Source organism: Ensifer sp. M14 (genome assembly GCF_003355565.1).
GTDB lineage: Bacteria > Pseudomonadota > Alphaproteobacteria > Rhizobiales > Rhizobiaceae > Ensifer.
In genome coordinates this window covers 405522-461406 of record NZ_QJNR01000007.1, presented here as the reverse complement: position 1 = coordinate 461406, position 55885 = coordinate 405522, and the positions used below count along the sequence as shown (strand labels likewise).

Below are 55885 nucleotides of genomic sequence, written 5' to 3'. Positions count from 1 at the left end.
GAACGCCCTACCCGAACAATCCTGCCAAGACCGCCTATCTGCGCGCGCCCCGGAATATCTGGCCGAAGGTTGCCGATCCGCATGGCCTTGAGAAAGGCGCCGCTTAGTCCCGCTCGCCGCCCTGCTGCGGTGGTCGCACGGCAGACGGGCCTCTTCGACCAAGCCTTGTTCGATTGCATATGAAAAGGCCGCCGTCCCGATCAGGGGCGGCGGCCGATTGCATTGGTGAATGGTCGTCAGGCGGCAGCCGGATCGAGCAAGCCCATGTCGATATCCGTGAGTTCTACACGCCGCTCGAGCGCGATACCCGCCTCATCGAACAGGTGGCAATCGCCGGCACGAATGCCCGTCAGCACCTGTTCTTCGGGGCGGATGGCCACCGTGCCCGGCAGCATCGCGCAGTAGTTTTCTCCTTCGCCACCAATCGCGGCGTAGGCAACTGTGTGGGCGCCGAGACGCTCGATCACCGTTGGCGTGACAGTCAGCGACAAGTCGCCGGCTCCGAGCAGAATGTGCTCGGGCCGCACGCCCAGCGTCAATGTCCGCCCGACCAGACCGGCATGCGGCCTGACCGGAACGACAACACGCTGCCCCTTGTAGTCAACCTGCACGCCGGCATCGCTGACGCCCGTACAGGTTACGGCCAGGAAATTCATCTTCGGATTGCCGATGAAGCCGGCGACGAAGATGTTTGCTGGCTTGTGGTAGAGTTCGAGCGGCGCGCCTGTCTGGGCGATTTCACCGGCATTGAGGACGACGATCCGGTCCGCCATCGTCATCGCTTCGACCTGGTCGTGCGTGACGTAGATCATCGTGGCCCGCAATTGACGGTGCAGCTTCGCCAGTTCAATGCGCATGTCAGCGCGCAACGCCGCGTCGAGGTTGGAAAGCGGCTCATCGAACAGAAAGATCTTCGGTTCGCGCACGATAGCCCGGCCGATGGCCACGCGTTGGCGCTGGCCGCCAGACAGCATTCCGGGCTTTTGCTGCAGCCGCTGGTCGAGATGGAGGATGCGTGCCGCGTGCTCCACCTTGGCCTTCAGCTTCTCTTCCGGCATCTTTTCCACGCGAAGCGGAAAGGCAATGTTCTCGAAGACGGTCATGTGCGGGTAGAGCGCATAGGATTGAAACACCATGGCGATCCCACGCTTGACCGGCGGCAGGTCGTTGACGCGTTTGCCATCAATCAGGATGTCCCCCGAGCTGGTCTCGTCGAGACCGGCTATCATCCTGAGCAATGTCGACTTGCCGCAACCGGAAGGCCCGACGAAAACGACGAACTCACCGTTTTTGACTTCGAGTTCGATGCCTTTGAGCACCTCGAATGTCCCGTAGAATTTCTGAACCGTATTGAGAGTGAGCTGTCCCAAGAAACTGTCTCCGGCCACCGGCGAGAAGCGGCAAGTTAAATCGTGCGCTGAGGAAGGGCCGCGAGCTGGAAAGCCCGCGGCCCCGATGGCCTTACTTGAACTGCTCGAGGTCGGCCGCAGCCTTCTTCAGCGCATCGGCCGGTTCTGCCTTGCCGGTCACGACGGCCTGCACCAGCTCGATCATCGTGTTCTGCAGGCCCTTGTAGTCGAGGAACAGCGGCTCCGGACCACCGTTGGAGATGCCGTCGATGAAGGGCTTCCAATAGGGGTTGGCGGCAACCATATCGTCGACGGCCTTGCCCGGGCGCAACGGCGTCAAGCCTTCCTGCGCTTCGTAGATCGGCTGGTTCTCAGGATTGGTCAGGAACTTGGCGAACTCGATCGCCTTCTCCTCGACGCCCGTTCCGCTGAAGACGGCAAGGCTGTCGGTGATCAGGAGCGTGCCCGGTCCCTTGGCGCTCGGACCGAGCGGCAGGGCGGCGACGCCCCAGTCGATCTTGGTTTCCTTCAGGCGGTTGACGGCGCCGACCGAGGCCTGGATCATGCCGAGCTTGCCATCGAGGAAGATCGCCCGCACTTCATTCTGCTCGTAGGAGGTCGGACCTTCCTCGGCGTAGGGAACGATATCCTTCAGTGCGGTCAGGGCTTCCAGGTTCTGCTTGCTGTCGAGCGTGATCTTGCCATCGCCGTCGATCACCGAACCGTCGTTGGTGTAAACCCAATGCAGGAACTGGTGCATGGTGTTGTCGAAGGTCTTCGCGACGACGCCGAAGCCCGGAATGCCGGTCTTTTCCTTGATCGTCTTGGCGTATTCCAGCTCTTCAGCCCAGGTTGTCGGCGGCTTTTCCGGGTCGAGGCCAGCCTGCTTGAACAATTCCTTGTTCCAGTAGAGCGCCTTGGTGGAGAAGGCGACCGGGATGCCCCATTGCTTGCCGCTCGTCGTCACCGTGTCCATGATGTACGGGTAATAGGCGGCCTTCTCGGCGTCCGAGAAGGTGATCGGCACGATCAGTTCGTTGTCGGCAAATTCCTTCAGCGTGCGCGAACCGACATAGGCAAGGGCAACCGGCGTGCCGGCGGCCGCAAGCGTCGTCACCTTGTCCTGGCACTGCGCCCAGCCGACGACTTCCGATGCGATCTTGTAGCCGGGATTTGCTTCTTCCCACTTCTTGATGAAGTCGGCATGCGCCGGCTGCATCTTGTCGCCGCAGGCGATGAAGCTGATTTCCTGGTCGGCTGCCAGCGACGGCAGCGCCGTCGTGGCGAAGAGCGCCAGGGTTGCTGCAATCAATGAGGCATGCTTTTTCATGGTGGTTCCCCTTGCTTTTGAAGCTCGTTGTTGCGGTTATTGTTTCACGGCGCCGGCGGTCAGGCCCGCGACGAGATAGCGTTGCATCAGGAAGATGAGGATGACGGCGGGTGCGATGCCGACAAAGCTCGCGGCCATCAACTCGTTCCAGATCACTTCCTGCCGGCCGAAATAGGCGTAGAGACCGATGGGAAGCGGCATGTATTCGGTCTTCGAGTTGAACGTCAGCGCGAAGATGAATTGCTGGGCATAGGACCCGATGAAGGTGGTGATCGCCACGACCGTGATGCCCGGCATGGCGATCGGCAGGATGACGCGGCGCAGCGTGTAGAAATGGCTGGCGCCATCGACGAAGGCCGCCTCGTCCAGTTCGCGTGGAATGCGCATCATGTAGGTGCGCAACAACCAGATCGCCGAGGGGATGAGAAAAGCGACGCCCGGCACGATCATGGCGAAATAGGTGTTGAGCACGCCGAGTGTGCGCATCAGCCGGAAGAGCGGAATGAGCAGAACCGCGCCTGAAAACATGTTGACCGCCAGGAACGCCGCCAACAGCGGGCCGCTCCCGCGGAACTTGAAGCGGGCGAAGGCGTAGGCGGACGGCACGACGAGGACGAGCACGATAGCCGTGACGATCGTGGAGATGAAGAAGGAGTTGAAGATGTAGCGGGCGAAGCCCGGAACGCTGACCCACATGGTCCGGTAGGCATCGAATGACCCGTTTTCGGGCCAGAACTTGTAGGGCGAAGAAAAGAGGAGGCCGAGCGGCTTCAGCGACACCAGAAAGCCTTCGACGAAGGGCGACAGGATGAACGCCAGGAAGACAAAGATGCCGGCATAGATCGCAATCAGTTCGTACCACCGGTAGCGGTTGATCATCGCGGGCTGGGTCATCGGCTGTCTCCCTGAGCAAGGCGGCTAGTGACACGGAAATAGGCCAGGCAGAAGATCGACAGGAAGATGCAGATCAGAACCGCCCGGGCAGCCCCTTCCCCGTACTTCTTTGAACCGATGGCCGTGCGATAGGTGTCGATGATCATCGTCGTCGTCTCACCGTTCGGCCCGCCCTGGGTCAGGATCCAGATGATGTCGAACGAATTGAAAGTGGCGATCAGCGACAGCATCGACATGGTGATCATCGACGGAATGAGCAACGGCAGCGTGATGCGCCGGAAGCGGTAGAAGCGCCCCGCCCCGTCCGTCCACGCGGCCTCATAGAGATCCTGCGGGATCGCCTGCATCGCCGCCAGCATGTAGAGGGTGACCAGCGGCACGCCGATCCAGACGTCGGTTATGATCGTCGCCCAGAAGGCCGTCGAGCCCCGCGCCAGGAAGGCGACCGGGCCATCGACGATGCCCCAGTTCTGCAACATGCCCGAAATCATGCCGAACTGGCCGTTGTACATCCAGCCCCACATGAAGATGCCGATCGCCATCGGCACGATCCATGGCGGCATCGTCAACACGCGGAAGAGCGCGCGGCCAGGGACTGCAGCATTGAGCATCGTCGCGCCGAACACCCCGACGATCATCTTGATCGAGACCGAGAAGAACGTCCACACGAAGGTGCGAACGATGACTTCGGCAAAGGTGCTGTTGAAGATCTTGTCGTAATTTGCCCAGCCGACCCAATTCGTCGTCTTCTTCAGCGACGCGTCGGTGAACGACAGGATGAAGGTATCGACAAGCGGATAGGCTACGATGACCGTGACATAGAGCACGGCAGGCAAGAGCAGGATCCAGGCGAAGATGACCGTGCTGCGTTGAACACTCATCCCGCTTCTCCTCTCAAGCCGCGCGTGAATGCAGGGCTTCGTCGAAGCGATCCCAGATCGGCCTGAGATCGATCACGCTCCGCTTGCGCCGAGCCTCGTCCATCGACAATGCCAGGATGCCCGCTTCGAGCGCATCGATCGTGGAGACCGGCAACGGACGGCCGTCGCGCACATGGCCGATGATATCGGTCGCCATCTGTTCGTCGGCGCCATAATGCTGCGACAGCTCGGTCGCCGCGTACTTGTTTTCGATCACCTTCTTGCCGCTCAACATCTCGTGCACATCGAAATAGCCGCGGATGAAATCGCCCTCGGCCATGCCACGCGACCCCATGATGCAGAAGCGGCGGAACTGATCCGGCACATTGAGGTTGGTGTGGAAGTTCATGCCGACACCATTGGCGTATTCGACAATGGCGACCTGGTAGTCGATGATGTCGCCGTCGCTGTCGAACACCTTGTCCGATCCCATCCAGCCGCTTGGCTTGCGATGAAAAAGCTCGAGATCGTTGATGCCCTCGCGTGCGGGATCGTTTGCGGGAATGAAACTCTTGCGCCCACCGAAGCTCGCCACCCGTTCCGGACGGGCGCCGATGACACCGTTGTAGAGATCGAGGTCGTGGCAGCATTTCTCGAGCATGAAACTGCCGGAGTAGCGCTCGTAGCGGCGCCAGTCGCGCATGAAGAAGGCGCCATGATAGGGCTCGATGTGCTCGGATGCCTCGATCGAAACGACCTGGCCAAGCTTCCCTTCGGCAAGCGCTGCGCGCAGGTCGCGGTACATCGGCGCGTAGCGCAACACCAGGCCGACCATCAGGCGCTCGTGGCCGAATTTCGCCATCAGCCGCGCAAGCTCCAGGCTTTCCTGAACGGTCGTCACGATCGGCTTTTCGCTGAAGACCTTGAGGCCGGCCTCAAGCCCGATCCGGATATGATCGAGATGCATGTGGTTCGGTGACCCGATCATCAAGAGGTCGAGCTTTTCGCTGGCGATCAGCTCCTCGGGCGTCGCATAGGCCTTGCCGGCGGAGATGCCTTTTTCGACCAGACCCGGCAGCCCGGCCGGCGCCGGATCGACGTATCCGGCGATCTCGAAATTCTCATCCATGGCTTTGAAAACGTAGCCCAGATATCCCAGACGGAATCCGAGTCCGATTATCCCGACTTTCATGCTCGCACTGTTCCCTTGCCTTATGGCGTAATTTATTTTCGCAGACTGGGACAGATTTTTGAGGTCGTCAACCCAAATCCGCGTATTTTGTAAAATTGTGAAATTCATTTTCATGGAACGCGGCGAATGCCGCTGCGGCAGGCATTTCCCGGACAACCAAAGAGGGTGCGACCTCCGCAACTCTCCGACAGGAGGAAAGCGGTCCAGACCACTATACGTTGCGTGGGTGATTTTTGATCGGTTCAGGCTTTTGCGAGCAAGCGGTTGCGCCAGTGCTGCAGCCGTGGCGATGCCCGGCCAGATAATGGTGGCGGTATCTTGGGATGGTCACCGACCCTTCCCTTCCGCGCGATCTGCGCATTTGGTGCGATCAGGAACGCAACGGCCGGCGCACTGCGAGTGGCAAAAACCTCTTTTTGACGCCTCGGTAGAGCACGCGCCATTCTAGCACGCAGTACTGTGTTCTGACGCAGCGTGCAGCCGGTGACCCAAATGGCATGGCAGGCGGTGGGTGGCGCGGTCCTAGCGTCCCATTCGCGAACCGATGCTTCGTTCGGCTGCCTGCAGGGCATCGTGGATCAGGACGGCGAGCACCGCTACGATGAGGCCACCCTGGACGACGAAGGCAAGGTTGTTCGACTGGAGGCCAGCGATGATCACTTCGCCGAGCGTTCTTGCCGCAACCGTCGAGCCGATCGTCGCTGTCGCCAGGCTGATCACCACGGAGAGCCGGATGCCGGCGAGGATCACCGGCATTGCCAAGGGCAGTTCGATCTTCATCAACCGTTGCCGCCCGGTCATGCCGGTGCCCCGCGCCGCCTCCATGATCGATGGCGGCAAGGTCGTCAGCCCGGTCAGTGCGTTCTCGAAGATCGGCAGCAGACCGTAGAGGAAGAGCGCAATCAGCGTCGGCTTTTCACCGAAGCCGAAGATCGGCACAGCGAGCGCCAGTACGGCGACCGGTGGAAAGGTCTGGCCGATATTCACCAGACTGCGCGAAAGCGGCAGGAATTCTGCCCCCGACGACCGCGTGACCAGGATCGCCAGGGCCAACGCGACCACGATTGCGCCAGCCGTTGCTATCGCGACCGTGCGCAGATGCAGCAGCGTCAAATGCAGCAGGCTGCCCTGGTTATAGATTGCCGGTGCATTTTCCTGAACCAGCGGCCGCAACAGCGGTTCGAACCATTGCGGCTGGACCAGAAAGGCGATGAGAACGGCAAAAGCAACCAGCCGAAACAGAGTTGGAAGGCGCAGCATCACGTTGGCCCCGCGGCACGCTGCACCAGGCCATCAAGGCTGACCTTACCGATGACAGCACCATCGGGCCCGACGACCGGAAGTGCCTTTCGGCCGGACCAGAGCAACGTCGACAAGGCCTCGCGCTGGGTGGCCGCGCTCCCAATCGCCTCGCCTTCTGCCGCACCCGGCTCTACGGCATCGGCGACGGTTTCGATCGCCAGCAGCCGGAACGGTCGCTCGCCGGCGCCGATCAGGCTTTCAACGAAGGCGGTCGCCGGTTTGACGAGCATCTCGGCCGGTGTGGCGTATTGCACCACTTCGCCCTTGTCCATGACGGCGATCCGGTCGGCGAGATGGAAGGCTTCGTCCATGTCATGCGTCACGAGGACGATCGTCGTTTCGAAATGCTTCTGGATTGCCAGCAGGTCTTCCTGCGCCTTGGCGCGAATGATCGGATCGAGCGCGCCGAAGGGCTCGTCCATCAACAGCACCTTCGGTTCAGCCGCCAGCGCGCGGGCAACGCCGACACGCTGCTGCTGGCCGCCGGACAGTTCGTGCGGATAGCGCGGACCGAACGCCACCGGATCGAGTTGAAAGAGCGTCAGCAGTTCGGTGACCTTGACCTCGATGCGGGCGCGATCCCAACCGAGCAGTGTCGGCACGGTGGCGATGTTTTGCGCGACGGTACGGTGCGGAAACAGCCCATGCCCCTGGATCGCATAACCGATCCGCCGGCGCAGTTCGTAGTCCGGAAGCGAGCGGTTATCTTCGCCGTCGAGCTTGATTGTGCCCGATGTCGGCTCGACCAGACGATTGATCATTCTGAGCAACGTCGTCTTGCCGGAGCCTGAGGTGCCGACGATGACAGTGACCGTGCGCGGTGCGATCGTCAGGCTGACATCCCTGACGACGGTGGTTTCGCCATAGCGCTTGGTAATACCTTCGATCTCGATCATGCGCTTTGCACCTGACTGCGGTTGGGTGTGGCCATCTCGATCATTGCATCGAGCACGATTGCGGCGGTGAATGCCAGAAGGACGGTCGGAACGGCGCCGAGCAAAACCAGGTCTATCGCGGTCTGTCCGACCCCTTGAAAGACGAAGACACCAAAACCGCCACCGCCGATCAGCGCCGCGATCGTCGCAAGCCCGATGTTTTGAACGAGAACGATGCGAATGCCGGTGAGAATGACCGGGAAGGCCAGCGGAAATTCGATACCGACAAGGCGCTGAAAGTCCGTCATGCCGATGCCGCGCGCCGCGTCATTGGCTTCTCTCGGCACGCCGGCAAGTCCGACCACGGTATTGGCGACGACAGGCAGAAGCGAATAGAGGAAGAGGGCTACGAAAGCCGGCGCCGTGCCGATGCCGCGGATGCCGATGGCGGCAGCGCCCGGAACATGGATCGCGATCCAGCCGAGCGGTGCAATCAGAATGCCGAAAAGTGCTATCGACGGGATTGTCTGGATCGCATTCAGGACACCGAGCAGGCCGTCGCGCAGCCGCGTGACGCGATGGCAGAGAACGCCAAGCGGAATTCCGACGATCGTCGCGGCGGCAAGCGCCCCCAGAGCGAGCGTCACATGCTTGCCGGCCTCCGCCCAGAAGGTATCTGCGCGGCTGGCATACTCCTTGAGAAGGGACAGACCGTCCCACGTGCCGGACGTCAGAACAGCGGCAATGAAGCCGAGGACCGCGGAAAGAAAGAGCACGCGCACCAGCGGCGACGGCCGCAACCGGGTCAGGGCGTCGGCGGCCAGCAAACCGAGCGCGAACAACAGGATCCAGAACCCGGAGGCCGGCGAAACGCGCGCATAGGTGTTTTCAGGTGGCGTCAGATGGCCCGCGGCGGCACCGATGCCGAGCGCCAACGCGGCGATCGTCGCAAAGGCGGTGCCAAGGCGCAGCCGGCTTGGCGTTTTCAGAACCGCGACAATCACGGCCGCCACCACAAGGAGGAGAACAACGACAGTCCATGCCGAAGGCAGTGCTTCGCTTATCGATCTCGCCTCGCCGGCGACAATGCGATTGGCGCGAAAGGTCGCGAAAGGCGCCAGGAACGCGCCATAGGCGGCAAGTGCGGCAATCATCACGCCAAGCTTGTCCACGCGGAACTGCATCAGGTCCCTTCATCTCGCCCGGCTTCCGCTCGACCGACATTCATTGTTTTACATCCAGAAAAGAAAACGCTGGCCGGATGAGCTTATCCGACCAGCGTCGTGCTTTTGCGTCAACCTATTTCAGGAAGCCGTTCTTCTTGAGGAAGTCTTCCGCAACCGCCTTGGCCGGTTCGCCACCGACCTGTACGCGGCCGTTCAGTTCCTGCAGCGTCACCAGGTCGAGCTTCTCGAAAACCGGCTTCAGCAGGGTCTCGATCGCCGGGTTCTCCTTCAGCACCGCCTCGCGGATGATCGGTGCCGGCTGGTAGACGGGCTGCACCGACTTGTCGTCTTCCAGCACCACGAGGCCGGAAGGCGCGATGCCGCCGTCCGTGCCGTAAACCATCGCAGCATTGGCGCCGTTGGTCTGATTGGCCGCCGCAGCAATTGTCGCGGCCGTATCACCACCTGAGAGGGTGATGAGTTGTTCCGGCTTCAGCGTGAAGGCGTAGGTCGTCTGGAATGCGGGAAGAGCCGCCGCAGAGTTGACGAATTCGGACGACGCGGCAAGCACGACGCTTCCGCCGCCAGCAACATATTTGCCGAAATCGGACAGCGTCTTCAGCTTGTTGGCCTCGGCCACGTCCTTGCGCAGGCCGATCGCCCAGGTGTTGTTGGCGGGCGACGGCGTCAGCCAGACGATCTTGTTGGCGTCGTAGTCGAGCTTCTTGGCATTCTCATAGGCCTTGGCGGCATCCTTCCAGGCCGGGTCGTCTGCCTTTTCGAAGAAGAACGCCGCATTGCCGGTATATTCCGGATAGATGTCGATCTCGCCCGCGGTGATCGCCTTACGCACGACAGGGGTTGCGCCGAGCTGCACCCGGTCTACCGTCTTGATGTTGTTGGCATTCAATACAGCAAGAATGATGTTGCCGAGAACGCCGCCTTCCGTGTCGATCTTGGAGGAGACGACGACGTCGGCGCTGACGGCTGCGGCCGTGAGCGTGAAGGCAAAGGCTGTGCCGATAAGCAGTCTGGTCAGGCGCATGGAATTCTCCCTCGAAATTCAGTCCGGCAGTTTGATCACGGAATAATCCCGCCGTCCGGGCAAGCCATTCCATATATGTCAGTCTCCGACGAAAAATAGGGCTGTGCGTCGCACTCGAGGCGGGCGAAAAATCCCAACATTCAGTAATGCTATTGAAAGTATAGACTACCGCATGACGCTGCATCCGATTGACCGTTGCAATCTCCAGCGTTGTCGGTCACTTTGATCCTGGCCCGCCAGATACTGCGCTTTCACTCTTGGTTGCGATGCCGCTCGATCCGAACCGCCTGGGGGCTGGCGGCAAGGATTCGCCCGGCGAACGTTCGGGGAATCAATGTCGATCTATTTTCTCGCGCTTCTTATCGGCGTGGTCGCCGGCCTTCGCGCCATGACGGCGCCTGCGGCCGTCAGCATTGCGGCTGCGGCCGGTTGGCTGCCGGTTTCCGCGACCTGGGCTGCCTTCTTGGGCTTCCGTTTCACACCCTATATCTTCGGGCTTCTCGCTTTGGTCGAGTTCGTCACCGACCAGCTTCCGAGCACACCGAGCCGCAAGGTTCCACAGCAATTCGGCGCGCGCATCGTCAGCGGCGGTTTCTGCGGCGCGGTTCTCGGCACAGCCGGCGGTTCGCTGATCGGCGGCTTGATTGCCGGCATCATCGGCGCGGTGATCGGCACGCTTGGCGGCTATGAGGCCCGCAAGCGGCTGGTTGCTGCCACAGGCGGCAAGGACCTGCCGATCGCTCTGCTTGAAGATGTCGTTGCGGTGCTGCTCGCACTTTGGGTGGTGTCCTCGGTGTTATGACAAAACATTTCGACGCCATCATCATCGGCGCCGGCCAGGCGGGACCATCCCTTGCCGGTCGTCTGACTGCCGCCGGCAGGTCCGTGGCGCTCATCGAGCGCAAGCTTTTCGGCGGCACCTGCGTCAACACCGGCTGCATGCCGACCAAGGCGATGGTCGCCAGCGCCTACGCAGTGCACATGGCGCGCCGCGGCGCCGACTTCGGCGTGGCAACGGGCCCTGTTTCCGTGGATTTCGAGCGCGTGATGGCGCGCAAGGACAAGGTTAGGACCGATGCCCGCACGGGCGTCGAAAATTGGCTCAAGGGAATGGAAAACTGCTCCGTCTTCGAAGGCCATGCCCAATTCGAGGACCCGCACACCATCCGGGTCGGTGAGGAAAGCCTCAGCGCCGACCAGATCTTCATCAACACCGGCGGTCGGGCCGCGACACCGGATTTTCCGGGCGTCGACGACGTGCCTTTTCTCACCAATGTGTCGATGATGGATCTGGAGGTTCTTCCAAACCACCTGATCATTGTTGGCGGCAGCTATATAGGCCTTGAGTTTGCGCAGATGTTCCGCCGCTTCGGCTCCGAGGTGACGGTGATCGAGAAAGGCCCGAGACTGATTGCGCGTGAAGACCCTGACGTTTCCGATGCCGTACTTGCAATTCTGGAGAAGGAGGGCATCCAGTTTCGTCTCAATGCCGAATGCATCCGCTTTGCGACACAGGGCGACGATGTCGCCGCTGGCGTCGATTGCACCTCAGGCGCGCCCGAGATCACCGGCTCGCATCTGCTGCTCGCGACCGGACGGCGGCCAAACACCGACGATCTCGGCCTCGACAGGGCGGGGGTGAAGACGGACGCACGCGGTTATATCGAGGTGGATGACGCCTTGCGCACCAACGTGCCGCACATCTTCGCCATGGGCGATTGCAACGGCCGTGGCGCCTTCACCCACACCGCCTATAACGACTTCGAGATCGTTGCTGCCAACCTGCTCGACGACGAGCCGCGGCGGGTCAGCGACCGCATCTCCACCTATGCGCTCTACATCGATCCGCCGCTCGGGCGCGCCGGCATGAGCGAGACCGAGGCGCTTAAGACCGGCCGCAAGATTGCCGTCGGCAGGCGGCCGATGACGCGTGTCGGTCGTGCGGTTGAAAAAGGCGAGACCGAGGGGTTCATGAAGGTGGTCGTCGACGCCGACAGCAAGGAGATCCTCGGCGCGTCGATCCTGGGCGCCGGCGGCGACGAAGCGGTGCAGAGCATTCTCGACGTCATGTACGCGAAAAAGCCCTACACCACGATCACCCATGCCGTGCACATCCACCCGACCGTTTCGGAACTCATCCCGACGGTCTTCGGCGATCTTAAGCCGGTAACCTGACGGACGGGAAACCGACCGTCAGGTGTTCGTTCAGACCAGTGCAGAGCGTGCGAGATGGTAGAAATACATCGCACCGCGCTCGAGGATGTCGTCGTTGAAGTCGTAACGCGTTGTGTGCAGCCCGCTACTGTCGCCGTTGCCGATCAGCACATAGGCGCCCGGGACCTTTTCCAACAGGAAGGAGAAGTCCTCGCTGCCCATCAGCGGTTCTGCGAGTTCGACGAATGAACCCTCGCCGAACTTTTCGTTGATCACGGTACGGGCGTGGTCGACGGCATCCGCATTGTTGATGGTCGCCGGATAGCCGACCTGCCAACCGAAGGTGACATCGGCATTAAAGCTCTGCGCCTGGAAACGGGCGATCTGCTCGACGCGCTCCTGCAACTGCTTTCGCACGACCGGATCCATCGCCCGCATGCTGATCTCCAGCACGGCGGTATCGGGAATGATGTTCGAGGCCGAGCCGGATTGGAACGAGCCCACCGTCACGACAGAAGGCTGATGCGGCGAGACGTTGCGCGACACAAGCGTCTGCAGTGCCATGACGATGCTTGAGCCGACGACGACGGGGTCGACCGTAAGTTCCGGCTGCGCCCCATGGCCACCCTTGCCCTTGATCGTCAGCGTCAGCACGTCGATCGACGCGGCCATGGCGCCCGCACGGGTCGAGAAAGTGCCGGCCGGCAGGCCCGGCCAGTTGTGAAGCGCAAAGACGCGCTCGCAGGGAAAGCGCTCGAACAGACCGTCATCGATCATCAGCTTGCCGCCGCCGAAATTTTCCTCGGCGGGCTGGAAGATCAGATGCACTGTGCCGTTGAAGCTTGCATCCTGCGACAGTGCCCAGGCCGCACCGAGCAGCATGCTCGTATGACCGTCATGGCCACAGGCATGCATGGCGCCCGGATGTTTACTCTCATAGGCGAGCCCGGTTTCTTCCTGCATCGGCAACGCGTCCATGTCGGCGCGAAAGCCGATCGAACGGTTGCTGTTGCCGCGCTTGAGCGTCGCGACGATGCCCGTCGTCGCCAATCCGCGCGTCACCTCGAAGCCCCAGGACTGCAGCAGGCCGGCGACGAATTCGGAGGTCTTGACCTCTGAGAGGCCGATTTCCGGCATCTGGTGCAGTTCGTGGCGGATGTTGACGAGTTCGGGCAGGAACTCCGACAGGGTTGCGTCACGCATGGGTCTCTCCTCAGGCCATCTGCAGGAACTGGCGCAGGCGCGCCGATTTCGGGTCACGCATGACCTGCGACGGGGCGCCGCGTTCCTCGACGAGCCCCTTGTGAAGGAAGATGACCTCGCTGGAGATGTCGCGCGCCAGCGACATTTCGTGCGTCACCATCACCATGGTGCGCCCCTCCTCCGCCAGCTTCTTGATCACCAGCAGCACCTCGTTGACAAGTTCCGGGTCGAGCGCAGAGGTCGGCTCGTCGAAGAGCATGACCTCGGGCTTCATCGCCAAGGCGCGCGCGATCGCCGCGCGCTGCTGCTGGCCGCCCGAGAGCTGGTTGGGATAGTGATCGCGCTTCGGCGTGATCCCGACCTTCTCCATCAGCACCTCGGCCTCGCCCACCGCGTCCTTGCGGGTCATGCCGAGCACATGCATCGGTCCTTCGATGATGTTTTCGAGGATGGTCTTGTGGGACCAGAGGTTGAAGCTCTGGAACACCATGCCGAGGCGGGTGCGGATATGTTCGAGCTGACGCTTGTCGGCGGCAACGAGCTTGCCGTCCTTGCCCTTCACCGTCCGGATGACTTCACCCGAGACCGTGATTTCGCCCTCATCCGGCGTTTCGAGATAGTTGATGCAGCGCAGAAGCGTGCTCTTGCCTGAGCCGCTGCTGCCGATCAGCGAAATGACGTCTCCGGATTTCGCTTCGAACGAAACGCCCTTCAGCACCTCAACCGAGCCGAAGCTCTTATGGATGTTGTTCACAGACAGTGCGGTTGCGACCATCGTCGTTCCTCCTGTGGCGCGATTGCGCGCCTTGTCTTTATGCCTTCGCCGTGCGGTAGCGGGTCAGCCGCTTTTCGACGACGTTCATGACCCGCGTCAGAATGAAGACGACGGTGAAATAGATGATGCCGGCGGCGATCAACGGTTCGAAGATCAACAGCGACTGGCGCTGCAGCATGCGCGCAGTACCCATCAGCTCAAGAATGGTGATCGTCGAAGCGAGCGATGTCGTCTTCAACAGGATGATCAGATCGCCCGTCAGAACAGGCAGGCAGGACCGCAGCGCCTGCGGCAGGGTGATGCGCCGAAGGATCAGCGAGGAGCGCATGCCGATTGATTTCGCCGCCTCGATCTGCCCGCGCGGGATCGCCTTGATCGCGCCGCGGATGACTTCGGCATTGTAGGCCGCCTGATTGAGGCTGAGCGCAAAGATCGCGTACCACAGGCCGTCGCGAAGATACGGCCACAGGAAGCTGTGGCGAACCCAGGTTCCCGGCAAGACCTGCCCGAGACCATAATAGACGAGGTAGATCTGCACCAGCAGCGGCGTGCCGCGAAACGCGAAGGTGAAGACATAGGCCGGCATCGACAGGAGGCGGCGGGTCGAAAGCCTCGCAAGCGCGACAAGCGTGCCGATGACCAGGCCGAAGATGCCGGCAACGACCGTCAAAAGCAGCGTGAGCGGCGTCGCCTTGATGAGGGCCGGCAGGAAGCCGATGACGTTGGAGATCGTTTCCATCAATGGTGCCCCCGGTTCAGGCGGCGTTCGATCTGGGCGATCACCAAGGCCGAGACGAGCGTGATCAGCAGGAACAGGACGGCCGTCAGCCCGTAGAAGAAGATGTATTGCTTGGTGCCGGCGGCAGCGCGGTAGCCCGTGTAAAGCAACTCGCTGAACGAGCCGAGCACGCTGATGATCGCGCTTTCCTTGGTGATCGAAAGCCAGAGATTGCCCATGCCAGGCACGGCGTGGCGCATCATCTGCGGAAGCACAATACGGGTGAAGACTTTGCGCGGCCGCATTCCGATCGAAACCGCGGCCTCGATCTGCCCCGGAGGGACAGCAAGAAAGGCCGAACGCAGCACTTCCGTCATGAAGGCGCCGGAGACGAAGGCAAGCGCGATGATGGCCGCCCAGAAGGAGCTGAACTGGAAGGTCTCGGCGACGAGGCCGAAATGCTTCAACAGGCGCTCGGCGCCACTTGCGACCGAGAAATAAAGAAGCAGGATGACCAGGAGTTCGGGAAGCGAACGCACGACCGTGGTGTAGATATCGGCTAGAAGGCGGGGAAGACGGTGCTTCGACAGCTTGCCGGCAGCGCCCAACAGACCGAAGACGACCGCGACCGCATAAGCGACCACCGAGACCTGCAGCGTCATCACCAGGCCCCAGGCGAAATCGTCGCCCCAGCCCTCGCCGCCCCAGGCAAGCAATTGCCAGTAATACTCCATCCGTCGCTACCTGTTCCCGATTGGTGTCGTCAGCCAAGGGCTGCGATGATGCCCGGACACTGCGGTCCGTTCGGCAATCGAGGGCGAAGGGCTCGGCCCGACGCCCTCGAAAATGTCTGACTTACTTCTTGCCGAAGATCCACTTGTCGACGAGCGTCTTGACCTGGCCGTCCTTTTCGAGGGCGGCGAGACCGGCATTGACCTTCTCGAGCGTCGCGGCATCGCCCTTGCGCACGGCATAGGCAACGCCCTCGCCGAGAACGGCGTTCTTCGGAACCTCGACCTTGACTTCGTAGTCGGCGCCATCTGGCGACTTCAGGAACGTCTGGATGTAGAGATCCGGGATCAGCACGTAGTCGACGCGGCCGGCGACGAGATCGGCAACCGAGTTGTCGGCGGTGTCGTAGCTCTTTGCTTCTGCGCCCGGCAGGTACTTGGCGACATAGGCCGACTGCACGCTCGACGTCTGGACGCCGATGATCTTGCCCTCGACGCTGGCCGGATCGATGATCTGGCCACCACCGTCAGCAGCGTCAACCGTCTTGATCTCGCTGGTGTCGGACTTGGCGCCAACGAAGGACGTACCCTCGGTGTAGTAAGGCGTCGAGAAATCGACGACCTTGCGGCGCTCATCGGTGATCGAGAAGGCACCGATGATGAAATCGACCTTGTTTTCCTTCAGCGAAGGAATGAGGCCATCCCACGCCATCTGGTTGATGTCGCACTTCACCGCCATCTTTTCGCAGAGCGCGCGGGACAGGTCCGCTTCGAGGCCTTCCCATTCGCCGCCGGCGTTGACCTGCGTAAACGGCATGTAGGGCTCCGGCGTCATGCCCAGGCGCAGCGTGTCCTCGGCGAAAGCAGCGCTTGCCGCCATGGAAAGGGCGATCCCTGCAAACAGGGCCTTCTTGAACGTTGTCATGATGTTTCCTCCGCGAAAATATGTCTGGATCAGAGCGTGTTGCTGAACCAGCGCAGCGACATGCAGGACAGGCCCGCGTCGATCTTGCCGATTTCAGTCGTCTTCATCGGCACGACCTTGTAGCCGAGCTTGTCGAGCATCTCGATCGTGCGCGGGAAGTCCGAGCCGACCATGACGACATCGTTGACGCGCAGCGCATTGGCCGCTGGTTCTTCACCCTCAGGAATGATCACCTGCTTGAAGCGGTCGAATACGCCCGACTTGGCGAGACGAGCGGTCGACAGCACGGTCTCTTCGTCGAGCAGCGAGCAATCGGTCTTGAAATGCAGCACGCCTTCCGGGGTGGCGACGATCTCGCTCTTGCGGCCGAGCTTGTCGAGGCAGGCCTGCAGCGCTTCGGCGCCGACCTTGTCGGTGCGGGCTGAAAGGCCGATCATCACGCTTTCGCGGGTCGTCAGCACGTCGCCGCCGTCGGCAAGGCCGCTGCCAGGCAGGTCAAGAACGGTCTCGAACATCGCGCGAAGCGTCGGTTCGATCTCGATGGTTTCCTTGACGCGGGTCGCAGCACCCGGACGCAATAGGATCGCGCCTTCGGTGAAGACCAGCGCCGGATCTTCGACGAAGATGGAGTCCGGGAAGGCTTCGAGCGCCGGAAGAACGGTGACCTTGACGCCCGCATCCTTCATCGCAGCGATGTAGGTATCGTGCTCGGCCTTCACGCCTTCATAGGTCGGATTGCCGCGGTCATCGGCACGCAGGCCGTTGACGACGGTGGTCGAGGGCGTGCGGACGATGATGTTGTTGAAATTGTAGACGGGGCGTGCTTGCGACATTTGTAGTACCTTTGGCTTGGATGAGGTGCTTCTATCGATCGGATGTGGCGGCGTAAAGCTTTTGCGTACCGGCGGGTTCTCTGCGCGACAAATGCACGCCGGCGAGCATGCAGCGCACGGAGCCACCGGCAAGCTCGATGGTCGGCACGTCGAAGGCGAGCACGCGGGCCGAAGCCTCAAGCGCCTTGACCTGGTCCGGCCGAAGTGACGCAAGCGCCCGCGCCGACATCACAACGACACGGCCATCGGCGCCGTCGAGTTCGATCGCGTTGCCGGCAAAATTCTCGATCTGATCGATCGTGAGATCGATGACCTGCCGGCCCGTTTCCTCCAGGCGCGCGCAAATCTCCTGCCGTCTTGCAGCGTCTGGGATCATGCTGGTGCCGATCAGCGCGAAATCCGTACCGATGCACATCAGCACGTTGGTATGGTAGATCGAATTGCCGTTGCGGTCGACCGCACCGAACACCATCGGCTCGAAATTGAAGTGGGTGCAGAAGCGCTCCAACGCCACCTCGTTCGTGCGGTTCGATCGCGCTGCATAGGCCACGCGTCCGATATGGTCGAGCACCATCGCGCCGGTGCCTTCAAGGTAAACGCCATCTTTTTCGAGACCGGAATAGTCGATCACGTCCTGGACGCGATACTCGTTCTTGAGCATCTCGATGATGTCGGCGCGGCGTTCGCTCTGGCGGCTTTCCGAATACATCGGATAGATCGCCACGTGTCCGCCCGAATGGGTGGAGAACCAGTTGTTCGGAAATACCGAGTCCGGACGCGTCATCGTCTCGTCTTCGAACAGGTGGACGGCGACGCCGGCGACCGACAGACCTTCAGCCATGCGCGTCACCTCGTCGAAGGCGGCTGTTGCGATCGCCGAGGGCTTGCGCGCCTCGTCTGTCGACTGAAAGGCGTTGTCCTTGGCCGTCATCGGGTTCGGGCCGAAATGGTGCGGACGGATCATCACGACGCCCTTGGGCGCCTGTACGGACAGTCTCTTCATTTCAGGCAACGCTCCGCTCGGCAACGGCAGCTACAACCGGCTGCTTGAACAGACCGTAGAGATCGCGCGGATGCTCGGGCTGCGTCGTCAGGTCAAGCTCGGTGTAGAAGGCCGTGCCCTGGATCCTGTCACGAAGGAAGCGCAGCGCCGAAAAGTCTTCGGTGGCAAAGCCGACGGAATCGAAGATGGTGATCTGCGAGCCCGACCGGCGGCCCTCCGCCTCGCCTGCGATAACGCGCCAAAGCTCGATCACCGGGAAATCCGGCGCCATCTGCTGGATCTCGCCTTCGATGCGCGTCTGCTCCGGATATTCGACGAAGACATCGGCGCGACGCAGGATATCGCCCTGCAGTTCGGTCTTGCCGGGGCAGTCGCCCCCAACGGCGTTGATGTGCACGCCGGCGCCGACCATGTTGTCGGAGAGGATCGTCGCGTTCCGCTTGTCGGCCGTCACCGTCGTGATGATGTCGGCGCCAGCAACGGCCTCTTCTGCGGTCTTGGCGACAACGATATCGAAATCCATGTCGGCGAGGTTCTTCAGGAACTTGTCCGCCGCTTCGCTGTCGATATCGAACACCTGCAGGCGCTTGATCCCGAGCAGGGCCCGGAAGGCGAGCGCCTGAAATTCCGACTGCGCGCCAAGGCCAATAATTGCCATCGAGCGGGCATCGGGGCGAGCGAGATACTTTGCCGCCAGCGCCGAGGTGGCGGCTGTACGCAGGCCGGTCATGATCGTCATCTCGGAGACGAGGCAGGGATAGCCCGTGCTGACATCGGAGAGAACGCCAAACGCGGTCACAGTCTGCAAGCCGACATTCGGATTCTTCGGGTGGCCGTTGACGTATTTGAAGCCGTAATGCTCACCATCGGAGGTCGGCATCAGTTCGATGACACCCGTCTTCGAATGGCTCGCCAGCCGCGGGGTTTTCTCAAAAGCGTTCCACCTGCGGAAATCGTCTTCGATATATTCCGCAAGACCCAACAGGAACGTTTCAATGCCGATCGATTTGACCAGCTCGATTACGTTGCCCACACCGACATACTGAACCACGATTTCATCTCCATCGGGAAATTTGATGGGGTCAGCGTAGGCACGCAAGAAGCGAGTTGAAATTTTAAACTTGCGCAAAATCTTGCAAAAGATTGCGCAAATTGTATAATTCCTCTATTAGATTTTCATGCATATCTTCGATGACCTCGATCACCAGCTTATCTCGCTTCTGCGAGAAGACGGGCGCGCGCCCTACTCCAAGGTCGCCTCGGTTCTCGGCATATCGCGTGCAACCGTACAGACGCGCATCGACCGGTTGCTGGAAACCGGGGCGGTGCTGGGCTTCACATTGCGCGTCCGGCAGGACTACGACCAGCGCGCCATTCGGGCAATCATGATGATCGAGGTCAGCGGGCGCACGACCACAAAGGTGATCAAATTCCTTCGCGGCCTGCCCGAACTTTATGCTCTCCACACCACCAACGGCGCCTGGGACATGGTGGCCGAGATCCGCGCCAACAGCCTCAGCGACTTCGACCGCATCCTGCGCGAGGTCCGCGACGTCGAGGGCGTGCTCAACAGCGAGACGAGCATTCTTCTCAGCACCATCTGAAAGGGCGTACTCCCGCGCCACCACAAATACAGGCATGACCGTGAGCCACATTCCCCAGATCGATTACGACACCGCTTCCGACGCTATCCGCGCCGCGCACGACGAAGAGGTCCAAGTCCGTGGCCGCATGACCAATATGAAGCGTACCCTCTTGCATTCGCCGACGGCGCACCGGATCTATGCCGAGTGGTTCACGCTCCGGGAGGAGTTGCGGCCTGTTCTCGACGACCGGGCGATCTGGCTGCTGTCGCATGCGATCTCCGAGGCGATGAAATCGCCGATCGCAATGGGCTTTTTCCGCCGCGCCTTCGCCAATTCCGGCGTCGACTTCCATTCGCTCGTACCGACCGCTGACGAACAGCGGTTGATCGATTTCGGCCGGGCGATCGTCGCCAATTCGAATGCAGTGCCGGCAGAGACCTGGGATGGGTTGAAAGCACGCTATGACAACACGGCGCTCGTCAACCTCGTGGCATTTGCGGGGATCATGGTCGCAACCGCGCTGTTCAACAACGTGGTCGAAGTCGAATTCGATAGGGAATTGGCGCCGTTCATGGATTGAGCGGGCCGTGGCCCGAGAGGGTCGGGCCACTCAAACAAAGAGGGTCAATCTGCGTATCGGGTCACAAATTCCGGGTTGCCGCGCAAGGTGTTGCTGACGGTGCAGATTTCGTTCTCGGCAGCCTCGGCAATGGCATGCCGGGTCACTTCGTCAAAATCGCCCTTGATATCGAAGACGATCTCGAATTTCCCGATGCGTGACGGTTCGTCATGGGCCTTCTCGCCCGTCACCCTGGCGCTGACTTCGGTCAGCCGGTCGAGGACACCAAAACGGCTGGCGGCAATGCGGGCACTCAAGACCAGGCAACTGGCGAGGGAAGCATAAAGCAGGTCGAGCGGTCCGTAGCCCGGCTGCGATGGCCCGGTGACAATATCGAGTTCACCGCCAGTGACCGACGTCACGTGCGGAAAACCGGTTTTGCCTACCACTGCCGTAGCGCCTGTTTCTCGCGTCCTTACCTTCACGTCTGCCATTTTATCCGCTTTCTCCAATGTTCGCGTACGGGGCTCATCTGGTGTGCACAAGTCCCGATCCCGCCGTCATACCGCGGGCCACAGGTGGCCCGCGGTGCTGATATGTCCGCGCTCAGTCGCTGGCGCAAGTGAGCGCGCCGGAATCAGTTCTTCTTCACGAGGCGGTAGAAGACAAAGTCGGAAGTGGCGCCGTTAACGTAGCCTTCGACCTTGTCCTTCATCGCAACCTGGGTTGCGGCCTGGAACATGATCACGATCGGCGACTTCTCCTGCACCTTGCGCTGCAGATCGACATAGAGGGCCGAGCGCTTGGCCGGATCGGCTTCCTTCAAGGCAGCCTTCGTCTCTTCATTGAGTTCGGCCGGAACCGCCCAGCCGTTACGCCAGGTGGTCGTCGACTGATACTTGTCGTCCGCATTGTCTTCGTTATAGGCGAAAGCCTTGGCGTTCGAATGCGGGTCCATGAAATCCGGGCCCCAATAGAGCAGCATGGCTTCATGGGTGCGGGCGCGGTACTTGGTGATGACCTGACTGCCAGTGCCCGGGATGATGTCGAAGGTGATGCCGGCTTCGGCGAACGAAGCCTGCAGCGATTGGGCCATATCGGTGAACGGCGTCGAGTTGATGACGTCGAGCGTCACCTTGATCGGCGTCTGGATACCGGCGTCAGCAAGGATCTTCTTCGCCTTTTCGACGTCGTAGGTGTAGGGCGTCTCGTCGAGCGAGCCCGGGAAGCCCTTCGGCCAGAAGGCCTGGTGAACGTCCATCTGACCCTTCAGGAAGCTGTCGGTCATACCCTTGTAGTTGACGAGGTAGCGGGCTGCTTCCCAGACGGCTGGCGGCTGCAGGGATGCGGCCTTCTGGTTGAACGACAGGAAGTGAACGGCCGCCTGCGGATAGGATTCGACCTTCATGCCGCCCTTGGCGGCAACGCTTGCCATCTGATCCGGCGTCAGGTTCTTCGCCATGTCGACGTCGCCGGTTTCAAGCATCAGCTGCTGCGTGGCCGCTTCCGCGACGTGGCGGATAATCACGCCCTTGATTGCCGGAGCGCCGCCGAAATAGTTCGGGTTGCTCTGCATGTTCAGAAGCTCGCCGGCGCGGAAAGCCTTCAGCACGAACGGGCCGGAACCGGCCGAGTTCGCCTTCAGCCAGGCATTGCCGTAGTCGCCATCGGCTTCGTTCGCCTTGACGGCTTCCGCATCGACCACCGAGGCCGGACGGGCGGCAAGCACGTTGAGCACGAAGGCCGACGAGAAGTCGCCTTCATACTTGATCGTGACCTTGTTGCCGTCGGCGGTCACCATCTTGTCGATGTTTTCAGGGGTCCAGCCGAGCTGCGTCAGGATGAAGGCCGGCGCCTTGTTGAGCACGACGACGCGCTTGAACGAATAGACGACATCTTCGCCGCGCAGCGGGTTACCGGAAGAGAAGGTGACGCCCTCTCGAAGGGTGAAGGTGATCGTCTTTGCCGCATCGTCGGCGGTCCATTCGCTGGCAAGACCAGGAGAAAGCTTCAGAACGTCAGGCGCATCATACTGCACCAGGCGGTCGTAGGTCTGCGTCACATATTCGCCGGACGAAAACTCATAGGCTTCCGCCGGATCGATGCTGACGATGTCGTCGATGTTCTGGGCAACCACCAGCACTTCGGCGGGTGTCTCCGCCAAAGCTGCCGGCGATACGCTCAGCATAAGGGACGCCGCGAAAACCGCGACCTTGAACATTCTCATCATTGCTCTCCTATTTTCGATGAGGTTTGGTTTTTGTTGTCGTCGCCGGCTTGGGGACTGCCTGAGGCATGCCGGTCTCGTTGGGCAAGGATGTGCGGGATCGGAACAGCGGCAGCGTGCCGGTCCAGATCAGCCGAACGGGTCTATCCGTCTTGTTCCACCAGTAGTGTGGCTGGATGCCCCGAAAGTGCAGGCCGTCGCCGGGGGTAAGCGTGGTCTCGTCATCATCGAGACCGAACAGGATTTCACCCGCGAGCACGTATACCAGCTCCTCGCCCTCATGGCTGAACACTTCCGAGCGGTGCCCGGCGGGGATGGTGATGACGAAGCTGGACAGCTGGTTTCCGGCAAAATCCGCGCCGATCCGTTCATAGGAAACCGGCGAGCCGCCGACGGAAAAGACCATGCGCTCGCTGGCACGCGACAGACCGGTATCGATCGCCGGCGCCAGGATGAAGTGATTGAGCTCGGCGTTCAGCCCCTGGGCGATCTGCGCAAGCGTGCCGAGCGAGGGCATGGCGAGGTCGCGCTCGATCTGACTGAGATAGCCGACGGAGACGCCGGCCGCATCGCTGAGCGCCTGCAGCGTCATATGCATCTGCCGTCGCCGCGCACGCACCAGCGCACCGATCCGCGGCTGACCCGCAGTCGCGGCTCTGCCGGATGCGGTCTCTGCATCCTCAGATGGCACGGTCACGATGGATTCTCCTCCCCAGTAAAATTTTTTTGATTTAAGCAAACTTATTTATATACTCCAAGCGAATTCTTGCGCTATCGACAGCCGCGACCGCAAGCGAACGAGGGATGGAATCGCCACGTGGCAGACAACAATACGACTACAGCGCCCGCGCCGACGCGCCGCGCGGGGCTACAAAGCCCGGGCAGACGGCGCCTTTTTTCGCTGCTGGGCTTTCTCGTCACGCTTGGCGTGACCTTTATCGGCCTGCTCGCAATCACCTTCTTCATCGGCCGCATCGTGCCGATCGATCCGGTGCTCGCCGTCGTCGGCGACCGCGCACCCGTCGCCGTCTATGAGCGTGTGCGCGAGGAGATGGGACTTGATCGGCCGCTGGCCGCCCAGTTCGTCAGCTATGTCGGCGACGTGGTGACGGGCAACTTCGGCACGGCGGTTTCCACAGGCAAACCCGTGATCGAGGACCTTGCCCGGGTCTTCCCGGCAACCCTGGAGATGGCAACGCTCGGCATCATTCTCGGCGTTCTGATCGGCGTGCCGCTCGGCGTTATCGCCGCAAGCCGCCGTGGTTCCTGGCTCGACCAGGGCATCCGCGTCGTCGGCCTGCTCGGTTATTCAGTACCGGCCTTCTGGCTCGGCCTCGTCGGGCTCGCCGTCTTCTACGCGAAGCTGAAATGGGTCGGCGGCCCCGGCCGGGTCGACATCTTCTATGACGGCGTCGTCACTCCGATAACCGGCCTCATCCTCGTCGACAGCATCATTGCCGGCGACTGGGAGATCTTCCGCAACGCGGTCTGGCACCTCATTCTGCCGGCCTCCTGCCTCGGCTTCTTCTCGCTCGCCTATATCGCCCGCATGACGCGGTCCTTCATGCTCGACCAGTTGAGCCAGGAGTATGTGACCACGGCTCGGGTCAAGGGCGTGCCGGAACGGCTCGTCATCTGGCGCCATGCCTTCCGCCCGATCCGCGTGCCGCTGATCACCGTCATCGGCCTTTCCTATGCCGGCCTGCTCGAAGGCTCCGTGATGATCGAGACGATCTTTTCGTGGCCCGGCATCGGCAACTATCTGACCGTCGCCCTGCTCAACGCCGACATGGCGGCCGTTCTCGGCTCGACCCTGGTGATCGGCGCGGTCTTCATCGGCATCAACAAGATATCGGACGTGCTCTATCGCGTGCTCGATCCGCGTGCGCGCTAGGGAGAAGCGGACATGACAACACTTCGCGACTGGCTGATCGACGACAGCCCCGCCTCGCCGATGCAAGCGCGCCTCGGCCGGTTCTACCGCATCTTCGGCGCGCTGATGCACAATCCTCTCGCCGTGGTCGGTGCGATCATCATTCTGGTGCTCGTCTTGACCGCGCTGTTTGCGCCCTGGATTGCAACGCATGATCCGCTGCGTCAGGCACTCGGCGAACGGCTGCTGCCGCCAAGCGCCGCGCATTGGATGGGAACCGACGAACTCGGCCGCGATATCTGGTCGCGCGTCGTCTACGGCGCACGCATCACGCTGGCGATCGTCACCCTCGTTGCCGTGCTCGCCGCACCCGCCGGCCTGGTGATCGGCGTTGCCGCCGGCTATTTCGGTGGGTGGGTCGACCGCATCCTCATGGGCATCACCGACATTTTCCTGTCGCTGCCCAAGCTGATCCTGGCACTTGCCTTTGTCGCGGCACTCGGCCCCGGCATCGAAAACGCGATCATCGCCATCGCCATTACCTCCTGGCCGGGTTACGCCCGTGTCGCCCGTGCCGAAACGATGACCTTCAAGAACTCTGAGTTCATCTCGGCCGTGCGCCTGCTCGGTGCATCGAGCCTCCGGGTCAACCTCGGTCACGTTCTGCCGCTCTGCACCTCGTCGATGATCGTGCGTGTCACGCTCGATATGGCCGGCATCATCCTGACGGCCGCCGGTCTCGGCTTCATCGGGCTCGGCGCCCAGCCGCCGCTTCCCGAATGGGGCGCGATGATTTCGCGCGGCCGCTCCTTCATACTCGATCAATGGTGGGTGGCGACCATGCCGGGCTTTGCGATCATTCTCGTCAGCCTCGGCTTCTGTTTCCTCGGTGACGGCCTGCGCGACGTGCTTGACCCGAAGAGCGGGGAGCAACGCTGATGAACCCGCTTCTCGAAATCGAAAACCTGCGCGTCACCTTCCCGACGCCGCGCGGCGACCTTGAGGTCGTACGCGGCCTCTCCTTCACGCTCGGCCGCGAACGCCTTGGGATCGTCGGCGAAAGCGGCTCGGGCAAGTCGATGACCGGTCGCTCGATCCTGAAACTGGTGCGTGCACCGGGTCGGGTCACGGCAGACAAGCTGACCTTCGACGGCATCGACCTGCTGACGCGCTCCGAACGGCAGATGCGCCCAATCCGTGGCGCCCGCATCTCGATGGTGATGCAGGATCCGAAGTTCTCGCTGAACCCGGTCATGACGATCGGCGAACAAATCGCCGAGGCGCTGCTGACGCATCAGCGCCTGCCGCGTCGCGAAGTGAACAACCGCGTCCTGACCATGCTGGAATCGGTGCGCATCGCCGATCCGGAACGCGTTGCCAAGCTCTACCCGCATGAAGTGTCCGGCGGCATGGGCCAGCGCGTGATGATCGCGATGATGCTGATCCCCGAGCCGGATCTGCTTATTGCCGACGAGCCAACCTCCGCGCTCGACGTTTCGGTGCAGGCCCAGGTGCTCGACATCATCGATGAGCTGGTCAAGCGCAAGGGCATGGGGCTGATCTTCATCAGCCACGACCTCAACCTTGTCTCCAGCTACTGCGACCGCATCCTGGTGATGAACACCGGTGAAGTGGTGGAAGAGTGCAAGGCGGGTGAGTTGATGAACGCCAAGCATCCCTATACGCGCGGCCTCATCGCCTCCATCCCGCGTCTCGACGAAACCCGGACCGAGCTTCCCGTGCTCGACCGCAGCGCATGGGCCAAGAAATGACGGCGATTTCGCTCAAAAACCTCGATATTTTCTACGGCGAAGCGCACATCACGCACGACGTCAATCTCGAGATTGCCGATGGCGAGAGCTTCGCCCTCGTTGGTGAAAGCGGCTCGGGCAAGTCAACCGTGCTGAAGGCGATCGCGGGCCTTGCGCCCGAGTGGACCGGCGAAATCAACGTCTTCGGCAAACCGCGCAGCCATGGCATCGACCGCGCCTTCTCCCGCCAGTGCCAGATGGTGTTTCAGGACCCCTACGGCTCGCTTCATCCGCGCAAGACTGTCGATGCCACACTCGGCGAGGCGCTGACGATCCACGGTATCGGCGATCGCAGTGCGCGCATCGAAGAGGTGATGTCCTCTGTCGGCCTCGACCGGAAATTCCGTTTCCGCTTTCCGCACCAGCTCTCCGGCGGCCAGCGCCAGCGTGTCGCCATCGCCCGCGCACTGATGCTGAAGCCGAAGGTGCTCCTGCTCGACGAGCCGACATCGGCGCTCGACGTCTCGGTGCAGGCGGAAATCCTCAACCTGCTCAAGCGCCTGCGGCAGGAGCAGAACCTGACTTTCCTCATGGTCACCCACAACCTGCCGGTCGTTTCCTTCCTCTGCGACCGGCTGGCCGTGATGCGGCAGGGCCGCATCGTCGAGGTGGCCGATGTTGCCGACCTCAAGCGTGGCGACCTCAAGGACCCCTATTCGCGCGAACTGATGCACATCAGCGCAGCGCACGCGAATTAATCAACATCCCAAGGACATATGATGAACAGTGAACAGATCGCTGCCGCGTTGGCTGAATTCGACGCGGCGATTGCAAGGGAAACCGACGCGGACGCCATCTGGGGTGCGCTTCAGACGCTTTGCCGCCAGGTGATCGGCGCCAAGCTCTTCACGATCATGACCGTCGACATGGTCAACGAAGTCGCCCGCCGCGCCTATACTTCGCATGCCGAGGAATACCCGACCTCCGGTACCAAGCCGATCCGCTACGACAGCTGGTTCGACATCGTTCACAAGGCGCATCAGACCTTCGTCGCCAACACCATTGTCGACATCTCAAAGGTGTTCGGCGACCACGAGACGATCTGGGCGCTCGGCTGCGGCTCGGTTGCCAACATCCCCGTCGTCGTCGGCGGCGAACTGCTCGGAACCGTCAATTGCCTCGACGTCGAGCATCACTACACGCCGGAGCGCGTTGCCCTGTCGAAGCATCTGGAACTGCCTGCCAAGCTGGCGTTTCTCGCTGCCGCCCGGTCAGACAAGAACTGATCTTTCGAGACCGGGGGCATCCATTGCCCTCGGTCTTGACCTCTGTTTCAGCGACCGATCGCCATTCCGGTCTGCTTCAGGAAGAAATGCATCTTCTGCGCCTCGATCGGCACCTCGATCGTGTCGTCCGGCCGGACAGGCGATGCCGCGTGGATCTGCCCTGTGAAGGTCGCTTGCCCCACCCTTCCGAGCGCCAGCGTATGGGGGCCTAGCGGCTCGATATCACGCACCTGTAGCGTGAGCCTCGGCGCATCAACCTCCGACGACATCGTGTGCTCCGGACGAATACCGAGCACGACCGCCTGACCGACAAAAGCACCGAGCTTGTCAGCACGAGCGTCCGGAATCTTGACAGCGATACCCTCATCCGCCCTGAACCACAGCCCGCCATCACCGCGTTCGAGCAGCCCTTCGACGAAATTCATGCTCGGCGCCCCGATGAACGCAGCAACGAACAGATTGCTCGGCGCCTCGTAGAGCGTGATCGGGTCAGCCGCCTGCTCGATGCGTCCCTGGTTCATGACGACAACGCGGTCCGCCATCGTCATGGCCTCGACCTGATCGTGGGTGACGTAGACCGCGGTCGTCTGAAGCCGTCGGTGCAGCAGTTTGATTTCCGTGCGCATTTCAATGCGCAGTTTGGCGTCGAGGTTCGACAGCGGCTCATCGAACAGGAAGACATCCGGCTGGCGCACAATCGCGCGTCCGATCGCGACGCGCTGGCGCTGGCCACCGGACAGGGCGCTCGGCTTGCGGTTAAGGTAAGCGCCCAGGTTGAGAATGCGGGCCGCCTCGGCGACGGACTTTTCAATATCGGCCTTCGCCGTGCCCCGTACCTTCATGCCGTAGCCGATATTCTCCGCCACCGTCATATGCGGGTAGAGCGCGTAATTCTGGAACACCATCGAGCAGTTGCGCAGGCCCGGGCGCAAGTCGGTGACATCACGTTCACCGATCCGCACGGTGCCAGAAGAAGCCGTCTCAAGACCCGCGATCATGCGCAGAGTGGTCGTCTTGCCGCAACCGGACGGTCCGACGAGAACGACGAATTCCCGGTCGGCAATTTCAAGATCGAGCGGCGGGATAACGGTGACGCTACCGAAGGACTTGGTGATCTGCTCCAACCGGACCTGGGACATGCTGACGCCTTTTCTCATGACGATGGCCGGCGCGAAAAGCCGCCGGGATACTGCATGTTTCCGCAAATCGACATCGATTTGAGCAAATATGCAGCAGGTTTCAAGCGTTACGGTGTCTACGACCGGGGCGGTGTGTCCCGGTCGCAGGAATTAGGAAGCCCGCCCCGATCGTTTCGGAGCGGACACTCGATCTTCTTACTTCTGCGGCAGGCCCATCGATGCGCGATAGGCAGCGAGCTGCTTGTCGCGACCGAATTCGTCCGTCAGCTTGTTCCACTGCTCGGCGACGCTATCGAGCGCCTGTTGCGGCGTGACCTCGCCGGCAAGCGCCTTGGAGAGTTCGATCTCGAGCACTTCGGTGTAGGAGAAATAACCCGGCAAGCGCATGTCGAGGGCGATGTTCTTCGCGGTCACCGCGTCCTTCTGCGCCCCCAGGTATTCCTTGGCTTCACGCTCGGAGAAGATCTTCGACCAGAGGTCGAGATTGGTCGTGTGCGAGATGCGATAGGGATTGACGCCGGTACCGCCGGTGATCGCCGCCTGGCCGGAGACGGCAGGGCTCGACAGATACTGGATGTAGTTCCAGGCGGCCTCCTGCTTGGTCGACGATGCGGGCACCGCCGCCTGCCAACCGCCGAAGGCCATGAACGACGTCTGTACGACGTGGTCGAACTTGTCCCACTTCTTGGTCTTGTAGTTCCAGATCTCGTCCGAGCCCGGCAACGATGCCGAGCCGACACTGCCTGCCACCTTCGACTGCTTCGGGTCGGCGCCGATGACGCCGGTATCGCCCCAGCCGATCGACTCGGCGACCTGGCCGCCGGCAAAGGCCGCGTTCACTTCGCCGAAGGAGAAGTTGAGGGCGTTCGGCGGAGCGAGCTTCGATGCGCGGATATATTCCTCGAGGCCGCGGACCCAGCCTGGATTGTTGACCTGTGCATCCATCGTGTCCGGATCGAAGAACATGCCACCCGGATTGTCGGGATGGCTGGTATAGCCGGCGACGTGACTGAAGAGGAACCAGAACTGCTGACCACCGCGACGGAAGGCTTCCGCCGTTCCCCACAGGTTGTTGGTGGGTTGGTTGAAGTATTCGGCGATGTCGAGATACTGCTTCCAGGTCTTCGGCGGCGCCAGATCGTAGCCGTACTTGTCCTTGAAGGCCTTCTGGTTGTCGGCGTTCTCGAACAGGTCGATGCGGTAGCTGTAGGTATGGGCGTCACCGTCCATCGTCTGCGACAGGATCTTGCCGTTCCAGACCATCAACTGCTCGCGATAAACAGGTGCGATATCCTCCCAGTCGGCGCCCTTCTGCATGTCAGCCGGCATTTCCGACAGGAAATCGGTAAAGTCCGGCGCCCAGGCTGGCGCAAAGGCGATGACGTCGAAGGCATCTTCACCGGATGTCAGCGACGTGACGATTTTCGGATAGAGTTCCGACCACGGAAACTCGACGACCTTCACCTTGCCGCAGGTCTTTTCCTCCCAACCCTTGGCCGCGAGTTGCAGCGCGGACGCGATATAGGGTCCGGTCTGCGTGGTCGCCGTCAGTTCGACGCCGGTATAATCGGGGTCGCATCCGAGTGCCGTGCCGGTGCTTGCCATGGCAAGAACACCCAGCGACGCTGATGTCAGTAGCAGTTTCCTCATTCTTTCCTCCCTTGAATGAATTGTTGCCGAAAAACAGGTCGTTATTTGATCGCCCCCAGCAGCAGACCGGAGCGCATGAGCCGGCTGAGAAGCCCGGCCATGACCATCATCGGAATGATCGCCACCAGGGCGGCTGCGGAAATCGCCCACCATTCGTCGCCGCGCTGGCTGTTCTGGCCGGCAACGAGGATCGGCAGCGTCTGCCATCTCGAATTGGTCAGGAACAGCGCGAAAAGGAACTCGTTCCAGACGAAGGCAAGCGTGATCATGAAAGTCGCGATCAACCCCGGCTTCGACATCGGCAGGACGATGCCGAAGAAGATGCGCCATGTGGGCACGTTGTCGACCATGGCAGCCTCTTCGACCTCCACCGGCAGCGCCTCGAAGAAGTCGCGCATCAGCCAGATCACGATCGGCAGCGAGAAGGCGATGTAGGCAAAGGTCAGGCCGATGTAGCTGTCGACCAGCTTGAAGCCGAGTTTGCCCATCTCGGTGTACATCAGATAGAGCGCAAAGGCGGCCACGATCGGTGGGAACATGCGCTGGCTGACGAACCAGAAGACGATATCGTTGTTGCCAAGCTCAGGCCCCGGAAGCCGGAAGCGGCTTGAGAACACCGCCAGGACCAGGGCGGCGATGAAGGCGTAGATCAGCGAGATCCCCTGCCCGAAGCCGAGCACATTGCGACCGAGCAGAAACCCGCCGAAGGCGATGACGACGAAGATCAGCGCTGACAGCAGCCGGAAGCGGAACGTAAATCGTACCAGCGCATAGGCTGCCATCGCGCCGATACCGGTCGCGAGCACCGATGCCGAAAGACCGATGATCGTCGAAGCCAGGAACGTGTTGAAGAATTGGCCGCGTTGGCCGGACAGAAGCTCACGCCAGGCCGTCAGGCTCGGCTCGAAATCGACGAAGGGCAGATAGGTCGGCCCTCCGACGACGGCGATCGGTGTCTTGAAGGATGTGATCAGGACCCAATAGAGCGGAAAGAACGTGATGGCGAGCCAGACAAGGCAGCCGCCGAGCGCGATCCAGCGCCGTTTTCCCTTGAGAGTGCGCACGCTCATTTGTGCTTCTCCAGATACGGCTTGAGGATGGCGAGATAGACGAGGCCGATCACCGTGATGACGATCAGGAAAAGGAACGACAGCGCCGAGGTGTAGCCGAGATTGAACTTCTTGAAGCCCTCCTGGTAGGCAAAGAGCGTCAGCGTCTCGGTCGAGATGCCAGGTCCGCCACCCGTCATAACGAAGACCGTATCGATGATCTTGTAGCTCTCGATCAGGCGGATGAAGACGACGGCGACCGAGATCGGCAGGAGCATCGGAAAGGTGATGTCACGGAACTGCTGCCAGGGCGTGGCGTTTTCGAGCGCGGCCGCCTCATAGACATCATCCGGCAGGGTCTGCAGCCCGGCGAGCAGCATGAGGATGACGAAGGGCGTCCATTGCCAGACCTCGACGGCGATGATCGAGCCGAGCGCCCAGCTCGTCTGTGTCAGAAACGGCAGATTGGGAAAGCCGAGCGCGCTCATCAGTTCGTTGAGCGGACCCATCGTCGGGTTGAGCACCTGGCGGGCAATCAGCGCTACGGCAACGGGCGCGACAAGCATCGGCAAGAGAAAGCTGACGCGAAAGATGCCCTCGCCCGGCACCCGGGAATTGAGCGCAAGCGCGACGGAAAGACCGATCACATATTGCAGGCCGACGGAAATGAAGGCGATCAGCGTTGTCGTCCCGGTCACGTGCCAGAAGCGTGGGTTCTGCAACAGATCAGCATAATTACCGAAACCGACGAAACGCGCCGGCATCGGCGGCACGAGGCGCATGCTCATGAAGCTGGTGGTCAGCGAATAGATCAACGGAAAGATTGAGATCACCAGAACGATGATCAGGGCGGGCCAGATGAAGAAGTGCTTGATCGGATCGTTGCGCGTCGTCATGCAGCCGCCCCTTGCGCGAGGAGAGCCTCGATCTCCGCAAGCGTCGGCATGGCAGGCGCCGTGCCGCGACGGGTGACCGAGATCCCGGCCGTCGCACAGCCGAAGCGCGCCGCATCGACCGGTGCCAGCCCTCGCGCCAAGGCTGCTGAAAACCCGCCGACGAAGGCATCGCCCGCACCGGTCGTGTCGATCACCGGGCCGCTTGCCATCGCCGGGACGAAAACCGACTGGCTCTGATTGTGGAGAAGAACGCCTCTTTCGCCGAGCGTGATCAGTGCCGACTTTGCGCCCTTTTTCAGAAGCGCATCACCCGCCCGCCGTGCATCGTCAGCCGTGGCAAGCGCAAAACCAACGAGTGCCGCCGCTTCGGTCTCATTCGGGACGATGTAATCGCAAAGCGGATAGATCGCATCCGGGAAAGGTTCCGCCGGCGCCGGATTGAAGACAGTAACGACGCCTGCCGCATGTGCAATTTCCAGCGCTCGCTGGGCGGCGGCCGCAGGCTGCTCCAACTGCGTCACGAAGATACGCGATGCTTCGATCGTATCCCGCGCCGCCTCGACATCGTCGATGCCGATCGAGCCGGCCGCGCCGGGATAAACGATGATGGCGTTCTCGCCATTCTGATCGTTGACGTAGATGAAGGCGGCGCCGGTCGGTAGGTCGTCCATCTGGACGATCTTCGGCGTCACGCCCGCCTCGGCATAGGTGCGAAGCGCCATATCTCCGAAGGTATCGCGTCCGATTTTCGAGATGAAGGATACCGGACTGCCGGCACGTGCCGCCGCAACCGCCTGGTTCGATCCCTTGCCGCCGGGCCCGACCGAGAAGCCGCTCCCGGTAATCGTTTCGCCGACAACGGGCATACGCCGCGCCAGATAGGCCGTATCGGCCACGAAGATCCCGAGGATCGAAACACCAACCTTCATTCCTGCCTCCCCTGGTCACACCGCTGCGAGGGACGAGCGGAGATCCAAGATAAATTTCACGCGTTCGGATGTAGTGGCGATCAGCTCGGAGAGCCGACGCGCAGGCGGACCTATGGTCAGTCAGGTCGCTTCAGGTGGAATAACGCCCTTGGTGAAAAGGAAGCAGCCATAAAAGCGCGTCTCACCGGTGGTAATGACGCAATAGGCCTTCTTGGCTTCTTCATAAAAGGCGAAGCGTTCGATGCCGTACATCGGCGCGGGCTTGCCCTCGGCGCGATCGATTTCGGCCTGGACTTCCTGTTGCACAGCGGGAACTTCGCTCGGCGCGCCCATGATCTCCATGCGGCCTGCCGACGGCTGCAGTGGCGTGTCGAGGGGAAGGACCGACAGAACCGCCTTCACGGCGCGGGCAGCAGAGACATTGTCGATCCGCAAAAGCTTGCCAAGCGTGGTCTGCCTGGCAATGGCATCGGACGGAAAATTGGTGTCGGAAATGATCAGCGTATCGCCGTGCCCCATCGAGCGAAGCGCGTGCAAAACATCGGCATTGAGTGCCGGGTCCAGATTCTTCAGCATGGACAACCCTCCTCCAGACGCCGGCTCGCATGCTTTCGAGTGGCGCGAAACTCAGTGACGCCATGGCGGCGCCACCTCTCCCAAATCAACCCTACAACGTTGCAGTCGTTACATTCTCGGGCCGGCTCCCCCCGCCCCGAGATCTGGAACCCTTACTCGCCGTAAGGGATCCAGATGTTCTTCACGTCGGTCGCGCGGCGCAGATAGGCTTGCCCTTCTGCCGCCGAGCGATCGAACCAATCGGTCGCCTTGCCGTAGTCGACGAAGGTCCGCTTCAGATTGCCAGCCGAAAGCCTCTCAACCATTGTCGAAAGCTCCTGCGTGCCGAAGGCCCACAGCGCGTCAACGTCGTTGTGGCTTGCGAGCGTCTTTGCCAGTTCCATCGCCGAGCCCGTGACGATGTTGATGACACCGGCCGGAACGTCCGACGTTTCGAGGATCGAGTAGAAGTCGGTTGCCGCCAGCGGATGCTGCTCGCTCGGTACCGCCACGACGCGGTTACCGGTGGCAATCAACGGCGCCACCAGGCTGATGAAGCCGAGCAACGGCGCTTCCGTCGGGCAGATAACGCCGACGACACCGATCGCTTCGGGCATCGCGAGCGCTACGCCGCGCAGCGGCGGCTGATGGACCGCGCCTTCGTACTTGTCGGCCCAGGCGCCGTAGGTGAAGAGCCTGGATATCGAAGCCTCGACCTCTGCCTTCGCGTTGGCTGCGGATGCGCCGGTCATCGCGACGATGCGGTCTGCAAACTCATCAAGCCGGCCGCTGAGGTTCTCGGCGATGTAGTAGAGGATCTGCGCCCGATTGTGCGATGTCGCCGACGCCCAGCCGGAAGCCGCGTGTGCGGCAACCACGGCGTTGCGGATATCCTTGCGGTTGCCTTCACCGACTTCGCCGATGACTTTGCCCTTGGGCGAAAGCACGGGACGCGAATAGTTGCCATCCGGACGGGCTTGCTTGCCGCCGATGAAAAGCTTGGCGGTGCGATCGAGCGACGGAGCCGAGAAATCGCCGGACGCCTGCTTCAACACCGGTTCTGCCGACGCTGCGCGCAGCTTGCGACCGACCCAAGCCTTAGGCTTCAGATACTCATAGCAACCTTCACGGCCGCCCTCGCGGCCGAAGCCGGATTCGCGCTTGCCACCGAAGCCAGCCGCCGCATCGAAGAGATTGGTGGCATTGACCCAGACGACACCGGCCGCGAGCTTGGCGGCAACGTTAAGCGCCAGACCGATCGTTTCGCTCCACACACTTGCAGCCAGACCATAGCGCGAATGGTTGGCAAGCTGGATCGCCTCTTCCGGTGTGCGGAAGGTCATCGACACGGCGACGGGTCCGAAGATTTCTTCGGTCGCGACGATCGACGTCGGCTGAACATTGGTCAGCAATGTCGGCGGATAGAAGCTGCCGCCCTTCGGCAACTCGATCTTGGGCTGGTGGAGCTTCGCGCCTTCGGCGACACCCTTGGCGACCAGGCTCTCGATGCGCTGCAACTGCACCGGTGCGACGATCGCCGCCATGTCGATCGCCTTGTCGAGCGGATGGCCGACACGCAGGGTCTGCATGCGCCGCGTCAGACGATCGTAGAAGAGCGGAGCGATGCCTTCCTGAACCAGAAGCCGGGAACCGGCGCAGCAGACCTGGCCCTGGTTGAACCAGATAGCATCCACCACACCTTCAACGGCGCCATCGATATCGGCATCATCGAAGACGATGAAAGGCGACTTGCCGCCGAGTTCGAGCGTCAGCGACTTGCCGGTGCCTGCCGTCTTTTCGCGGATCAGGCGGCCGACTTCCGTCGAGCCGGTAAAGGCGATCTTGTCGATGTCAGAATGCTCGACGATCAATGCACCGGTTTCACCCTCGCCGGTCACGACGTTGAGCACGCCCGGCGGCAGTCCGGCGGCAGCGGCAAGTTCGGCAAACAGCAACGCTGTCAGCGGCGTGAACTCGGCCGGCTTGAGGATGACGGTGTTGCCGAGCGCCAGGGCCGGAGCGACCTTCCAGGCGAGCATCAGGAACGGGAAATTCCAGGGGATGACCTGGCCGACGACGCCGACCGGAACCTGATCGGCAAACTCGGTTTCCTGCAGCTGCGCCCAGCCTGCATGGTGGTAGAAATGACGCGCGGCCAGCGGAATGTCGATGTCGCGTGTTTCGCGGATCGGCTTGCCGTTGTCGATGGCCTCGACCACCGCGATCAGGCGCGCATGGCGCTGGATCATGCGGGCAAGCGCATAGAGGTGGCGGGCGCGGGCATGGCCCGGCAGCTTGGACCAGGGGCCTTGCGCCTTGCGTGCCGCAGCGACCGCGTCATCCACGTCCTTGGCGCTGCCAAGGGCGACCTTCGCCAGCAGCGCACCGGTCGCCGGCTCATGGCTCTCGAAGGTCTTGCCGGACGACGGCGCAACAAACGCGCCGTTGATGAAGTGGCCGAACGTGCCCTTGTGGCGCGCCAGCCACTGGCGGGCTTCGGTGTCGGCTTCCGGTGCGGGACCATAGGACATTTCGTCAAAATACCTTGCGACTGTCATCGGGATCATCCAATCGGGTGTCGGTTGAGGGCCGAATAGGCGCCGGTCACGTGATGTTCCAGCTGGCGCTCGATATCCCCCAGCAGGCTCGATGCGCCGATACGGAACAGATCCGGCTCCAGCCACTCGCGACCGAGTTCGTCCTTCATCAGGAATTGATAGTTGAGGATATCCTTGGCGGCCGAAATGCCGCCAGCAGGCTTGTAGCCGACCTTGATGCCGGTGCGCTCCTGATAGGCGCGGATCATGCGCAGCATCACCAGCGTCACCAAGAGGGTGGCGTTGACACCCTCCTTGCCGGTGGATGTCTTTATGAAATCGGCGCCCGCCATCATGCAGACGAGTGACGCGCGCGCAACGTTGCGCAGCGTCTTCAGATCGCCGGTCGCCAGGATCGCCTTGACATGCGCATCGCCGCAAGCGGCGCGGAAGTCGCGCATCTCGTCATAGAGAGCCTGCCAGTTGCCGGTCAGCACATGCTCGCGGGTGATGACGATATCGATTTCCTTGGCGCCGTCGGCAACCGAGGCCTCGATCTCGCGTAGTTTGACATCATGCGGAATGAGACCGGCGGGAAAGCCGGTGGAGACGGCAGCAACCGGAATGCCTGAGCCATCGAGTGCCTCGACCGCGGTCGAAACGAAACGGTGGTAAACGCAGACGGCGCCGGTGGTGATGCCGCGGCTGCCCATGCCAATCGCATCGAGGATGTCCTGGCGCACCGGCTGGCGCGCCTTGGCGCAGAGACGCTTGACGCGCTCTGCCGTATCGTCGCCATTGAGCGTCGTCAGATCGATGCAGGTCACGGCCTTCAAAAGCCACGCGGCCTGCGCGTCCTTTTTCACCGTCCGGCGGCCAGGCAGCGTCGCCACGCGCCGTTCGGCAGCCGACAGATTGACGCGCTGATCGACCACCCAGCCGAGATCGAGTTCCGTGCCATCATTGCGCGGCCAGTTGTGACTCGAGGCCGCAGGTGCCACGGCCTTCGCGGTCACATTCTTCACAGCAAGGTCTTCCAAGCGATTGCTCCTCGAACTCCCTGACATCGCAGCACGATACCACGGCTGTTATCCGCGTCGGCGGCGATTCTCATTTTGTTATTTTTCTATCGTATTTTTGTTATCATTCCATCAGATGTGCAAAGTGTCAAGCGCCACAATCGCGTTTCGATGGAATCCTGTCATTTTCTCGGCGAAGCGTCAGATCGCCGGAAAGAGGGTGTCGCCGTCTTCGGTGATCACCGAGCGAAAGACGTTCATCGGCGCAAAGAACGCCGGCTTCAGCTTGCCGATCTTGCTCAGGTCGACAACGAGGTGGCTTTCGCGCGCCAGCGAAATCACCTTCTGCTTCACCGCCACTTCGTGAAAATGCACGCAGGTTGCACCACGTCCGGGGTCCACACCTGCGGCGGAAAGAAAGGCGACATTGATCCCCAGCGAATCGAGCGTTTCTAGGCCAGAATTGCCAGAAAACGACGCCGACGCCGGATGGTAGACACCGCCGAGCATGACGATGCGGACATTGGGCTTTCGCGTCAGCCTGTCAGCCACATTCAGCGAATAACATACTGCAGTAATTGAATAATTCTCAGGAATGAGATCGACCAGATATTCGAGCGTCGTACCGCAATCGATAAAGATGGTTTCGTCCGGACGGATGTGCTGGGCCGCATGCACACAGGCTTCGCGCTTTGCCGCAGCATGACTGTCGGCCTCACGCGCCAACTCATACGGCATATCGCCATCCATCTCGCCCGCCGGCACGATATGGCCCCCCAGGAAGGTGAATTGCCCCGGATTGTCGGCGACGTCGCGCCGAACGGTCATCTCGGAGACCCCGAGCAAGGCTGCGGCATCGCGTAGATGAAGAACGCGGCGGCCCGAGAGAGCGTCGGCGAGTTGGATGATGCGGGATGTCTTGCGGCTGGCCATGATCGTTCCGTCTGTCCGGTCGTTCGCGCCAACACATCGCAACTAGGATGGCCGAACAATATTTGTGATAATTATCACAAAGTGTCGCTATTGGGCAAGCAACTTCACACGGCCCGGCGAAAGCAGACGACGGAGACTGCAACGCAAGCCTCCGTCGTCCAAATCTTCACGTTGAGAACGCCAAGGGCGGCAGATCCATTGCCCGCCGCCGCTATTCGTCCGGCTAATTGCCGATCGGCGCCGTGCGTGCCGCCAGCCAGGCAGCCGTCGCGGGATCGAGCACATCTTGCATGGTCTTGGCAACGCGCCAATGATAGGCGTCGATCCACTGCCTCTCGGTTTCGCTCAGAAGCCTGATATCTGCGAGCCGCAGATCGATCGGCACCAGCGTCAGGCTGCGAAAGCTCATGAAGCCGTCGCCGTCATCGATCACTTCCACCTGGTTCTCGATGCGGATGCCGTATTCTCCGGCCTTGTAGTAGCCGGGCTCGATGGTCGTCACCATGCCCGGCCGCAATTCGATCTCGTTGACGCGGCGGTCGAAGCGCTGGGGCTGCTCGTGCACCGACAGGAAATGACCGACACCGTGACCGGTGCCATGATCGTAGTCGAGCCCAAGGTCCCAAAGCGGCCGGCGCGCAAAGGCGTCGAGGTGATGGCCGTAAGTCCCTTTCGGAAATTTGAGCGAGGCCATGGAAATCAGCCCCTTGAGGACTGCTGTATAGGCGCGGCGGATCTCATTGTTGACCGGCCCGATTGCCGTCGTGCGCGTCGCATCCGTCGTTCCGGTAAAATACTGGCCACCGGAATCGAGCAGATAGATGCCACGTGAGGTGATTGGTGCATTGCTCTTCGTGCTGGCCGCATAATGGCACATGGCAGCATGGCCGCCGGCAGCCGAGATCGAACGAAAACTCGGCTCAACGAAGGTTTCTTCCATCAGGCGGAAGGTGAGGATACGATCCTCCGCCTCCAGCTCGGTTACCGGACGCCCTTCCTCCTCCCGCTCGGCCGCATTGGACTCCAGCCAGGCGAAGAACCGGATCCACGCGGCGCCGTCATGGCGATGGCAATCACGGAAGCCCTCAAGTTCGACAGGGTTCTTCAGCATCTTGGCAAGCGTGATCGGGCTGCGCAGAAGACGAACATTGCCGCCGGCTTCACGCGTCGCGTGGGCAACTGCCGAAGGGGCGAAGCCGGGATCGACGAGCGCCACCCGCCCGGCGGTCGCGGTACGGACCCGATCGAGCAGCATATCCGGCTCGGACATCGCCACGCCTTCAAGTTCGAAGTTCGAGAGATCGTTCGGCAGTTTGCGGTGATCAACCAGCCATTCGACCCGGCCCTCCCTGTCGGCAATCATGAAGGACTGCGGCATCGGGTTGAAAGCGACGTCACGGCCGCGGACGTTCAGGAACCAGGCGATGTTATCGGGCTGCGCCTCGATCAGGACGTCAGCGCCCTGCTCTTCCAGCATCTGGCCGATGCGGCGCTTCTTGTCGGCGACGCTTTCGCCGGCATAGTCGCGTGACAGAGCAATCACATTGCCAAGCGGGCGTTCGGGCTGGTCCGACCAGATCGCATCGACCAGATCATCCGTCACCGCAATCCAGTCTGCTCCGGCTGCTGCGACGGATTGGCCGCAGTCGGCATCCCAGGTGGACGGCAGCAGCATCGAGTTGAAGCCGACGCGTTCGCCCTTGCGCAGGTTCTTCCGCAGCCAGTCCTTCAGCGGTGCATCGTAGAAATGCTCGATGGCGAAGCAGTCGATATCGATCTCTTCGCGTACCTGAACCTGATAGCGGCCATCGACGAAGATCGCCGCGCGGTCGCGCATGACGATCGCGACGCCTGCCGAACCGGTGAAGCCGGTGACGAAGCCGAGCCTGTTGTCGTGGGGCGCACAATACTCGCCTTGATGCTCGTCGAACCGCGGGATGACGTAGCCGTCCAGCCCCTGTTCGTCGAATTTATGGCGCAGGGCCTCTACCCGGCTGGAAATGTCCGGCCTGTCTTTCGATGTCATGTGGTCTTTCCCTATTGGATAATGGTCTTCACGCGCCGCCGATCGCCTCGGCGAAGTGACAGGCGGCCATGCCGTTGCCGACAGGCCGGAGCGCCGGCTTTGCCCGACGACAGAGCTCGGTGGCGTGCGGGCAGCGGACGTGGAAAGGGCAGCCTGGCGGAATGTCCAGCGGGCTCGGCAACTCACCGGAGAGCGCCGGCGCCCTGCGTCGCGCCGTCGGATCGAGCGAGGGGGCTGCGGCCAGCAAGGCTTGCGAATAGGGGTGCATCGGCTTGGAAAACAGCGCCTCCGAAGGACCGACCTCGACGATAGCACCGAGATAAATCACCGCCACACGATGAGAGACATGCCGCACCAGCCTGAGGTCATGGGCAACGAACAGCACCGTCAGTCCAAGGTTGTCCTGTAGCTCCAGCAGCAGGTTGACGACCTGCGCCTGGACGGAAACGTCGAGCGCGGACACCAGCTCGTCGGCAACAAGGCAGGTCGGCTCCAGCGAAAGTGCCCGCGCGATTCCGATGCGCTGCCGCTGGCCGCCGGAAAATTCGTGCGGATACTTGTCGGCGGCACCATCCGGCAATCGCACCAGATCGAGCAGTTCATCGACGCGGCGATCGATGCCGGCGCCCTCGCGCATGCGATGGACCGTGATCGCTTCCCGTAGCGTGTCGCGCACCGTCATGCGCGGATTGAGCGAGGTGTAGGGATCCTGGAACATCATCTGGACGCGCTTGTTATAGCCGCGTCGCCTGGCGCCCTTGAGGTCGATGACACTTTCGCCCTCGAAGCGGATATCGCCCGATGTCGGCCGGTTGAGGCCGGCGATGCAGCGCGCGAGCGTCGACTTGCCGCAACCGGACTCGCCGACGATCCCCAGCGTTTCGGCCGGCATCACGTCGAGATTGACGCCATTCAAGGCAGAGACGACCTGCCGCGGCCGACCGGCGAGCGTGTCGGACAAAGAGCGGCGCTTCTCGAAGCGCATGAAGAGATCGCGAATGGAAAGCAGCGGCGTGGCTGTCTGTTGTACTGACTCAATCATTGCGCCGCCTCCCGAACGCTGAAATGTGCGAGGGCTTCCTCGCGGTGGTGGCAGGCGACCTGACGGAGCTGCCCAGTGGCTGCCAGACCAGGACGAACATCGCGGCATTCCGGCCCGGCCACGGGACAGCGCGCCGTAAATGCACAGCCGGCTGGCAATGCGTTGAGCGACGGCGGCGCGCCGGGGATGGAATAGAGCGGCGTGCGCGGTGGAACGTCGCGCGGAATGGAGCGCAGCAGCCCGAGGGAATAGGGATGCCGGGCATCGCCGATGACATCGGCCGTCGGTCCGGTCTCGCAGAGCCGGCCGCCATACATGACTGCCACCCGGTCGCAAGTCTCCGCCACCACGCCCATGTCGTGGGTGACGAGGATCACGGCCATGCCGAGGTCGCGGCTGAGCGCTTGGATGAGCCGCAGGATCTGGTCCTGGATGGTGACGTCAAGCGCCGTCGTCGGCTCATCGGCGAGCAGCAGTTGCGGATTGGAGGCAAGGGCTATGGCGATCATCACCCGTTGCCGCATGCCGCCGGAAAATTCGTGCGGATAGTCCCCGAGCCGGTTGCGCGCGGCTGGAATGCCGACCATGTCGAGCAGTTCGATCGCGCGCGCCTTTCTGGCTTTCCCATCCAGATCGGTATGGGCGGCGAGGTTTTCCGATATCTGCAAGCCAACGGTCAGCAACGGGTTCAGCGACGACATCGGTTCCTGAAAGATCATCGCGATCTCGCGTCCGCGCACACGCCTCAGCGCTCCCTCATCGAGCGGCACGAGGTCCCGCCCCTTCCAGAAGATCTCGCCCAGGACGCGACCGCGCGGGCGCACGATGCCGAGGATAGAACGCAGCGTGATGCTCTTGCCCGAGCCGGATTCACCGACAAGCCCGAGGATCTCCCCTGCCTTCACCTGAAAGGAGACACCGTCGACCGCGACCAGGGGACGTTCGGCCAGGCCGAACTCGGTGCGAAGGCGCCTGACGTCCAGAACCGTTTCTTTCTCGAGTTGGTTCATGTCAGCGCCCTTTCGGTCGGAGCAGGTCGGCGAGCGCGTCGCCGACGAGGCTGAAGCCAAGGCCGGTGAGCACGATGGCAATGCCCGGCATCAGGCTCATCCACCACGCCGTCAGCAGAAAGTTGCGGCCTTCTGCGATCAGCACGCCCCATTCGGCGGCCGGCGGCTGCGCACCCAGCCCGAGATAGCCGAGCGACGAGCCGAGAAGGATGGCGAGCGCCATGTCGGTCATCCAGTAGACGATGATCGGCGAGATCGCGTTGGGGAGCAGATGCCGGAAGATGATGCGCCGGTCGGAATAGCCAAGCACTCGGCCGGCCGCAGCGTAATCATTGGCCTTTTGCGCCATGATCTCGGCCCGCGTCAGACGGGCGTAATAGACCCAGTTCACCGCCGTGATCGCCACATACATGTTGACGAGGCCAGGCCCGAGAACGGCGACAATGGCGATGACCAGGACGAGGAACGGAAAGGTGATGATCGCATCGACGCAGCGACCGAAGATGGTGTCGGCGATACCGCCGTAATAGCCGACGAAAGCGCCGACCGTAACGCCGATCAGCAATGCGAAGATGGTAGCGAAGAACGCCATCTGCATGTCGACGCGATAGGCCCAGATAACACGCGAGAGCACGTCACGGCCGAAATTGTCGGTACCGAACGGGTGGGCAAGGCTCGGCCCCTGCTGGATCGCGCTCAGGTCGAATGCGAGCGGATCGTAGGGCGCGAGCACCCCAGGGAACAAGGCCAGCGCAATAGACAGGGCGAGGATGGCGAAGCCGATAATGAACGACGGCCGCGAGAAGGCCCGGCCAAGGAAGGCGCGCAGACGACCCGCCTTGCGGATGGGAGATTGCACGACCATGCTCATGATTGACGAAGCCTCGGGTCAAGCCAGGATTGCACGATGTCCGTCAGCAGGAAGACGACGGAAACGATGACAGCGAAGGTGAGCGTCAACCCCTGGATCAGCGGGTAATCCCGCGCGAAGATGGCCTCCAGCATCAGCCGGCCGACGCCCGGCACCGCAAAGACGGTCTCGGTGACCAGCGTTCCGCTCATCAGGTTGCCGATGGAAAGACCAAGCAGCGTCACGGTCGAGACCAGCGCGTTGCGCAGCACGTGCCGCGTCATGACGATGCGTCGCGAAAGGCCCTTGGCGCGGGCAAACTGCACGTAGTCGGCGTCGAGAACCTCGATCAGAGAAGCCCTGAGATTGCGCAGGATGATGGCCGACGTGTAGAGCGCGACGCTGAGCGCCGGCAGGATCAGGTGGTGAAGGTTGTCGAGAAAGCCCGTGCCGTAGCCGCCAACTGGAAACCACCGCAGCTGCGCCGCAAGCACCGTCAATAGCACCAGACCGATATAGAAGACCGGCATGGACAGGCCGACCTGGAAGACGCTGCGGATTGCGACATCAACGGGACGATTGACCCGCGAGGCGGCAAGGAAGGCCAGCGGACCGGCAAGACAGATCGCCAGCAGCACGGAATAGAGCGCCAGGAAGATCGTGGTCGGCAGCCGCGCGAGGATGATCTCGGTGACCGGAGCCTTCAGCATGATCGAGCGTCCGAGATCGCCGGTCAGCGTATTCTTCACAAAGACGAGGAACTGGATCGGCAGCGGCTGATCGAGACCGAGATTGTGGCGGATCTGCTCAAGCTGCGCGTCCGTGGCCTTGGCTTCGGCCATGGCGATCGCGGGGTCGCCCGGCAGCAGACGGACAAGCAGGAAGATGAAGATCATGACCAGAAGAAAGGTCGGAATGATCTGCAGCAACCGCGCCAGAAGATAGGATAACGAGGGCATGGATTGAACCTTGTGAGCGATGCCGGGCAGCGCTTGCCGCCCGGCATCGGGAAATCAGGCTGTCGTCACTTTGCCCGCCAGGCCTCGGCGAAATCGTTCGCACCGAGCGGCGTCTGCACATAGCCCTCGATCGACTTCGAGACAGCGACGGCAAAGGGCGTTTCGAACAGGAAGAGCAGCGGCGCGTCCGCGGCATAGATCTCCTGCATCTTCTTGTATTCATCCTTGCGCTTGGCCGGATCGACTTCGACATTGGACGCTTCGAACAGCGTGTTGAATTCCGCGTTGTTCCAGCCGGTGCCGACGGCCTGGCGCTGCTTGTAGTAGCCGAGCCAGCCGGTGACCTGCGCCGGGTCGTTGACGTCGTTCGCCCAGCCATAGGTGTGGATGTCGAAGTCGCCAGAGCGGTTCTTCTCGCCGCGCGTCGGATTGTCGACCTGTTCGACCTTGAGGTTGACGCCGAGCGGCGACCACATCTGCTGCAGGGCCGTGAACAGGGTCGCGTCATCGGCGCTGCCGGCAAGCGTCGTGAACTTCACCTCGAAACCGCCGCCAAGGCCCGCCTCGTCGAGCAGCTGCTTGGCCTTTTCCGGATTGTAGGGATAGAGCGGCTCGGGGCCGTAATGAAGCTGGGTTGCCGCCGACATCAGCGAGGTCATCGGCTTGCCGGTATCGAACGTGACGAGCTTGATCAGTATGTTCTTGTCGGTCGCGTAGTTCAGCGCCTGTCGCACTTTGACGTCGGCAAGCGGGTTCTTGGAGCCGTCCTTGAGGGTCTCGCGCGTATTGATTGGCGCGTAGACGATGCGGGTCGATGGAAAGAGTTCCATCTTCAGCGCAGGATCGGCGCCAAGCTCGCCGACGCGCGCAAAGGGAATGAACTCGGCCGCATCGACTTCGCCGGCCTGAAGCTTGAGGATGCGGGTGGCGTCGTCTGGAATGATGACGAAATCGACCTGGTCGAGATAGGGCAGCGGCTTCCCATCCGTGCCGGGGCGCCAGTAATTCGGATTGCGCTCGAAGGTCATGCTGGAGCCCTGCACGCGGCTCTTCATCGTGAATGGACCTGATGTCACCGGGCCCGCCTCGAAGAAGGCGCGCGCCTTTTCCGGGTCGTTGGCGCCGGCCGCCTTCTCGAAGGCTGCCTTGGGCATGATGCCGGTATTGAAGGTCGCGAGGATCGAGACGATAGTCGGATCCGGGTTCTTGAGCGTCAGCGTCACCTGGTTGCCGTCGGCGGAAGCCTTGTCGACGGCACCAAGCAGGCCGGCCCAGGGGCCAAGCTCGGGATTGCGGGCCCGGTCGAGAGAGAACACCACGTCGGCACCGGTCAGCGCCGAGCCGTCGGAGAATTTCAGGCCGTCGCGCAGCTTGAGCTTGATCGAAAGCCCGTCGGCCGCAACATCATAGCCTTCGGCCAGCCCCGGCAAGATCGAACCGTCAGGGCCGTTGCGCAGCAGCGTTTCGTAGAGGCCCGTCACCATCCAGAGATCCGGATTGCGATCGGCATAGACCGGATCAATGACGGTGGAATCGTCATAGCGCGCAAAGGTCATCGCGCCGCCACGCTCGATGGCGAGCGCCGACGTGGCCGCGGCCAGCCCAAGGGCTGCACCCATTAAGATCGGCAACAAACGTTTCATCTCTCACTCCTCCTGTTTGATCGACCGGTCAACGCCGGCGCGACGCCCTGCATCAATTGGATATTGGATCCAATTTTTCCGAACGTTTTCCTTTGCGTCCGGATTACTACGCATGCATTGTTGTTGTTCCCCTTTTTAAGGCGGTCAGCGACGGGGTTGATCCGCTTGCATAACCGACTTTAGCTGGACTAAAGTACAACGACAGACGCGAGTCAAGCGGAAAGAAAATCATGCCTCTCGATACCGATGAGGCGCCAGCGGCAGACGCCGGCGCCCCCCTCAGCGACATGCCTGCGGCCACCACGATCGGCCAGATGCTGCGCGCTCGGCGCAAGGCGATCGGCAAGACGATGAAGCAGGTCGCGCGCGAAGCCGGGCTGACCGAAGGCTTCATCAGCCAGATCGAAAGAGGCATTTCGACCCCTTCATTGATCTCGCTCTACAACGTCGCCAACGCGCTCGGCACCAGCGTCGATACCTTCCTGTCGCAACCGCCGCAGCACGCCCATTCCATGGTGTCGCATGCCGGCGAACGCCGCGGGTACAATGTCGAGACCAAGGAGCGTGTCTATGAGCTGCTCGAACGTGGCTTTCCCGGCGCCCAGCTCAATGGCTGCATCACCCATATGCCGGTCGGCTACGCCTCGGAACTCACCAGCCACGAGGGCGAGGATTTCCTCTATCTGATCGAAGGCGAAATGCTCTACGAGATCGACGGCAAGGAATATATGCTGAAGGCTGGCGACACCTTGCACTTCCCCTCGTCGCTACCGCACCGCGCCCGCAACATCGGCGCGGGGCCGGCCCGTGAACTCTGGGTCGGCACCACGCGCATCATTGCGGAATAGCAACCAGCCGGAGCCTATTGCTTACGCGGCCAGGTGTCGGCCAGGCGGTAACCCGCCGGCCACGGATCGGCAGGATCGAGCATCACCTGATGCGTACCCGTGACCCAGGCCCGGCCGGAAATCTCGGGAATGATCGCCGGACGTCCGCCGACGGTCGCCTCTGCGACGATGCGGCAATCGAAGGTCGAATCGATGATCGAGTGGCCGACGAAACGCTGCCCCACCTTCATCTGCCCTCGGGCGTGCAGCACGGCCATGCGCGCCGAGCAACCCGTGCCTGTCGGCGATCGGTCGAGCTTGGCGGGCTGGATCACCACCGTGTTGCGACCGTGCAGGACGCCGTCGCGTTCCTCGACCGGCAGCGTCAACTGACAGAACGAGATATGCGCCCATTCCGGGTTTTCCGGATGCGTGAAGCCGAGCTGTTCATTGGCCGCACGGGTGATCTTGATGCCGGTTTCGGCCAGTTCACGCGCCTCGTCCGGCGTCACCGAAAAGCCGAGCGTGCGCGCGTCGGTGATGACGAAGCTGTCGCCGCCATAGGCTGTATCGACGGTCAGCGTACCGAGCCCTTCCACTTCGAGCTTGGCGTCGAGCTTGCCGGCAAAGGACGGCACATTGGTGACCGTGATGCGCTCCGCCTTGCCATTGCGGCAGGTTGCAACGACATCGACCAATCCACCGGGCGCCTCCAGCACCATTCTCGTCTCCGGCTCCTGCATCGGCACGATGCCGCTGTCGAGCAGCACGGTCGAGACGCAGATCGAGTTGGAACCCGACATCGGCGGCGTATCTTCCGGCTCCATGATGATGAAGCCCATCGTCGCGCGCGGATCCTTCGGCGGCACCAGCAGGTTGATGTGGCGGAAGACGCCACCGCGCGGTTCGTTGAGCACGAAATTGCGCAGCGTCTGATCCTCGGCGATGAAGCGTCGCTGCTCCCAGAGCGTCTTGCCCGGCGGTGGCGCCACGCCGCCGACGATGACATCGCCGACTTCACCTTCCGCATGGCAGGAAACAATATGAATGACCTTGCTGCTGCGCATTTTTCGCCTCCACGCGATGCATGCGGACCGCATCCACATGCTCTGCCTTAATATCTGTACATCGACACGCGGGAGAAGGCTCTCTCGCGGCGACCGAGGGCCGCCACAGCCGACGCGCCAACAGTCTTAGAAAGATTGGATCCAATATACAATGTGAAATATACGAAATTTTTGCATTGGCCCCGGCCTGCTGAAAGCAACAAACTCTGCCGCACGGCAAACTTTTCTGCTGCAAAGCGAACGCTCAAATGGCCCAACGGGCAAACCGGCGCCCAAACAGCCGCAATCGTTGGGTTTTTGTCGAACCCGCGATTACGAGCCGAAATGCCGACCGGATTGACATGCCGAGGGCACCGGGAGCATTTCCGATCGACCTATCCGGCGGCCATAACGAGTTCGAGGCTGTCGGCTGGAGTAACCAGTCATTGAGTAGATCCAATGCCGAAGGCCACGCACCGACCAATCTGAAGATCGACCAAGGCCTTCTGCAATGAAGCTCGGCGTCATTTCCGCGACTAGCGTGCTGCCCTCAGACGAACACCAGACGTCAGGTGCAATATTCACGCTTCCTTAGAAATTGAGGCCTAACTCCTTTCACGGTTCCAGCAACTGTTTCGAGCGTCTCCTTTGCAGACCCGAGCACCCCCTGACCAGACACATGCCATGCCAGCATCAGGTTGGCTGCTCGTAGGAATGCCCCCTCCCCAACCTATTTGGAATTGAACTGATGACGGCTCCCGGCGAAGTGAAAGTGAGTGTGGACACCGTCCTCCTGACCCTAAAGGACGAGCGGCTGCATGTGGCGCTGGCACCGCTAGAGGGAGAAACCGGCGCCCTTGCTCTCTTAGGCAGACTTTTAGACGGCGACGCAGACATCGACCTGGAAACAGTCGTTGAGCGTACGCTACTCGCCAACACTGGCCTCAACGACGTGTACTTCGAGCAACTATTCACGTTTTCCGGCCGGGATACCAACAGGCGTGAGCCACGATGGCCGTCCATCAGCGTGGCGTACATAGCGCTGGTTTCCCACCCCAAACTGGCCGCCTCCCAGCCAGGTGCAGATGGCCTAGTGTTGGTGTCCGTGGACGACGTTCCGGTACTGCCATTCGATCACAACCGAATAATCGACGTCGCCGTCTCGCGCCTTCGCAGCAAGGGAGCATGGTCGATCCTGCCAGCCTACTTGTTGGACGAGGAATTCACGATCTCGCAGTTGAACCGGGTGTATTCAACGGTGACTTCAACCTACTCGTTCGGCCAGAATTTTCGGAGGAAGGTCATCGAAAACGACTTGCTTTCTTCGACCGGTTTTAAAAGCGCACCTGGTGCCACCAAGAGGACCGAACATTTCCGAATTCGGCCGGGCGCGAGCACGATCAACACCAAAATATGAAACACCTCCCAGCCCGGTGACAGGCATCAACGGGTGATCCTCGCACTCGATTGATTTCGTGAGGGAATAAGGCGCGCCCGGACTTTGAGCGACGCAACGCTTCTCCCATGTACGCTAACAATTCAAAATTCGAATTACTGTATCTCAAGACCTCGCTTGCGAAGCCATGATCTGAATAAATCGCCAGAAAGCCGTGGAACATGACGAGGGAAAAACGCGACCTTGTCACTTGCAATGGCCAACTTCATCATCCGTGTGTTGAGGAGACACGCAGAAGATGACGAACACGCACGACCACTATCACCCATACCGCTTCCAGCGCATTGCGCAGGCCCTAACGCACCGCGTCTCGCCATCACAGGACCGATCCGCTGATAATGAAGTTGCGGCGACCGGATACGAGGGGGTGCAGTCGCTCGAGTTCAACGCGCGCCTGCATGACTATAGTCTTCTGATCCAGGCGCGAAAGGCATGGTTCGACCATGGGCGGCAGATCGTCGATATGTCGGCGATCCTGGCCCCGCTAGCCGGCGCCACTGACATATCGACTTCCGAGCTCCCTCCCCTCCGCATTCCTGAGTCATTTTATGTACACTTCGGAAAAGAGGCCGAAATTTACACTGCTGACAACGCTCACTTTGTTGACGGCGTATACTTCATGCACTCCAGGCAACAAGGCGTACCGGGATATCGGTACATCATGGTCTGTGGCTGCGATGGCCTGAAGATTGACGAGCTTGACGCTGGGGAGCTGCTTCGCATCCAAACTACGATTGCCATTGGATTTGCGTCAGCCACTCAATCCTTTCGCGCTGGCTCGCAAACGCTTTTCGGAGATCCTCTTGTCTGTGACGACGATCTAATGGAAGCGATCCTCCAGCGGGTTGAACTGAGTTTGGCTTATTCAGCGAACGTCGGAATGCCGATAGACATTGAGAAGGAAGTTCATCTCGCAGCGGCAGCGCCTCTCGGCCCACGGCATTAAGTCCTCAGGTCCGGGAGCGCCGACGTAAAAGGCCGGAGACAGCAAGACCGCGTAGCCACAGAGAATGACTCAGCACGACACCACGAAATTCGCTGGGGGCGATTCGGTACCGGGTCAACCGTAACCACAGGTGGCGAGGTGGTGTGCTTGTAGCCGGCGGGTTCGAGCAAAGCTAGTAAGAACGAATACAGGAGTACTCTCATGAACGAAGGCACTTTCAGCCTCGATTTCGTGCTCGACTCTATGCGGGCCGATGAAGAGCGCGGCGCGTATCCGCAGTTGGCGGTTCACATCGAGCTATACGAAAAGTTGATACTTGAAGAAGGAAATGACGAGCTGAAAGCGGCCTACCTTGCGCTCAAAGCCCGTATTGCTGCGGGTTTTGAATATGAGAGAAAGCACGGCAAATGGAGCCTACTGAAATCGGACCATCCGTTGACGCTAAAACTCCGGCAAGTGAACTCTCGAGAATATCTCAGGTACCAGGCGGCTTTGAGAAGGCCGGCTGAATAATGTTTCTTTCCGCCTGGATGTGGGCCTCCGCATCGGCGACCACATTTGCGACCTCGTCACGGTTGCATCTCTTTAAGAACCCGGGGCCGCCCACTAGGATAAAAAGAAACCTCCGGCCTCGGCATGCCGCAATTGCAAAGATTCCCGGTGGGCACCTGAGCCCGGTAACAGGACCATAGGAATCCGGGACATTGCTTCCGTCGTACTCCAACTTCTCGAAGAGATCTTGGTCATCCGGAGCTTCTTGCGTGTAGGGGAGCTCAACGATTTGAAAGAACTCCCCATCATGCCATACGTTGACGACGCTCGGCTCAACGGCTTTGGCTGAGATGGTGATCCGCTACGTCTGCCGTCGACTTCTGGAGCCTGAACATGACCCTCAACGCCATCGCTACCATCGCCATTGCCCATCACCGCCACGCTGCGGTGTTGGCTGTCAGCGTCTTGGGCGGGGGCTTGGAAATACGCCCGAACTTCCTCCGGATCGCGGAGGGGTTCAGCCGTGGCGAAACCCGAAGACACACCCAAGGGCCAGCATTTCCTACTCTCGCCAGAGTGCCGAACGCTGACGGTGCTCGATCTCGCCAAGATGCGGGACACGACCGCCTACAACTGGTTTAAGCGCCTGCGTTGGCATGAGACTGAGGGCGAGCCTTATTGCCCGAAGTGCGGAACATTGCGGTGCCACACGATGAGTCGCAACCGCTTCAAGTGCACCGAGAAGCAAGGCCGTATTCAGCGTCACCTCAGGCACCGTCTTCCATGCACGCAAGCTGAGCTTCAAGAAGATGCTCATTGCCATCTGGTTCTCGTCGAACTCGGTGAAAGGCAAGGCGGCGCTCCAGCTCTCGCGCGAGATCGGGGTCCAATACAAGACGGCCTGGGTCCTCCTCATGAAGCTGCGTGAAGCGATCACATGGCGCAGGGAGGAGATGAGGCTCGATGGCGAGTTCGAGATTGACGGCAAGTACGCTGGCGGCCACATCCGTCCTGAAAACAAGGCCGAGGATCGCATCGACCGCCGCCTGAAGAAATACCAAAACATGAAGCGTCTGTGCGCCCTTGCGATCCGCCAGCGCGGGCTGGGAGGCCAGACGTTTACTCGGATCATCCGAGATGAAGACAGCAATGCAGCCTGGGCGGCTGTCCGTGTTGCGGGAGACAACGGTCTTTGCGGACGAGCATGGCAGTTATAACGACCTGGCTGGCCTGAACAAGCTGGAGCGCGTCAACCACTCAAAGGCCTATCAGACCGACGATGGCACGAACACCAATCAGGTCGAGAGTTTCTTCTCGCGGGTCCAACGGGCCTATGTCGGCATCCACCATCGGTTTTCGTTGAAGTACTTCGACTGGTACGTGGCCGAGCTCGCTTGGCGCGAGGATTGCCGCCAGGTGAGCAATCGCAGCCATACGTTCCAGGTGCTTGGCAAGGCACTGTCTCGCCCGACGTCACGCTATCTGTGCGGATACTGGCAGGGCAACAAGCCGCCCGACCTGATCTGGGTAGGCTAAGCGGCGACCTCCCACAGAACCTTACGACCGTCGAACTGGCCGGACTGCCGAACGCGTCCCGCAGTCGTCAGTTGGGTAAGGACCGCCGACAGGCGGTGTGCGATGTCTGAGAGATTGGCTGGCTCGCTCGCGATGCCGATCTTGGCTGCAAACTTCGCTGCGCAGTCGGTCACCGAAATCGGTTCCCCTGCCTCGCGCAGGACCTCCAAGACGGCTTGGCGCTTGTTTACGCCGTTCATTGGCCGCTTTCACCTCGGACGACGACGGCTTGGCCTTTCGGGAGCGGTTACCCTGTTCAGGTCCCGTCAGCGCCGATCCCTGATAGTCGGGCTCGTAGCTCAGGATGACGCGGTCCAGCGCTCTCATCAGTTCCTGAATGTCTACCCGCTCCCTTTCAAGCTGCTGCAGCCTGTCAATCAAGGCGGCTCGCTTCTGCTTCAACTCGTACGCTACACTCATTCGAGGCTCCGTTTTCACCGGAAACCAAGGTAGTCGGGATGCCATTTCAGGTCTGGTGGTTTTTGCTACCTAATGCCGCTCATTTCAGCCGGTGGAAATTCCCGCTAGCCTTAGTAAACAATAAGGAGGCGGTCATGGGAACGCAGGGTTTGCATAGAGTCGTATGCGTTGGTGATCATATGTCGGCGGTATTGGCGGCCGCGACAAAGGGGGATGTCGGCATGGCAAGGAAAATGCTTGATCGAGACTTCGATCTCGACCATGCGGAGGCCGCCAGCAAGGAAGCCTTGAGCAAGCTGACGGCATATCTCGAGCTCGCTGAGGACCTCGAACGCACATATGGCCATGGCGCGCTGCTGGAAATTGCCGATCCGATTGTCGCCTCACTCATTGGACGCAATTGTTTCAGCGAGGAAAAACTCAGCGCCGCGCGGCAATTCAAAAAAGCCGGGGACGTTCTAGAGACCGAACCCATCCAAAAGCTTCTGGGCGAGGTATCTCGCATTCTCGAGGGTCGCCGCGTCCGCAACGAATTCGAACTTCGGCTTTGAGCCAGTGGAGAAGATCAGGAATTCAGGACTTTCGCTTAGCATTTGGACGATCACGAACCCTTCCACGTAATCCACCGCTTCGTTCTCGTATCCTACATCCTTCCGAGGAAATCCCTGAATCGGTTCAGCGTTCAAGGCTGCATATTCACCATTGCCAGGTCGCAATTTGTCTTCGATCTTCTGAAGTGCGCTACGTATGACTGTTGACGTCAAAAAGGACAGTGCGGCTATGGATCGAGTTGAGATTGTCGACACGGGTCGGCGTCGTCGATTTAGCAAAGAGATGAAGCTCCAGATTGTCGCCGAGAGCTATTCGGAACCTGGCTTGTGTGCGACGACGGCGCGGCGACATGGAATATCGCGTTCTCAGTTATATGAATGGCGCCGGCTCGCACGAGTGTGGCAACTGGATGTTGGGTCTCCTGTCGGTGGCTTTGTCCCGGCGCTACTTGTGCCAGAGGTAGAGCCAGCAGCAGGGTCATTGCCGAACGCCAGCCGGATGGAGGTTGTCAGCGCGAATGGTCGCCGTGTGATTGTGGACCGCGATGTCGACGTTGAAGCGCTGCTCCGGATCCTGCGCGGACTGGAGGCGCTGCGGTGAATCCGTTTCCGATGGGAACAGGGGTCAAGGTCTGGCTTTCGACGGGGTATACGGACATGCGCTGTGGCTTTCCCTCCCTGGCGCTTCGGGTGCAGGAGGTGCTGAAGCATGATCCGTTGTCAGGGCATCTCTTCGTCTTCAGGGGGCGCAGATCGGATATATTGAAGATCATCTGGCATGATGGTCTGGGCGCCTGCCTTTTTACGCGGCGCCTGGAGAAGGGCCGGTTTATCTGGCCGAATATGGAGGGCGGCGCGGTAGCGATCTCACCGGCGCAATTATCTTATTTGTTGTCCGGGATCGACTGGCGCAATCCGCAGGAAACCTGGCGTCCGACACGGGTCGGATAGCATTATTGCATTGAAAATATTGAGTGAATCTGATCGGATGGCTTCATGACTTCGAAGCCTGTGGATCTTCCTGCGGACCTTGCGAACGCCTATCTGGCGCTGCTTTCCGAGCGCGAGATGTTACAGGCTGAACGCGACGTCGTTGTCGCCGAGCGCGATACCGTCGTCGCCGAGCGGGACATGGCAGTGGCGCAAGCCGCCAATGCGCAGGCCATGCTGTCGGACAGTGAGGCCTTGATTGCCAGTCTGGAACTGGCGATCGAAAAGCTGAAGCGGGAACTGCGCGGCCGGCGATCCGAGCGCACGGCGCGCCTGATCGACCAGATGGAATTGCAGCTCGAAGAACTGGTGATGGCGGCGACGGAAGATGAAGCCGCAGCGCAGGCGGCTGCCGCCAAGACCTCGAGCGTGCGGTCGTTCACGCGCAAACGGCCGGTCCGAAAGCCGTGGCCGGAGGATATCGAGCGTGAGCGCGTGGTGATCGATCCCCCAGTCACCTGTGCATGCTGCGGCGGGTCGCGCCTGTCGAAACTGGGCGAGGACGTCACTGAGACGCTCGAGGAGGTTCCGCGCCGGTTCAAAGTGATCGAGACGGTGCGGGAGAAATTTACCTGCCGAGACTGCGAGGCGATCAGCCAGCCGCCGGCGCCGTTCCATGCCACGCCACGCGGCTTCATCGGTCCTCATCTGCTGGCGACGATCCTCTTTGACAAGTTTGGTATGCATAGCCCCCTCAACCGCCAGAGCACCCGGTTCAAATGTGAGGGCATCGAGCTTTCGACCTCGACGCTGGCCGACCAGGTCGGGTATGGCACAGCCGCGCTCCTGCCGATCTTTGATCTGATCGAGGCGCATGTCTTCGCGGCCGAGCGCCTTTTTGGCGACGACACCACCATTCCCATCCAGGCCAAAGACAAATGCACGACCGGGCGAATATGGACGTACGTGTGCGATGATCGACCCTACGGCGGCGCGGCAGCGCCGGCGGCCATATACTATGCGTCGAGCGACCGCCGCGGCGAGCACCCGCAGAAGCACCTGGCCGAGTATGGCGGTATTCTGCAGAGTGATTGTTACAATGGCTTCGAGCCGCTCAGTGTCGCCGAAAAGAAAGCGGTACCGATCACCTTCGCCTTTTGTCATGCGCACGCGCGGCGCAAATTCTTTGAACTGGCCGACATCCAGAAAAGTGCCCGTAACCGCAAACGCAAAGGAAAGCCGATCTCGCCGATCGCATTGGAGGCCGTCCAACGCTACGACGCGCTGTTCGAGATCGAGCGCCAGATCAATGGATTGAGCGCCGAAGAACGACTGGCCGCGCGGCAGGAAAAGAGCAAGCCGCTGTTCGATGACATGCACGAGTGGCTGAAACGGGAGCGCGCCACGCTCAGCAAATCGTCCGAGGTGATCGAGCCGATCGATTACATGCTGAAGCGCTGGGATGGGTTTGCCCGTTTCCTGGAAGATGGCCGGATTTGTCTCACGAACAATGCCGCCGAGCGCGCGCTGAGAGGAATTGCGCTCGGGCGCCGCAACTGGACCTTCGCCGGTTCCCAGCGTGGGGCCGATCGAGCCGCCATCATGCTCTCCGTGATCACGACTTGCCGTCTCAACGACGTCGACCCAAAAGCGTGGCTCGCCGATGTGTTCGCTCGCATCGCCGATCTTCCCGTCTCCCGCCTGCACGAACTGCTGCCTTGTTGGGGTGGACGGCTCCCCACGGCATCGCAATGTGCCAGAATGAGTT

55 protein-coding genes and 1 pseudogene (1 of these 56 running past the window's edge) are annotated in these 55885 nt (G+C 61.2%); 19 read left to right on the top strand and 37 right to left on the bottom strand.

The genetic code is table 11. From position 1 onward, the window contains the following. On the top strand, nt 1-107 hold the 3' portion of the coding sequence (locus BLJAPNOD_RS23875) for a M81 family metallopeptidase (RefSeq protein ID WP_077501814.1). Its footprint begins 1369 nt before the window's first position; only the last 107 of its 1476 coding nucleotides appear in the window; the start codon falls outside the window, past its left edge; it ends in the stop codon at nt 105-107. Nucleotides 108-236: 129 nt separating this feature from the next. Here the strand turns inward: BLJAPNOD_RS23875 and ugpC (BLJAPNOD_RS23870) are convergent, their stop codons facing one another. The 9 genes from ugpC (BLJAPNOD_RS23870) to BLJAPNOD_RS23830 form a co-directional block, all read right to left on the bottom strand. Further along, nucleotides 237-1370 (bottom strand): sn-glycerol-3-phosphate ABC transporter ATP-binding protein UgpC, encoded by a 1134-nt coding sequence (gene ugpC, locus BLJAPNOD_RS23870; RefSeq protein ID WP_115421694.1) that lies wholly within the window; start codon nt 1368-1370, stop codon nt 237-239. Between the two features lie 91 nt (nt 1371-1461). Beyond that, entirely contained in the window at nt 1462-2679 is a 1218-nt protein-coding gene (locus BLJAPNOD_RS23865; protein WP_115421693.1) for an extracellular solute-binding protein, read from the bottom strand. A gap of 36 nt (nt 2680-2715) precedes the next feature. Continuing rightward, nucleotides 2716-3573, bottom strand: coding sequence for a carbohydrate ABC transporter permease (locus tag BLJAPNOD_RS23860; protein WP_077501817.1), 858 nt, complete (start codon nt 3571-3573; stop codon nt 2716-2718). Beyond that, complete coding sequence (locus BLJAPNOD_RS23855; RefSeq protein WP_077501818.1) at nt 3570-4454, bottom strand: sugar ABC transporter permease; 885 nt, start codon at nt 4452-4454, stop codon at nt 3570-3572. Before BLJAPNOD_RS23855 ends, BLJAPNOD_RS23860 begins: the two co-directional genes overlap by 4 nt. 13 nt (nt 4455-4467) lie before the next feature. Continuing rightward, nucleotides 4468-5625, bottom strand: coding sequence for a Gfo/Idh/MocA family oxidoreductase (locus BLJAPNOD_RS23850; RefSeq protein WP_077501819.1), 1158 nt, complete (start codon nt 5623-5625; stop codon nt 4468-4470). Between the two features lie 522 nt (nt 5626-6147). Further along, complete coding sequence (locus tag BLJAPNOD_RS23845) at nt 6148-6885, bottom strand: ABC transporter permease (protein WP_115421692.1); 738 nt, start codon at nt 6883-6885, stop codon at nt 6148-6150. Beyond that, on the bottom strand, nt 6885-7823 hold the full coding sequence (locus BLJAPNOD_RS23840; protein ID WP_077501821.1) for an ABC transporter ATP-binding protein: 939 nt from the start codon (nt 7821-7823) through the stop codon (nt 6885-6887). The genes BLJAPNOD_RS23845 and BLJAPNOD_RS23840 overlap by 1 nt, the downstream gene beginning before the upstream one ends. Further along, complete coding sequence (locus BLJAPNOD_RS23835; RefSeq protein ID WP_115421691.1) at nt 7820-8986, bottom strand: ABC transporter permease; 1167 nt, start codon at nt 8984-8986, stop codon at nt 7820-7822. The genes BLJAPNOD_RS23840 and BLJAPNOD_RS23835 overlap by 4 nt, the downstream gene beginning before the upstream one ends. A gap of 115 nt (nt 8987-9101) precedes the next feature. Then, on the bottom strand, nt 9102-10013 hold the full coding sequence (locus BLJAPNOD_RS23830; RefSeq protein WP_115421690.1) for an ABC transporter substrate-binding protein: 912 nt from the start codon (nt 10011-10013) through the stop codon (nt 9102-9104). A 334-nt stretch (nt 10014-10347) separates the two neighbouring features. On the opposite strand from BLJAPNOD_RS23830, the gene BLJAPNOD_RS23825 reads away from it, so the two are divergent. Together BLJAPNOD_RS23825 and BLJAPNOD_RS23820 are read left to right on the top strand one after the other, a co-directional pair. Further along, a complete protein-coding gene (locus tag BLJAPNOD_RS23825; RefSeq protein WP_115421689.1) occupies nt 10348-10815 on the top strand; it encodes a DUF4126 domain-containing protein in 468 nt (155 codons plus the stop codon). Continuing rightward, nucleotides 10812-12188, top strand: coding sequence for an FAD-containing oxidoreductase (locus BLJAPNOD_RS23820; RefSeq protein ID WP_077501827.1), 1377 nt, complete (start codon nt 10812-10814; stop codon nt 12186-12188). Before BLJAPNOD_RS23825 ends, BLJAPNOD_RS23820 begins: the two co-directional genes overlap by 4 nt. 30 nt (nt 12189-12218) lie before the next feature. Here the strand turns inward: BLJAPNOD_RS23820 and BLJAPNOD_RS23815 are convergent, their stop codons facing one another. From BLJAPNOD_RS23815 to BLJAPNOD_RS23780, 8 genes are all read right to left on the bottom strand, one after another. Then, nucleotides 12219-13370 carry a M20 aminoacylase family protein gene (locus BLJAPNOD_RS23815; RefSeq protein ID WP_077501829.1) on the bottom strand — a complete coding sequence of 384 codons (1152 nt, stop codon included), beginning with the start codon at nt 13368-13370 and terminating at the stop codon, nt 12219-12221. A 10-nt stretch (nt 13371-13380) separates the two neighbouring features. Next, nucleotides 13381-14145 (bottom strand): ATP-binding cassette domain-containing protein, encoded by a 765-nt coding sequence (locus BLJAPNOD_RS23810; protein ID WP_077501830.1) that lies wholly within the window; start codon nt 14143-14145, stop codon nt 13381-13383. Nucleotides 14146-14182: 37 nt separating this feature from the next. Beyond that, nucleotides 14183-14884, bottom strand: a complete 702-nt coding sequence (locus BLJAPNOD_RS23805; RefSeq protein ID WP_077501831.1) for an ABC transporter permease subunit — start codon at nt 14882-14884, stop codon at nt 14183-14185. Beyond that, nucleotides 14884-15597 carry an ABC transporter permease subunit gene (locus BLJAPNOD_RS23800; RefSeq protein ID WP_077501832.1) on the bottom strand — a complete coding sequence of 238 codons (714 nt, stop codon included), beginning with the start codon at nt 15595-15597 and terminating at the stop codon, nt 14884-14886. The genes BLJAPNOD_RS23805 and BLJAPNOD_RS23800 overlap by 1 nt, the downstream gene beginning before the upstream one ends. Nucleotides 15598-15718: 121 nt before the next feature. Further along, complete coding sequence (locus BLJAPNOD_RS23795) at nt 15719-16519, bottom strand: transporter substrate-binding domain-containing protein (RefSeq protein WP_115421688.1); 801 nt, start codon at nt 16517-16519, stop codon at nt 15719-15721. Nucleotides 16520-16548: 29 nt separating this feature from the next. Beyond that, nucleotides 16549-17352 carry an arginine deiminase family protein gene (locus tag BLJAPNOD_RS23790; protein WP_077501834.1) on the bottom strand — a complete coding sequence of 268 codons (804 nt, stop codon included), beginning with the start codon at nt 17350-17352 and terminating at the stop codon, nt 16549-16551. A gap of 31 nt (nt 17353-17383) precedes the next feature. Further along, on the bottom strand, nt 17384-18355 hold the full coding sequence (locus BLJAPNOD_RS23785; RefSeq protein WP_115421687.1) for an arginine deiminase-related protein: 972 nt from the start codon (nt 18353-18355) through the stop codon (nt 17384-17386). A 1-nt stretch (nt 18356) separates the two neighbouring features. Beyond that, a complete protein-coding gene (locus BLJAPNOD_RS23780; protein WP_199566033.1) occupies nt 18357-19409 on the bottom strand; it encodes an ornithine cyclodeaminase in 1053 nt (350 codons plus the stop codon). 124 nt (nt 19410-19533) lie between these two features. Between BLJAPNOD_RS23780 and BLJAPNOD_RS23775 the strand changes: the two genes are divergently transcribed. Together BLJAPNOD_RS23775 and BLJAPNOD_RS23770 are read left to right on the top strand one after the other, a co-directional pair. Beyond that, nucleotides 19534-19959 carry an Lrp/AsnC family transcriptional regulator gene (locus BLJAPNOD_RS23775; RefSeq protein WP_025428636.1) on the top strand — a complete coding sequence of 142 codons (426 nt, stop codon included), beginning with the start codon at nt 19534-19536 and terminating at the stop codon, nt 19957-19959. Between the two features lie 40 nt (nt 19960-19999). Next, nucleotides 20000-20521, top strand: coding sequence for a hypothetical protein (locus BLJAPNOD_RS23770; RefSeq protein WP_115421890.1), 522 nt, complete (start codon nt 20000-20002; stop codon nt 20519-20521). Nucleotides 20522-20565: 44 nt separating this feature from the next. On the opposite strand, the gene BLJAPNOD_RS23765 is transcribed toward BLJAPNOD_RS23770, so the two are convergent. The 3 genes from BLJAPNOD_RS23765 to BLJAPNOD_RS23755 all read right to left on the bottom strand — a co-directional run bounded on the left by BLJAPNOD_RS23765 (nt 20566) and on the right by BLJAPNOD_RS23755 (nt 23424). After that, on the bottom strand, nt 20566-20994 hold the full coding sequence (locus tag BLJAPNOD_RS23765) for an OsmC family protein (RefSeq protein ID WP_077501836.1): 429 nt from the start codon (nt 20992-20994) through the stop codon (nt 20566-20568). Nucleotides 20995-21137: 143 nt separating this feature from the next. After that, nucleotides 21138-22727 (bottom strand): ABC transporter substrate-binding protein, encoded by a 1590-nt coding sequence (locus BLJAPNOD_RS23760; RefSeq protein WP_077501837.1) that lies wholly within the window; start codon nt 22725-22727, stop codon nt 21138-21140. Nucleotides 22728-22737: 10 nt separating this feature from the next. Further along, a complete protein-coding gene (locus BLJAPNOD_RS23755) occupies nt 22738-23424 on the bottom strand; it encodes an XRE family transcriptional regulator (RefSeq protein WP_244611062.1) in 687 nt (228 codons plus the stop codon). 204 nt (nt 23425-23628) lie between these two features. On the opposite strand from BLJAPNOD_RS23755, the gene BLJAPNOD_RS23750 reads away from it, so the two are divergent. The 5 genes from BLJAPNOD_RS23750 to BLJAPNOD_RS23730 are packed head-to-tail and all read left to right on the top strand — an operon-like array spanning nt 23629 to nt 27637. Further along, on the top strand, nt 23629-24621 hold the full coding sequence (locus BLJAPNOD_RS23750) for an ABC transporter permease (RefSeq protein ID WP_115421889.1): 993 nt from the start codon (nt 23629-23631) through the stop codon (nt 24619-24621). A gap of 12 nt (nt 24622-24633) precedes the next feature. Continuing rightward, a complete protein-coding gene (locus BLJAPNOD_RS23745) occupies nt 24634-25539 on the top strand; it encodes an ABC transporter permease (RefSeq protein ID WP_077501841.1) in 906 nt (301 codons plus the stop codon). Beyond that, nucleotides 25539-26372: an ABC transporter ATP-binding protein gene (locus BLJAPNOD_RS23740; RefSeq protein ID WP_077501842.1), complete on the top strand. Its 834-nt coding sequence runs from the start codon at nt 25539-25541 to the stop codon at nt 26370-26372. The genes BLJAPNOD_RS23745 and BLJAPNOD_RS23740 overlap by 1 nt, the downstream gene beginning before the upstream one ends. After that, the gene (locus BLJAPNOD_RS23735) at nt 26369-27109 is read left to right on the top strand and encodes an ABC transporter ATP-binding protein (RefSeq protein ID WP_077502081.1); all 741 of its coding nucleotides are present in this window, start codon (nt 26369-26371) and stop codon (nt 27107-27109) included. Before BLJAPNOD_RS23740 ends, BLJAPNOD_RS23735 begins: the two co-directional genes overlap by 4 nt. A gap of 21 nt (nt 27110-27130) precedes the next feature. After that, on the top strand, nt 27131-27637 hold the full coding sequence (locus BLJAPNOD_RS23730) for a GAF domain-containing protein (protein WP_115421888.1): 507 nt from the start codon (nt 27131-27133) through the stop codon (nt 27635-27637). A 47-nt stretch (nt 27638-27684) separates the two neighbouring features. On the opposite strand, the gene ugpC (BLJAPNOD_RS23725) is transcribed toward BLJAPNOD_RS23730, so the two are convergent. The 15 genes from ugpC (BLJAPNOD_RS23725) to BLJAPNOD_RS23655 all read right to left on the bottom strand — a co-directional run bounded on the left by ugpC (BLJAPNOD_RS23725) (nt 27685) and on the right by BLJAPNOD_RS23655 (nt 45874). Further along, on the bottom strand, nt 27685-28776 hold the full coding sequence (gene ugpC, locus BLJAPNOD_RS23725; RefSeq protein ID WP_077501844.1) for a sn-glycerol-3-phosphate ABC transporter ATP-binding protein UgpC: 1092 nt from the start codon (nt 28774-28776) through the stop codon (nt 27685-27687). A gap of 195 nt (nt 28777-28971) precedes the next feature. Beyond that, complete coding sequence (locus BLJAPNOD_RS23720; RefSeq protein WP_077501846.1) at nt 28972-30426, bottom strand: extracellular solute-binding protein; 1455 nt, start codon at nt 30424-30426, stop codon at nt 28972-28974. Between the two features lie 41 nt (nt 30427-30467). After that, the gene (locus tag BLJAPNOD_RS23715; protein ID WP_077501848.1) at nt 30468-31496 is read right to left on the bottom strand and encodes a carbohydrate ABC transporter permease; all 1029 of its coding nucleotides are present in this window, start codon (nt 31494-31496) and stop codon (nt 30468-30470) included. Next, nucleotides 31493-32371 carry a sugar ABC transporter permease gene (locus BLJAPNOD_RS23710; RefSeq protein ID WP_115421685.1) on the bottom strand — a complete coding sequence of 293 codons (879 nt, stop codon included), beginning with the start codon at nt 32369-32371 and terminating at the stop codon, nt 31493-31495. Before BLJAPNOD_RS23710 ends, BLJAPNOD_RS23715 begins: the two co-directional genes overlap by 4 nt. Beyond that, nucleotides 32368-33300, bottom strand: a complete 933-nt coding sequence (rbsK, locus tag BLJAPNOD_RS23705) for a ribokinase (RefSeq protein WP_077501852.1) — start codon at nt 33298-33300, stop codon at nt 32368-32370. Before rbsK ends, BLJAPNOD_RS23710 begins: the two co-directional genes overlap by 4 nt. 120 nt (nt 33301-33420) lie before the next feature. Continuing rightward, the gene (locus BLJAPNOD_RS23700) at nt 33421-33876 is read right to left on the bottom strand and encodes an RbsD/FucU family protein (protein WP_077501854.1); all 456 of its coding nucleotides are present in this window, start codon (nt 33874-33876) and stop codon (nt 33421-33423) included. A gap of 152 nt (nt 33877-34028) precedes the next feature. Continuing rightward, nucleotides 34029-36413, bottom strand: a complete 2385-nt coding sequence (locus tag BLJAPNOD_RS23695) for an aldehyde dehydrogenase family protein (protein WP_115421684.1) — start codon at nt 36411-36413, stop codon at nt 34029-34031. 5 nt (nt 36414-36418) lie between these two features. Further along, a complete protein-coding gene (gene deoC / locus BLJAPNOD_RS23690) occupies nt 36419-37432 on the bottom strand; it encodes a deoxyribose-phosphate aldolase (protein ID WP_077501857.1) in 1014 nt (337 codons plus the stop codon). A 180-nt stretch (nt 37433-37612) separates the two neighbouring features. Beyond that, nucleotides 37613-38344, bottom strand: a complete 732-nt coding sequence (locus BLJAPNOD_RS23685; protein WP_077501858.1) for a DeoR family transcriptional regulator — start codon at nt 38342-38344, stop codon at nt 37613-37615. A gap of 223 nt (nt 38345-38567) precedes the next feature. Further along, on the bottom strand, nt 38568-40370 hold the full coding sequence (locus BLJAPNOD_RS23680) for an aminopeptidase P family protein (RefSeq protein WP_115421683.1): 1803 nt from the start codon (nt 40368-40370) through the stop codon (nt 38568-38570). 28 nt (nt 40371-40398) lie between these two features. After that, nucleotides 40399-41412 (bottom strand): oligopeptide/dipeptide ABC transporter ATP-binding protein, encoded by a 1014-nt coding sequence (locus BLJAPNOD_RS23675; RefSeq protein WP_115421682.1) that lies wholly within the window; start codon nt 41410-41412, stop codon nt 40399-40401. Continuing rightward, the gene (locus tag BLJAPNOD_RS23670) at nt 41409-42422 is read right to left on the bottom strand and encodes an ABC transporter ATP-binding protein (protein ID WP_077501864.1); all 1014 of its coding nucleotides are present in this window, start codon (nt 42420-42422) and stop codon (nt 41409-41411) included. The genes BLJAPNOD_RS23675 and BLJAPNOD_RS23670 overlap by 4 nt, the downstream gene beginning before the upstream one ends. Before the next feature lies 1 nt (nt 42423). Continuing rightward, entirely contained in the window at nt 42424-43293 is an 870-nt protein-coding gene (locus tag BLJAPNOD_RS23665) for an ABC transporter permease (RefSeq protein WP_077501866.1), read from the bottom strand. Next, nucleotides 43290-44231 carry an ABC transporter permease gene (locus BLJAPNOD_RS23660; RefSeq protein WP_077501868.1) on the bottom strand — a complete coding sequence of 314 codons (942 nt, stop codon included), beginning with the start codon at nt 44229-44231 and terminating at the stop codon, nt 43290-43292. Before BLJAPNOD_RS23660 ends, BLJAPNOD_RS23665 begins: the two co-directional genes overlap by 4 nt. A 65-nt stretch (nt 44232-44296) precedes the next feature. Next, a complete protein-coding gene (locus BLJAPNOD_RS23655; RefSeq protein WP_115421681.1) occupies nt 44297-45874 on the bottom strand; it encodes an ABC transporter substrate-binding protein in 1578 nt (525 codons plus the stop codon). Nucleotides 45875-46104: 230 nt separating this feature from the next. Between BLJAPNOD_RS23655 and BLJAPNOD_RS23650 the strand changes: the two genes are divergently transcribed. Further along, nucleotides 46105-46722 carry a cupin domain-containing protein gene (locus BLJAPNOD_RS23650; protein WP_077501872.1) on the top strand — a complete coding sequence of 206 codons (618 nt, stop codon included), beginning with the start codon at nt 46105-46107 and terminating at the stop codon, nt 46720-46722. A gap of 14 nt (nt 46723-46736) precedes the next feature. Here BLJAPNOD_RS23650 and BLJAPNOD_RS23645 read toward each other — a convergent pair whose 3' ends face one another. Next, on the bottom strand, nt 46737-47768 hold the full coding sequence (locus tag BLJAPNOD_RS23645) for a proline racemase family protein (protein ID WP_077501874.1): 1032 nt from the start codon (nt 47766-47768) through the stop codon (nt 46737-46739). Between the two features lie 727 nt (nt 47769-48495). Here BLJAPNOD_RS23645 and BLJAPNOD_RS23635 point away from each other — a divergent pair. The 4 genes and pseudogenes from BLJAPNOD_RS23635 (at nt 48496) to BLJAPNOD_RS36105 (ending at nt 52177) form a co-directional block, all read left to right on the top strand. Then, nucleotides 48496-49164 carry an NUDIX hydrolase gene (locus tag BLJAPNOD_RS23635; protein WP_115421679.1) on the top strand — a complete coding sequence of 223 codons (669 nt, stop codon included), beginning with the start codon at nt 48496-48498 and terminating at the stop codon, nt 49162-49164. A 277-nt stretch (nt 49165-49441) separates the two neighbouring features. After that, on the top strand, nt 49442-50149 hold the full coding sequence (locus BLJAPNOD_RS23630) for a hypothetical protein (protein WP_115421678.1): 708 nt from the start codon (nt 49442-49444) through the stop codon (nt 50147-50149). Nucleotides 50150-50350: 201 nt separating this feature from the next. Further along, nucleotides 50351-50662 (top strand): hypothetical protein, encoded by a 312-nt coding sequence (locus BLJAPNOD_RS23625; protein ID WP_115421677.1) that lies wholly within the window; start codon nt 50351-50353, stop codon nt 50660-50662. 788 nt (nt 50663-51450) lie between these two features. Continuing rightward, nucleotides 51451-52177, top strand: a pseudogene (locus BLJAPNOD_RS36105) (IS1595 family transposase). Here BLJAPNOD_RS36105 and BLJAPNOD_RS23605 read toward each other — a convergent pair. Continuing rightward, nucleotides 52174-52416 (bottom strand): hypothetical protein, encoded by a 243-nt coding sequence (locus BLJAPNOD_RS23605; RefSeq protein ID WP_115421673.1) that lies wholly within the window; start codon nt 52414-52416, stop codon nt 52174-52176. The pseudogene BLJAPNOD_RS36105 and the gene BLJAPNOD_RS23605 sit on opposite strands and share 4 nt — an antisense overlap. A gap of 354 nt (nt 52417-52770) precedes the next feature. On the opposite strand from BLJAPNOD_RS23605, the gene BLJAPNOD_RS23600 reads away from it, so the two are divergent. From BLJAPNOD_RS23600 to BLJAPNOD_RS23585, 4 genes are all read left to right on the top strand, one after another. Continuing rightward, nucleotides 52771-53187, top strand: coding sequence for a hypothetical protein (locus tag BLJAPNOD_RS23600; RefSeq protein WP_147294577.1), 417 nt, complete (start codon nt 52771-52773; stop codon nt 53185-53187). Nucleotides 53188-53383: 196 nt separating this feature from the next. Continuing rightward, nucleotides 53384-53788, top strand: coding sequence for a transposase (locus tag BLJAPNOD_RS23595; RefSeq protein ID WP_115421671.1), 405 nt, complete (start codon nt 53384-53386; stop codon nt 53786-53788). Nucleotides 53789-53799: 11 nt separating this feature from the next. Continuing rightward, nucleotides 53800-54138: an IS66 family insertion sequence element accessory protein TnpB gene (tnpB, locus tag BLJAPNOD_RS23590; protein ID WP_080579326.1), complete on the top strand. Its 339-nt coding sequence runs from the start codon at nt 53800-53802 to the stop codon at nt 54136-54138. Between the two features lie 45 nt (nt 54139-54183). Next, on the top strand, nt 54184-55885 hold a 1702-nt coding region (locus BLJAPNOD_RS23585; protein ID WP_115421670.1), incomplete at its 3' end, for an IS66 family transposase.

What these genes read in the sequence shown, in the direction of transcription:
- BLJAPNOD_RS23685 (WP_077501858.1), bottom strand. Translation starts at nt 38,344, where the DNA reads ATGGCCAGCCGCAAGACATCCCGCATCATCCAACTCGCCGACGCTCTC.
- BLJAPNOD_RS23735 (WP_077502081.1), top strand. Translation starts at nt 26,369, where the DNA reads ATGACGGCGATTTCGCTCAAAAACCTCGATATTTTCTACGGCGAAGCG.
- BLJAPNOD_RS23630 (WP_115421678.1), top strand. Translation starts at nt 49,442, where the DNA reads ATGACGAACACGCACGACCACTATCACCCATACCGCTTCCAGCGCATT.
- BLJAPNOD_RS23605 (WP_115421673.1), bottom strand. Translation starts at nt 52,416, where the DNA reads ATGAACGGCGTAAACAAGCGCCAAGCCGTCTTGGAGGTCCTGCGCGAG.
- BLJAPNOD_RS23805 (WP_077501831.1), bottom strand. Translation starts at nt 14,884, where the DNA reads ATGGAAACGATCTCCAACGTCATCGGCTTCCTGCCGGCCCTCATCAAG.
- BLJAPNOD_RS23675 (WP_115421682.1), bottom strand. Translation starts at nt 41,412, where the DNA reads ATGATTGAGTCAGTACAACAGACAGCCACGCCGCTGCTTTCCATTCGC.
- BLJAPNOD_RS23665 (WP_077501866.1), bottom strand. Translation starts at nt 43,293, where the DNA reads ATGAGCATGGTCGTGCAATCTCCCATCCGCAAGGCGGGTCGTCTGCGC.
- BLJAPNOD_RS23845 (WP_115421692.1), bottom strand. Translation starts at nt 6,885, where the DNA reads ATGCTGCGCCTTCCAACTCTGTTTCGGCTGGTTGCTTTTGCCGTTCTC.
- BLJAPNOD_RS23795 (WP_115421688.1), bottom strand. Translation starts at nt 16,519, where the DNA reads ATGACAACGTTCAAGAAGGCCCTGTTTGCAGGGATCGCCCTTTCCATG.
- BLJAPNOD_RS23645 (WP_077501874.1), bottom strand. Translation starts at nt 47,768, where the DNA reads ATGCGCAGCAGCAAGGTCATTCATATTGTTTCCTGCCATGCGGAAGGT.
- ugpC (WP_077501844.1), bottom strand. Translation starts at nt 28,776, where the DNA reads ATGTCCCAGGTCCGGTTGGAGCAGATCACCAAGTCCTTCGGTAGCGTC.
- BLJAPNOD_RS23680 (WP_115421683.1), bottom strand. Translation starts at nt 40,370, where the DNA reads ATGACATCGAAAGACAGGCCGGACATTTCCAGCCGGGTAGAGGCCCTG.
- BLJAPNOD_RS23740 (WP_077501842.1), top strand. Translation starts at nt 25,539, where the DNA reads ATGAACCCGCTTCTCGAAATCGAAAACCTGCGCGTCACCTTCCCGACG.
- BLJAPNOD_RS23835 (WP_115421691.1), bottom strand. Translation starts at nt 8,986, where the DNA reads ATGCAGTTCCGCGTGGACAAGCTTGGCGTGATGATTGCCGCACTTGCC.
- tnpB (WP_080579326.1), top strand. Translation starts at nt 53,800, where the DNA reads ATGGGAACAGGGGTCAAGGTCTGGCTTTCGACGGGGTATACGGACATG.
- BLJAPNOD_RS23865 (WP_115421693.1), bottom strand. Translation starts at nt 2,679, where the DNA reads ATGAAAAAGCATGCCTCATTGATTGCAGCAACCCTGGCGCTCTTCGCC.
- BLJAPNOD_RS23745 (WP_077501841.1), top strand. Translation starts at nt 24,634, where the DNA reads ATGACAACACTTCGCGACTGGCTGATCGACGACAGCCCCGCCTCGCCG.
- BLJAPNOD_RS23650 (WP_077501872.1), top strand. Translation starts at nt 46,105, where the DNA reads ATGCCTCTCGATACCGATGAGGCGCCAGCGGCAGACGCCGGCGCCCCC.
- BLJAPNOD_RS23860 (WP_077501817.1), bottom strand. Translation starts at nt 3,573, where the DNA reads ATGACCCAGCCCGCGATGATCAACCGCTACCGGTGGTACGAACTGATT.
- BLJAPNOD_RS23600 (WP_147294577.1), top strand. Translation starts at nt 52,771, where the DNA reads ATGGGAACGCAGGGTTTGCATAGAGTCGTATGCGTTGGTGATCATATG.
- BLJAPNOD_RS23810 (WP_077501830.1), bottom strand. Translation starts at nt 14,145, where the DNA reads ATGGTCGCAACCGCACTGTCTGTGAACAACATCCATAAGAGCTTCGGC.
- BLJAPNOD_RS23720 (WP_077501846.1), bottom strand. Translation starts at nt 30,426, where the DNA reads ATGAGGAAACTGCTACTGACATCAGCGTCGCTGGGTGTTCTTGCCATG.
- BLJAPNOD_RS23825 (WP_115421689.1), top strand. Translation starts at nt 10,348, where the DNA reads ATGTCGATCTATTTTCTCGCGCTTCTTATCGGCGTGGTCGCCGGCCTT.
- BLJAPNOD_RS23760 (WP_077501837.1), bottom strand. Translation starts at nt 22,727, where the DNA reads ATGAGAATGTTCAAGGTCGCGGTTTTCGCGGCGTCCCTTATGCTGAGC.
- BLJAPNOD_RS23710 (WP_115421685.1), bottom strand. Translation starts at nt 32,371, where the DNA reads ATGACGACGCGCAACGATCCGATCAAGCACTTCTTCATCTGGCCCGCC.
- BLJAPNOD_RS23855 (WP_077501818.1), bottom strand. Translation starts at nt 4,454, where the DNA reads ATGAGTGTTCAACGCAGCACGGTCATCTTCGCCTGGATCCTGCTCTTG.
- BLJAPNOD_RS23700 (WP_077501854.1), bottom strand. Translation starts at nt 33,876, where the DNA reads ATGCTGAAGAATCTGGACCCGGCACTCAATGCCGATGTTTTGCACGCG.
- BLJAPNOD_RS23595 (WP_115421671.1), top strand. Translation starts at nt 53,384, where the DNA reads ATGACTGTTGACGTCAAAAAGGACAGTGCGGCTATGGATCGAGTTGAG.
- BLJAPNOD_RS23850 (WP_077501819.1), bottom strand. Translation starts at nt 5,625, where the DNA reads ATGAAAGTCGGGATAATCGGACTCGGATTCCGTCTGGGATATCTGGGC.
- rbsK (WP_077501852.1), bottom strand. Translation starts at nt 33,300, where the DNA reads ATGAAGGTTGGTGTTTCGATCCTCGGGATCTTCGTGGCCGATACGGCC.
- BLJAPNOD_RS23785 (WP_115421687.1), bottom strand. Translation starts at nt 18,355, where the DNA reads ATGAAGAGACTGTCCGTACAGGCGCCCAAGGGCGTCGTGATGATCCGT.
- BLJAPNOD_RS23820 (WP_077501827.1), top strand. Translation starts at nt 10,812, where the DNA reads ATGACAAAACATTTCGACGCCATCATCATCGGCGCCGGCCAGGCGGGA.
- BLJAPNOD_RS23695 (WP_115421684.1), bottom strand. Translation starts at nt 36,413, where the DNA reads ATGACAGTCGCAAGGTATTTTGACGAAATGTCCTATGGTCCCGCACCG.
- BLJAPNOD_RS23790 (WP_077501834.1), bottom strand. Translation starts at nt 17,352, where the DNA reads ATGTCGCAAGCACGCCCCGTCTACAATTTCAACAACATCATCGTCCGC.
- BLJAPNOD_RS23800 (WP_077501832.1), bottom strand. Translation starts at nt 15,597, where the DNA reads ATGGAGTATTACTGGCAATTGCTTGCCTGGGGCGGCGAGGGCTGGGGC.
- BLJAPNOD_RS23670 (WP_077501864.1), bottom strand. Translation starts at nt 42,422, where the DNA reads ATGAACCAACTCGAGAAAGAAACGGTTCTGGACGTCAGGCGCCTTCGC.
- BLJAPNOD_RS23635 (WP_115421679.1), top strand. Translation starts at nt 48,496, where the DNA reads ATGACGGCTCCCGGCGAAGTGAAAGTGAGTGTGGACACCGTCCTCCTG.
- BLJAPNOD_RS23625 (WP_115421677.1), top strand. Translation starts at nt 50,351, where the DNA reads ATGAACGAAGGCACTTTCAGCCTCGATTTCGTGCTCGACTCTATGCGG.
- BLJAPNOD_RS23660 (WP_077501868.1), bottom strand. Translation starts at nt 44,231, where the DNA reads ATGCCCTCGTTATCCTATCTTCTGGCGCGGTTGCTGCAGATCATTCCG.
- BLJAPNOD_RS23840 (WP_077501821.1), bottom strand. Translation starts at nt 7,823, where the DNA reads ATGATCGAGATCGAAGGTATTACCAAGCGCTATGGCGAAACCACCGTC.
- BLJAPNOD_RS23730 (WP_115421888.1), top strand. Translation starts at nt 27,131, where the DNA reads ATGAACAGTGAACAGATCGCTGCCGCGTTGGCTGAATTCGACGCGGCG.
- BLJAPNOD_RS23830 (WP_115421690.1), bottom strand. Translation starts at nt 10,013, where the DNA reads ATGCGCCTGACCAGACTGCTTATCGGCACAGCCTTTGCCTTCACGCTC.
- BLJAPNOD_RS23715 (WP_077501848.1), bottom strand. Translation starts at nt 31,496, where the DNA reads ATGAGCGTGCGCACTCTCAAGGGAAAACGGCGCTGGATCGCGCTCGGC.
- BLJAPNOD_RS23765 (WP_077501836.1), bottom strand. Translation starts at nt 20,994, where the DNA reads ATGGCAGACGTGAAGGTAAGGACGCGAGAAACAGGCGCTACGGCAGTG.
- BLJAPNOD_RS23655 (WP_115421681.1), bottom strand. Translation starts at nt 45,874, where the DNA reads ATGAAACGTTTGTTGCCGATCTTAATGGGTGCAGCCCTTGGGCTGGCC.
- BLJAPNOD_RS23775 (WP_025428636.1), top strand. Translation starts at nt 19,534, where the DNA reads ATGCATATCTTCGATGACCTCGATCACCAGCTTATCTCGCTTCTGCGA.
- BLJAPNOD_RS23815 (WP_077501829.1), bottom strand. Translation starts at nt 13,370, where the DNA reads ATGCGTGACGCAACCCTGTCGGAGTTCCTGCCCGAACTCGTCAACATC.